39 protein-coding genes and 3 tRNA genes (1 of these 42 cut by a window edge) are annotated in these 57,671 nt (G+C 47.6%); 11 read left to right on the top strand and 31 right to left on the bottom strand.

Annotation, left to right across the window (positions count from 1 at the left end):
- From BT105_RS06565 to BT105_RS06525, 9 genes are all read right to left on the bottom strand, one after another.
- A protein-coding gene (locus BT105_RS06565; RefSeq protein WP_072299982.1) for a glycerophosphodiester phosphodiesterase family protein crosses the window boundary here: on the bottom strand, positions 1–1,476 show its 5' portion. Its footprint begins 339 nt before the window's first position; only the first 1,476 of its 1,815 coding nucleotides appear in the window; its start codon is at positions 1,474–1,476; its stop codon lies beyond the left edge, outside the window.
- Positions 1,477–1,629: 153 nt separating this feature from the next.
- Positions 1,630–2,649, bottom strand: coding sequence for a carbohydrate ABC transporter permease (locus BT105_RS06560; protein ID WP_143186556.1), 1,020 nt, complete (start codon positions 2,647–2,649; stop codon positions 1,630–1,632).
- Between the two features lie 13 nt (positions 2,650–2,662).
- The gene (locus BT105_RS06555) at positions 2,663–3,601 is read right to left on the bottom strand and encodes a carbohydrate ABC transporter permease (protein ID WP_072299981.1); all 939 of its coding nucleotides are present in this window, start codon (positions 3,599–3,601) and stop codon (positions 2,663–2,665) included.
- 4 nt (positions 3,602–3,605) lie between these two features.
- The gene (locus BT105_RS06550; RefSeq protein ID WP_072299980.1) at positions 3,606–6,422 is read right to left on the bottom strand and encodes a DUF5696 domain-containing protein; all 2,817 of its coding nucleotides are present in this window, start codon (positions 6,420–6,422) and stop codon (positions 3,606–3,608) included.
- 4 nt (positions 6,423–6,426) lie between these two features.
- Positions 6,427–7,056 carry a Yip1 family protein gene (locus BT105_RS06545; protein ID WP_072299979.1) on the bottom strand — a complete coding sequence of 210 codons (630 nt, stop codon included), beginning with the start codon at positions 7,054–7,056 and terminating at the stop codon, positions 6,427–6,429.
- Positions 7,053–8,555, bottom strand: coding sequence for a hypothetical protein (locus BT105_RS06540; RefSeq protein WP_081367820.1), 1,503 nt, complete (start codon positions 8,553–8,555; stop codon positions 7,053–7,055). Before BT105_RS06540 ends, BT105_RS06545 begins: the two co-directional genes overlap by 4 nt.
- 178 nt (positions 8,556–8,733) lie before the next feature.
- Positions 8,734–9,612, bottom strand: coding sequence for a carbohydrate ABC transporter permease (locus tag BT105_RS06535; RefSeq protein ID WP_177243941.1), 879 nt, complete (start codon positions 9,610–9,612; stop codon positions 8,734–8,736).
- 12 nt (positions 9,613–9,624) lie between these two features.
- Positions 9,625–10,551: a carbohydrate ABC transporter permease gene (locus tag BT105_RS06530; RefSeq protein ID WP_072299978.1), complete on the bottom strand. Its 927-nt coding sequence runs from the start codon at positions 10,549–10,551 to the stop codon at positions 9,625–9,627.
- Between the two features lie 326 nt (positions 10,552–10,877).
- Positions 10,878–13,814 (bottom strand): extracellular solute-binding protein, encoded by a 2,937-nt coding sequence (locus BT105_RS06525; protein ID WP_081367819.1) that lies wholly within the window; start codon positions 13,812–13,814, stop codon positions 10,878–10,880.
- Between the two features lie 423 nt (positions 13,815–14,237).
- Here BT105_RS06525 and BT105_RS06520 point away from each other — a divergent pair, with 423 nt between their 5' ends.
- Together BT105_RS06520 and BT105_RS06515 are read left to right on the top strand one after the other, a co-directional pair.
- Positions 14,238–14,978: an ABC transporter ATP-binding protein gene (locus tag BT105_RS06520; protein WP_072299977.1), complete on the top strand. Its 741-nt coding sequence runs from the start codon at positions 14,238–14,240 to the stop codon at positions 14,976–14,978.
- Positions 14,965–16,338: an ABC transporter permease gene (locus BT105_RS06515; RefSeq protein WP_072299976.1), complete on the top strand. Its 1,374-nt coding sequence runs from the start codon at positions 14,965–14,967 to the stop codon at positions 16,336–16,338. The genes BT105_RS06520 and BT105_RS06515 overlap by 14 nt, the downstream gene beginning before the upstream one ends.
- 149 nt (positions 16,339–16,487) lie before the next feature.
- On the opposite strand, the gene BT105_RS06510 is transcribed toward BT105_RS06515, so the two are convergent.
- The 11 genes from BT105_RS06510 to BT105_RS06460 form a co-directional block, all read right to left on the bottom strand.
- Positions 16,488–17,024 carry a hypothetical protein gene (locus BT105_RS06510; RefSeq protein ID WP_072299975.1) on the bottom strand — a complete coding sequence of 179 codons (537 nt, stop codon included), beginning with the start codon at positions 17,022–17,024 and terminating at the stop codon, positions 16,488–16,490.
- 302 nt (positions 17,025–17,326) lie between these two features.
- On the bottom strand, positions 17,327–18,037 hold the full coding sequence (gene deoD / locus BT105_RS06505; RefSeq protein WP_072299974.1) for a purine-nucleoside phosphorylase: 711 nt from the start codon (positions 18,035–18,037) through the stop codon (positions 17,327–17,329).
- A gap of 98 nt (positions 18,038–18,135) precedes the next feature.
- On the bottom strand, positions 18,136–19,563 hold the full coding sequence (locus BT105_RS06500; protein WP_072299973.1) for a lipid II flippase MurJ: 1,428 nt from the start codon (positions 19,561–19,563) through the stop codon (positions 18,136–18,138).
- 155 nt (positions 19,564–19,718) lie between these two features.
- Positions 19,719–20,369: a DUF4190 domain-containing protein gene (locus BT105_RS06495; RefSeq protein ID WP_072299972.1), complete on the bottom strand. Its 651-nt coding sequence runs from the start codon at positions 20,367–20,369 to the stop codon at positions 19,719–19,721.
- Between the two features lie 109 nt (positions 20,370–20,478).
- Positions 20,479–20,874: a DUF2752 domain-containing protein gene (locus tag BT105_RS06490; protein ID WP_072299971.1), complete on the bottom strand. Its 396-nt coding sequence runs from the start codon at positions 20,872–20,874 to the stop codon at positions 20,479–20,481.
- Positions 20,875–20,877: 3 nt separating this feature from the next.
- Positions 20,878–21,273: a DUF4190 domain-containing protein gene (locus BT105_RS06485; RefSeq protein ID WP_072299970.1), complete on the bottom strand. Its 396-nt coding sequence runs from the start codon at positions 21,271–21,273 to the stop codon at positions 20,878–20,880.
- Positions 21,274–21,520: 247 nt separating this feature from the next.
- A complete protein-coding gene (locus BT105_RS06480; RefSeq protein WP_072299969.1) occupies positions 21,521–23,944 on the bottom strand; it encodes an ABC transporter substrate-binding protein in 2,424 nt (807 codons plus the stop codon).
- Positions 23,941–25,152 (bottom strand): ABC transporter permease, encoded by a 1,212-nt coding sequence (locus BT105_RS06475; protein WP_072299968.1) that lies wholly within the window; start codon positions 25,150–25,152, stop codon positions 23,941–23,943. Before BT105_RS06475 ends, BT105_RS06480 begins: the two co-directional genes overlap by 4 nt.
- A gap of 13 nt (positions 25,153–25,165) precedes the next feature.
- Positions 25,166–26,899 (bottom strand): HlyD family efflux transporter periplasmic adaptor subunit, encoded by a 1,734-nt coding sequence (locus tag BT105_RS06470; RefSeq protein ID WP_072299967.1) that lies wholly within the window; start codon positions 26,897–26,899, stop codon positions 25,166–25,168.
- Positions 26,900–26,933: 34 nt separating this feature from the next.
- Entirely contained in the window at positions 26,934–27,839 is a 906-nt protein-coding gene (locus BT105_RS06465; protein WP_242940096.1) for a carbohydrate ABC transporter permease, read from the bottom strand.
- On the bottom strand, positions 27,839–28,726 hold the full coding sequence (locus BT105_RS06460) for a carbohydrate ABC transporter permease (RefSeq protein WP_081367818.1): 888 nt from the start codon (positions 28,724–28,726) through the stop codon (positions 27,839–27,841). Before BT105_RS06460 ends, BT105_RS06465 begins: the two co-directional genes overlap by 1 nt.
- Before the next feature lie 753 nt (positions 28,727–29,479).
- Between BT105_RS06460 and BT105_RS06455 the strand changes: the two genes are divergently transcribed.
- The 5 genes from BT105_RS06455 to BT105_RS06435 all read left to right on the top strand — a co-directional run bounded on the left by BT105_RS06455 (position 29,480) and on the right by BT105_RS06435 (position 31,451).
- Positions 29,480–29,553, top strand: a tRNA-Gly gene (locus tag BT105_RS06455).
- A 5-nt stretch (positions 29,554–29,558) separates the two neighbouring features.
- A tRNA-Arg gene (locus tag BT105_RS06450) sits at positions 29,559–29,635 on the top strand.
- 64 nt (positions 29,636–29,699) lie between these two features.
- Positions 29,700–29,775, top strand: a tRNA-His gene (locus BT105_RS06445).
- A gap of 305 nt (positions 29,776–30,080) precedes the next feature.
- The gene (locus BT105_RS06440; protein WP_072299966.1) at positions 30,081–31,055 is read left to right on the top strand and encodes a CPBP family intramembrane glutamic endopeptidase; all 975 of its coding nucleotides are present in this window, start codon (positions 30,081–30,083) and stop codon (positions 31,053–31,055) included.
- A gap of 3 nt (positions 31,056–31,058) precedes the next feature.
- Positions 31,059–31,451 (top strand): helix-turn-helix domain-containing protein, encoded by a 393-nt coding sequence (locus tag BT105_RS06435; RefSeq protein ID WP_072299965.1) that lies wholly within the window; start codon positions 31,059–31,061, stop codon positions 31,449–31,451.
- A gap of 67 nt (positions 31,452–31,518) precedes the next feature.
- Here the strand turns inward: BT105_RS06435 and BT105_RS06430 are convergent, their stop codons facing one another.
- Positions 31,519–32,868: a leucine-rich repeat domain-containing protein gene (locus tag BT105_RS06430; protein ID WP_072299964.1), complete on the bottom strand. Its 1,350-nt coding sequence runs from the start codon at positions 32,866–32,868 to the stop codon at positions 31,519–31,521.
- 430 nt (positions 32,869–33,298) lie between these two features.
- Here BT105_RS06430 and BT105_RS06425 point away from each other — a divergent pair, with 430 nt between their 5' ends.
- Positions 33,299–34,522, top strand: a complete 1,224-nt coding sequence (locus BT105_RS06425; RefSeq protein WP_072299963.1) for a DUF4349 domain-containing protein — start codon at positions 33,299–33,301, stop codon at positions 34,520–34,522.
- Positions 34,523–34,561: 39 nt separating this feature from the next.
- Here the strand turns inward: BT105_RS06425 and BT105_RS14810 are convergent, their stop codons facing one another.
- The 6 genes from BT105_RS14810 to BT105_RS06390 form a co-directional block, all read right to left on the bottom strand.
- Positions 34,562–37,012: a glycoside hydrolase family 11 protein gene (locus BT105_RS14810; RefSeq protein WP_072299962.1), complete on the bottom strand. Its 2,451-nt coding sequence runs from the start codon at positions 37,010–37,012 to the stop codon at positions 34,562–34,564.
- Between the two features lie 639 nt (positions 37,013–37,651).
- Positions 37,652–38,479 carry a CAP domain-containing protein gene (locus BT105_RS06410; RefSeq protein ID WP_072299960.1) on the bottom strand — a complete coding sequence of 276 codons (828 nt, stop codon included), beginning with the start codon at positions 38,477–38,479 and terminating at the stop codon, positions 37,652–37,654.
- Between the two features lie 217 nt (positions 38,480–38,696).
- Positions 38,697–39,140 (bottom strand): hypothetical protein, encoded by a 444-nt coding sequence (locus tag BT105_RS06405; protein ID WP_072299959.1) that lies wholly within the window; start codon positions 39,138–39,140, stop codon positions 38,697–38,699.
- Between the two features lie 467 nt (positions 39,141–39,607).
- The gene (locus BT105_RS06400) at positions 39,608–40,342 is read right to left on the bottom strand and encodes a hypothetical protein (protein ID WP_072299958.1); all 735 of its coding nucleotides are present in this window, start codon (positions 40,340–40,342) and stop codon (positions 39,608–39,610) included.
- Between the two features lie 22 nt (positions 40,343–40,364).
- Positions 40,365–42,257, bottom strand: a complete 1,893-nt coding sequence (locus BT105_RS06395) for an ABC transporter ATP-binding protein (protein ID WP_072299957.1) — start codon at positions 42,255–42,257, stop codon at positions 40,365–40,367.
- Positions 42,257–43,984, bottom strand: coding sequence for an ABC transporter ATP-binding protein (locus tag BT105_RS06390; RefSeq protein WP_072299956.1), 1,728 nt, complete (start codon positions 43,982–43,984; stop codon positions 42,257–42,259). Before BT105_RS06390 ends, BT105_RS06395 begins: the two co-directional genes overlap by 1 nt.
- 243 nt (positions 43,985–44,227) lie before the next feature.
- Between BT105_RS06390 and BT105_RS06385 the strand changes: the two genes are divergently transcribed.
- Complete coding sequence (locus tag BT105_RS06385) at positions 44,228–45,214, top strand: CPBP family intramembrane glutamic endopeptidase (RefSeq protein WP_072299955.1); 987 nt, start codon at positions 44,228–44,230, stop codon at positions 45,212–45,214.
- Between the two features lie 155 nt (positions 45,215–45,369).
- Here the strand turns inward: BT105_RS06385 and BT105_RS06380 are convergent, their stop codons facing one another.
- Together BT105_RS06380 and yicI are read right to left on the bottom strand one after the other, a co-directional pair.
- Positions 45,370–46,551, bottom strand: coding sequence for a CPBP family intramembrane glutamic endopeptidase (locus BT105_RS06380; RefSeq protein ID WP_072299954.1), 1,182 nt, complete (start codon positions 46,549–46,551; stop codon positions 45,370–45,372).
- A gap of 91 nt (positions 46,552–46,642) precedes the next feature.
- Positions 46,643–48,949, bottom strand: coding sequence for an alpha-xylosidase (gene yicI, locus BT105_RS06375; protein WP_072299953.1), 2,307 nt, complete (start codon positions 48,947–48,949; stop codon positions 46,643–46,645).
- Between the two features lie 512 nt (positions 48,950–49,461).
- On the opposite strand from yicI, the gene BT105_RS06370 reads away from it, so the two are divergent.
- Positions 49,462–53,370 (top strand): endo-1,4-beta-xylanase, encoded by a 3,909-nt coding sequence (locus BT105_RS06370; RefSeq protein WP_072299952.1) that lies wholly within the window; start codon positions 49,462–49,464, stop codon positions 53,368–53,370.
- A gap of 411 nt (positions 53,371–53,781) precedes the next feature.
- Here BT105_RS06370 and spoIVA read toward each other — a convergent pair whose 3' ends face one another.
- Both spoIVA and BT105_RS06360 read right to left on the bottom strand, forming a co-directional pair.
- Complete coding sequence (gene spoIVA / locus BT105_RS06365; protein WP_072299951.1) at positions 53,782–55,257, bottom strand: stage IV sporulation protein A; 1,476 nt, start codon at positions 55,255–55,257, stop codon at positions 53,782–53,784.
- A 123-nt stretch (positions 55,258–55,380) separates the two neighbouring features.
- On the bottom strand, positions 55,381–56,925 hold the full coding sequence (locus BT105_RS06360) for a DUF3794 and LysM peptidoglycan-binding domain-containing protein (protein ID WP_072299950.1): 1,545 nt from the start codon (positions 56,923–56,925) through the stop codon (positions 55,381–55,383).
- Positions 56,926–57,176: 251 nt separating this feature from the next.
- Here BT105_RS06360 and BT105_RS06355 point away from each other — a divergent pair, with 251 nt between their 5' ends.
- Entirely contained in the window at positions 57,177–57,590 is a 414-nt protein-coding gene (locus BT105_RS06355; RefSeq protein WP_028514250.1) for a bis(5'-nucleosyl)-tetraphosphatase, read from the top strand.
- Positions 57,591–57,671: the final 81 nt, after the last annotated feature.

Genomic DNA, 57,671 nt, shown 5'->3' with positions numbered 1-57,671 from the left:
CGAGAACGAGGTAACATAGCAGGAATTGACCACGCCGTATTCCTCTATGAGCGCCACTGTCTTTTCGGCAGTAGCCTTGGGGTCCCCCGATTTCTTTATCTCGATGTTCAGCATTATGTCGTCCCCTGTGAGCTCCAGCACCTCCGAAAGGAGCGGTATCTGCACATCGTCGAATGCGTGTTCCTTGCCGAACCACTTTCCTGCGGACAGCTTTGAGAGCTCCTCAAAGGTGTAATTCTTCACATAGCCCTTTCCGTCGGTAGTTCTGTCCAGCTTGTCATCGTGTATTACCACAAGCTCCCCGTCCTTTGTGAGCTGAACGTCCAGCTCTATGAAGTCCGCACCGCAGTCCAGAGCCGCCTGAAATGCAGGCATGGTATTCTCGGGCGCCTTTCTCGAAAAGCCCCTGTGCGCCGTCACATGAGTACGGGTGATTATGCCAACGTTAAGATTTATATTTCCGCGGTACAGCGCCTTGAAGTAGGACAGGTTCATAACGACAGCCGTCGCAAGGAGCACTGCTCCCACAGCAGCCTTTCTGCCTCTGTGGAGCTTCTGCTCGTTTGAGTCGGGCAAGGTAAGCTCCTCTTCCTTTTCATCTGCCAGAAAGCGCTCGGTCAGCCACCACATCACCGCAGGAGCCGAGAAAAACGCAGACACCGCCGTGAACACGCTGAACGCATAGCGAAGCACCTTCAGAGCCGATTTGAACGCCGCATTAGGAGCTGAAAAGCCCTTAATGATAAAAATTATGATAAAGCTCAGACCGAATGTGACAAGTCCTATGAGCAGCACAACGGAGATACTCCACAGGAACAGCGAGAATATCATCCTGAAACGCTGTCCGCTCATTTTCTCCTTGCTCTTCTTAACGCAGTCGCGGAAGGAATTCTTTGTAAGTATCAGGTAATGTATGCTGTAGCAGGAGCTTATCATCAGTATGATGAACAGCAGCTGCACCAGTATATAAGCCGCCACCGCAGCCTTGCTGTTGACGGAATAGAATATCCTCCGCATAAGAGGCATGAGGGGCGCCATGAACATACCTGAGGACAGTGAGAACTGCGCCAGAGGCATTACCGCCATGTACGCCAGAAATGCAGGTATTCCCGAACCCTTGAACACCTTTCCGAAGGACCTCAGTCCCGTCCTGAACATTCCTCCTGCCCAGATACGCTTTTTTCTGCTGTAGCAGGCAAAGCAGGCGGCAAGGGCAGAAAGCTCCACAAAGGAGAAAAAGGCAAAGGCAAAGAGCATCATTATTATAACGACGATAGTCGAGGGGTGCTTTAAGTAGGCAAGCAGGTTCTCGTCGTTGAGATAGGTAACACCTGCCAGCTTCATGGTCATTTTAAGGAGCATAGCCAGTATCGGCGTACCTATCGCCAGAAGCAGGAGCTTGAAGAGCAATTCAAAAACAAGGAAGTGAGGCATTGCTCTCAGGAACACTCCTGTAGATCGTATTATCTTTTTCATTGTAAACTCCGAACAATTACGGCAGAGTATGCCGCATGAATATACTTCAATTATACGCGTCAAACAGCTGCTTGTCAATAAAATATCCGCCTTTCAGCCGAAAGACGGATATATTTTTCGTATGGAAGATATATAAATTACCAAATGCCGTTTTCAGCCCACAAGTCCCGAGCGCTCTATGCCCTCTGTGAAGTGCTTTTGCAGGAACACATACATCAGCAGTACGGGAGCTATGCTCAGCAGGCAGCCTGCCTCTTTCCAGACTATCTGCTCCCTCGGACTTATCTGCACCGTGGGATCGTCAAAAAGCGTCGCCTTAAGCTCGTTTTCCAGATTTGACAGCATGATAGCTATGGTCTTGGTGTTGGTGAAAAATGTACTGCTCACATAATAGTCGTTCCAGTACCACACCACCGAAAACAGGAACACCGTCAGGAACGCCGAAGCCGCATTGGGCACCATTACCCTCACGAATGTCATGAACGGTCCGCAGCCGTCAATATAGGCAGCGTCCTCCAGCTCTCTGGGCATACCCTTGAAGAACTGGCGGAATATGAGTATCATAAGTCCTGCGCGAATGCCGTTGGCGGTCATCGCAGGGAGATACATGGTCAGCTTGGTGTCGATGAGATTCAGCGAGAACAGTCCCTTTATGCCGAAATATCTGAACTGAGTATACAGCGGCAGGGATATTACCTGATGAGGTACAAGTATCATCATTATAACGATACCGAAAAGGAGCTTCTTGCCCCTGAACTTGAATCTTGCAAAGCCGTAGCCCGTTACTGAGCAGGAAATGACCTGAAACAGCGAACAGCCTATATTCAGCAGCAGGGTAGTTCCCAGAGTCTCCCAGTAATCCATAGCATCGAGAGTTTCCGTGATGACGTCAAATGTATAATGACGGGGTATCCACATTACCGTGGGATCGCTCATATCCGCTTTTTCACGGAAAGCGCAGCTTATCATATATATAAGGGGATACATGATGACGAAGCCCAGTCCAAAGAGTATCACGAACCGAAATACCTTCCAGACCTTTTCCTTTACTGCCAGTCTCATAAGGTATCTGCGCTCCCCTGCGGACAGATTCTTCATTCGCTCCTGCTTCAAAGCCCTTTTGCTGAGCTTCCGAGGCTCTGCGGTATTAGTCTTTACTGCTTCTTCTGCCATAATTACCGCCTCCTCAGTCGTTCTCATAATAGATGAAGCGGCTTGTCATAATAGTTATAAGACCTATAGCCGCAAGAACGATAACGAAGTAGATCCACGCCATTGAAGCCGCCTCTCCGAAGTCGAACTGACTTCTCATGGCTGAGATACGCTCCATGACCTTGTTCATCGGATTGGTAAAGGAATCGATCACCGTGAATATGAGATTCGCCAGTATGAAAGGTCCCACATAGGGAAACGTTATCTTCCAGAAGTACTCCCAAGCCGTAGCGCCCTCCATAGTCGCCGCCTCCTTTGCCGAGGGCGGTATGTTCTGCAAAGCCGCAAGGAACAGGAGTATCTGTATGCCCGAGCTCCAGACTATGCCGAAAACATTGTCCGCCACAGCAGTGATGAACGCGCTCATGCTGTCGCTTAGACCGTAAATGCCGAGGAACTGCATAAGCTCCCCCACCAGATTCGCAGAGAACATGGTAGAGAACTGCGCCGCGCCCGAATTGCCCGTAGAGTCCATATCGCCGCTGATTATCCTGTACACAGGACCTGTAGCGATTATGACGGGCAGGAAGAATATGGCTCTTGCAAGAGCTCTGCCGCGGAATTTCTGATTCAGTATTACTGCAATGAACAGTGAGAATATAAGTATCAGCGGAGTTTTCCAGAGAGTCTCAAGAAGCACCTCTCCCAGATATTCCGTATAGTATGGATCCTCGCTGACGACCTTGAAGTAGTTGTCCACGCCTGTAAATCGGGTATGAACAGCTCCGGGATCAATGGAAACATCGGAAAAGGAGTACCACAGTGACTTCCCCAGCGGTATCAGAAAGAACAGCACCGTTCCCACCAGCCACAGACTTATAAATCCGTAGCCGTACAGGGCTTTCCGCCGCTCATATGACAGACCGCGGCGTTTTTTTGCGGTCTTAGCCGAAGCCTGCGTTTTATCGCTCATAGTGTCAGCTCTCTCCTTTCTCCTTGTTTCTGCCCAGCTCTATTACAGAGCCGTTATATCTCACGGTCATAGCTCCAAGGTCAGCAGTTACCACCGTGCCGTTTGAAAACTCGGTGGTGATGATGTCGCCTTTCTGCTCATAGCCCGTGATGAAGCTGTCCGAAACTGCGCCAAGCAGAGGTGCAAGAAGCCTGTAGTCCTCTGCGGCGGTATCCGTCCAGCCCTTATAGTTTGCGTAGTACAGCCCGTCAAGGTCGGTATCCTTGAGCTCGCCCGTTTCCTCGTATATCATGTCATAGCTGAGATTACTGCCCGTAGCCGCCGCCATGAGCAGTGCCCTTTCGGGATCGGGACTTCCGTTGACAGCCGCCGCAGAATAGGGTATGACTCCGTGGAGAACTATCTGATAGAATGGAATATCCTCGTCAAAGAGGTCAAACCTGCTTGAAGTCTCGGGAACTCCCGTGATATGGCTTACATAGGGCAGAGCATAGGCGTTTGCACCGTCTGCAAGTATGCCGCCGCTTAGCTTCTCGTCAAGCTTTGCATAGCCCTCGGTAAGGAGCTTCTCAGCCTTTGCACGGGAAATGCACTTCTTGCCGTAGTCGCCGTACAGTGAAGCCGTAAGATTTACGGGAGCCGCGCCGCTGAGACCTGCCTTGGAGTAGTTTTCTGCGATATCGCTGAATATCTCGGGATAATAGCTTGGAGACAGCAGGGACAGGTTCTTTCGGAATCCGTCGGGTACTCCGTAAGCCTTGTCATAGCTGACGATACGGGAATATGAGCCCGAAACCCTCACAGAAGTATCCGAGAATGAGTAATAGCCGTTGCCCGAGCGGAAATCCCTGTTGTCGGACACGGGATATAGACTGTAGCCGCTGTCGCTTATGAGGTCGGCAAGAGTCCTGAAATCGCCCTTTCCGCCCAGCTTGCCCGAAGGCTTGCCGTCGGTGTCCACCTTGTTCTTCATGCCGTCGTTGGTCCAGTTATTGTAGGATACCACCATATCCCCAACGCCGCCGTCCCTGAGACCGCCGATTATCTCAGCCGCCTGTCCGTAGTCGGTAACTGACGTCTTCAGCGATACAGGTATACCAAGGACGGGCTTTTTCTTCATAACGCCGCCGTACAGGTCAAGATACAGGGGCGCACTGTCAGCTTTGCTGCGGATCTTCACGCCCTGCTCGTCAAGGAGATACTGCCTGTAGCGCTCAGCTACGTCAACGTAGTCCGCGCCTTTTTTTGAGATAGGATAGTACAGCATCTCGATATCGTCGGACTTAATGGCTCCGCGCTCGAAAACAGTATATTTATCGCGGTTGTTGCCCGACATATAGAAGCTGTCGGTGCCGCGGAGAATGAACGTAAAATTGCAGATATTGTAACTGCTGTTGGACTGCTTTGACACATTCGCCGTAAGATAGGCGTTGGAGTCACCCTTTGCCGCCACTGCAAGGAGAGCGTTGTCCTCCTTGACTATGCCGTAAACGGGCATATATATCTGCTCGGAGACTGCTCCCCTGTTCTGGGGCACAGCCGTAACGTCAGCGCCGTAAACACGCTGCTGATAGATGTTGTTCTGCAAGGTGCGCTGATTGTTGAAGCGCACAAGAGCTCCGCTGCCGTCGGGTATGACGAAATAGCCCTCCTCATTGTCGGAAGCCGCACCGAAACTGCCAAGTACCGTCATTTCCGTGGCGATATTGGCTGAATTGGTCTCCTGTATCTCCGAGACCTTGACGCTTGCGCGGAGGTGGTCGTCCTCTAAGGTATACTCCACGGGAACTTTGAAGCCTGCTCCCGTGTAGCTGTACATCACGCGGATACCGTTGGGGATATCGCTGACCGTAAATGTGCAGTCAGTCTCGCTGCCCGAGCGGAGCATATTATTGCCCGAGCGGCTCAGCGGTACGCCGTATCTCAGCATATTTGAGGAGCGCAGCTCGTCTGCAAGAAGTCCCGTAGCAAGCCTGTCCTGTGAAGCCTCCAGCGGTGACGACCACCAGATATAGCCTGTTTTCTTGTTTTCAATGCCGAAAATGGCTGTCCTGTCGTCAATGAGCATACGGAAGCTGTCGTTTTCAGCTCCGCGGCGGAAAGCGCCGAGAAAGTGCTTTTTGTCGGCTGTGAGCCACGCAAAGCTGCCGCTTTCGGACTTATAGACGACTTTTCCGTCCTCTTTGCCGTCGTATTCAAATATCTCGTCGGGACGCTTCATGTCCTTTCGCAGAAGCTCCAGCGTCTTGCCGTCTGCTGATATGAAAGCGTATTTGCTGTCAAGTGTGGACACCACCTGACGAAGCCTTATCACCTTGGTCTCGTCCTTATCCGTGATGACAAAGAACCTGCCTGCGTCGCTCACCCAGAGCTTGCCCTCGTCGCAGCCGTTTCCGTTTTTGAAAGAAGCCGCTGCCTGTCCTGTTTTCGTATCTATCGCCACAAGCCTGCCCAGCTTTTTCAGGTCGGCTATCTTGTCCGCAAGGAGCTTCTGCTCCTCGGTATAGTCCTTTTTGTTCTTGGGCTTGCCGCCTGCGGCGTCCCAGAGCTTATCCTCGAACTTTTCTTCCCTGATGTACACGTCGAAGCCGTCGGCGGAGCCTATCTTCCTGAGATATTTTTCCGCGTCCTCGGCGGAAAGCTCCGCCTTTTCCACGGCTTCATAGCGCTTCGCCTTTTCAGGCTCCGCGCCCTTGTCGGCGGCTAAAGCCGCCTGTGGGGCAGCTTCGCTGCCCTCGCTGTCCGCATAAACGCTGCCCGATACCGTCAGTGACGATACTGCCAAAAGGCATAAAATCAGCTTTTTTGATATTCTTCCCATAGCCTTATACCTTTGCCCTGTAGGAAAGCTCCGTATAAACGGTGGATATGAAGATGAATATCTGCTGTATCAGCGACATAAAGAGAACCAGCAGGAACAGCATTATGAACATCGCCGCCAGCGTGAGCACAACAGCCAGCACGGTCTTTTTGAAGCTGTACTGATGTACCGACTTTATGGCTGAAAACAGCAATATCGCCGTCCAGCCCACGCCGATGAGTTCTATTATCTGCATGAACACGTACTCGTCCCGTATGAGAAAATGAGAGAGTATGACGTTGAGGTAAAGCTGTACCACATAGGGTATCAGCGCATAGGCGCTGTAAACGCAGATATTCCGCAGAGTTCCCTCGCCGTCAAGGAGAGTGCACACCGACCAGTTGCCGATGACCCATGCCCCGAAGAGCACGAAGCTCCGCACGATATACGGTACGATATTGAAGGTCTTGTCGTAGCTTATATAAAACTGAAAGCCGTAAAGCCGCCCGTAGGCTATCTGCCCGAAAAACAGGAGAACGATGACGATCAGGGCTATTTTCAGCGAGCCTGCCTTTTTCCAGCGCATATCCTCGAAGCCCTCAACAGGGTGAGTCACCGCGTGTCTTACCCACTGCTTCTGAGTAAGCTCCATCATAGCTGCTCCGCCTCCTTTTTCTCAGTCTTTACCGCAGTTCCGCGTTTTTTTCTGTATTTTCCGACAACTATCAGTCCGCCTATGCCGATAACAAGCAAAGCCGCTATAGCTGTGAAGTTCTCTTTAAGGAACTCCCTGCGCCTGCCCTCGAAAGCCTTGTTGTATATGTCACCTGCGTCCGCAAGCTTTGCGTACTTCATAGCGCCCTTGTAGTCGCCCTTTCGCAGAAGCGCCGAAGCTACGCCCACATATGCCCTGCGGTAGTTTCCGTCGCGCTTGAGTACTTCCTGCCACGGTCCGAGTGCTTCTTCATAATAGCCGTCATTATATAGTGAAGCCGCCTCATGGACGATACTTCCGAATGAGGTCTCCCTGAATACAGTTATTGTGTCCTTTGAGGAGTCGAGGACGTACAGCTTATCGCCGCAGGACTCCACAGCCGCTGCATGGTCGAAGCCGCCTGTCTGCTTGGCAACAGCTCCCGTAATGAAAAGAAGATTGCACTCCTCGTCGTACTGGAAAACCCTGCCCGTTGTGAAATCAAGGCAGTTTATACAGCCGTCCTCGGAAATATCTATATCAACCATGGATGGCGAGAACATCTTGTTCTGTGTTGCGTCGTAAATCGGCTTGTAGTCGCCGAAATAGAGCTCCTTATCGGCAAAAATGTTCTTTCCTGCCGCATTGAGCTTCTTGACGGTGTCAGTTTTCTGAGTTGTGGACGAGGTGCAGGTGAATATGAACTCCCCGTCCATATCGAAGCTCGTGATTCCCGAGGGAACTGTTCTTTTTCGGTTGGCTTTCTTCTCGTCGGACATGAAAAGTCCGCGGAAGTGGTCGCTGACTATCTTAGCGGTGGGCTCAACACGGTTTGCTCCGTAAAAGCCCATAAATTCGCCCTCTGGTGAGAACATAGCGGCTCCCGTGGTGATATTGCCGAGAACTGTATAAACATTGCCTGCCTTGTCCGCAACCACGCGCTGAGGCAGAAAAGTACGCTTCTGGTCGTAGACATCGGTCTGAGGCTTTGTCATCACCTGCTGAACATTGCCCTCCATATCCGAGACAAGGATACGGGAGTTTTCCGTGTCCGCAATGTAGATAAGCCCCTTTTCCGCCGAAACATAGACTCCCATAGGCTGTTTGAGGACAGTCTCGGAACCGTCGGGCATGGTGAAGCGGTCGTAAATACGCTCTGCGCCGCCGAAGTCCTTATCGGTAACAACTATGCGGTTATTGCCCGTATCTGCGATATAGAGCAGTCCGTTGCTGTCAAAGAAGATATCGTCGGGACTGTCAAAAGCTCCGACACCGAGGTCAATGCCCGAGACAGTGCGGTCAGGGAGATAGCCTGCCTGTGAAGGGATAGCGTCCCCCCAGCGGTCGTAGTTGTAGCTTTCATAGGGAGCGCCCTCGGCTGCTGCCGAGGATACGCCGAGAGAAGCAAGTGCAGCAAATGCAGCAATAGCCGTGATACATCTTTTCAGTTTTGACTTCATTTGCTTCACTTCCTTTCTTTGCAGCCGTTAGCTTGTAGGGGCGAACAGTGTTCGCCCGTTTTCGACTTTAGCTTTCGGGCGCACAATGTGCGCCCCTACATACAGTCATTTATAATTATTTCACAAGACACGGGCGGCGGAACGCCGCCCCTACTAATCACTGATCACTATGCACTAATCACTCTTTAATGCCCGAATGTGCCATAGTTTCGATGACCTGCCGCTGTGCCAGCATGAATATGAGTATCGGCGGTATCAGCAGGAACACCGCTGCCGCCATGGCAACGCCTGCTCTCGCAAGTCCCGAGGCAGCCGCCTGCGAAACTACCGTAGGCAGAGTCTTATACTGCTCCTTGAGAACTACCGAGCCTGTCTGGATATTCCATGCGCCCTGAAATGCGAATATTATCAATGTCATGAGGGCAGGCTTCTGATTGGGCATTACTATCTGCCAGCATATGCGGAAAAGTCCTGCTCCGTCCACCTTTGCGGCTTCTATCATGGCGTCGGGCACCTGACTTATTGACTGCCGCATGAGGAAAAGCCCCATAGGCGAAGCAATTGCAGGGAATATCAGTGCCATATAAGTGTCTATCATGTGTAACTTCGCCATAACGATGTACTGCATTATGTATATGACGCTGCTCTGGTAAAGGAGCGCCACTACTATCAGCCCGTTTATGAGCTTGCTGCCGGGGAATTTGCACTTTGCCAGCACAAACGCCGCCATTGACGAGAAAAAGCACTGCAAAACCGTAACCGCCGCCGTTACGAACACGCTGTTGAACACATAGCGCGAGAACGGCACTCGGTTCTGTCGGAGCACTCTGAACATATCGCTGAAATTGTCAAGAGTAGGTCTTACGGCATAAAGCTTGGGTGGGAACACAAAGAGCTCCTCCACAGGCTTTATTGACATTACTACCGTGAGATATATGGGCAGAGCCATGAAAAGTCCAAGGACGGTCAGTATTATAAATATGAACACACTGCCGCCTATTTTTCTGCCTGCCTGTCTGTTTGAAGCGCGAAGCTTCACTGTATCTACATTCGCCAAAGCTCCGCCCCCTTAGTCCATATATTTGCCCAGCACCTTGGCTATGAGCTTGTTGCAGAGGAACATGGCAATGAACAGTATCATGCATATTGCCGAAGCATAGCCCATTTCAAAGCGCTGCCAGCCGTAGTCGAAGGCGTGAGTCATTATAGTATGAGCCTTGTAGTCCGTACTCGGGAAGCCCACAAGATTCTGTGCAACTGTGCCTGCGGTAAAGGAGCTGACTATCTGCATTACCGCCGCAAACATGAGCTGAGGTCCCATTGAGGGGATAACGATGTAAATGAGCTCCTGCCATTTTGTGCGAATGCCCTCGATAGCCGCCGCCTCGTACATGGAGCGGTCTATATTCTGGAATCCTGCACGAAGCGCGAGGAATCCTGCTCCGAGAGATATCCACAGCTGTACCGCTATGGTGACTCCGAGTACGTAGCGTCCGTCGGTGAGCCACTGTATGGGCTTTGTGATGAATCCCAGATTTATGAGGAAAGAGTTAGCATAGCCGTTCATATCGCCGCTGAAGATAAGCTGCCAGACGGTATACACATTCGCCATTGAGGGCGCGTAGAATATAAGCGTGAATATGGCTTTTAGCTTGGGGTTCATCTCGTTTATGAGCCAAGCCAGCAGGAAACACAGCACGTAGCTGACAGGTCCTGTGAGCAGGGCAAAAACGATAGTCACCCTTATGGAGCGTATGAAAATCTTGTCCGAAAGGAAAAGTGTGGTGAAATTGGAAAGTCCAACGAACTTAGGCGGTCTTACCATGTCGAAGTCCGTAAAGCCCATAGGCAGGGACATAAGCACGGGCACTACCGTAAACACAATGAAAAATATCATAAAGGGAGCTATCATGCCGTAACAGGCTTTATTGCGCTTGATATCACGCCAAAGCTCGCCTTTCCTGCCCTTTTGGGACTCCTTTGCATTGACTGCCATTTTTCTCACACTCCTTCCTGTTGCGATTGTAGGGGCGGCGTTTCGACGCCCGTTAAGGGAACGCCTTCTCTTGCAAGGCGTTCCCTCTTGAAAAACAGTCCACCGGACTGTTTTTCAATTCACCCTTTGCGAGGCGCCTGTCGTATTCGGGGCTCTGCCCCGAACCCCGCAAGGGCTGTCCCCCTAATCGGGTCCGTCCCCTTTGTCGCTTTGCGACATCTCCCCACACCGTGGGGAGTAACCCTTGACCTGACCAAAGGAACACAGTCCCTTTGGAATCCCATTCATAGGCTCTGCCAACTGACCAGCTAAGGGCTAACGGCTTATTAGTCCAAACCAAGATTTCTGCGCTTTCGCGTAATCTCGTCGTTTATGTCCCTGTTGTACCAGATAAGGGTATCACGGGGATTTTTCTGCTCGTTTATGGTTTCTCTGAACGCATTCATTATATTGCGCGTAACTGCGTATGAAGCAGGCGTCACAGGTATCTCCGCAAGCTCATTCTGCTGTGCGCGGAGTCTCGACAGCTCGTCCTTTGACCATGAGAGCTGTCCAAGTGCTTCAACATTGGCAGTATCGAAACGTCCCATAGTTCCGAGAAGTCCCTCTATCTGCGCCGCATACTGCACCTGAGTATCCGTATCCGTGAACCATTTCACGAACTTCCATGCGTTTTCCTTGTTTTTCACCTTATTGAATATGATAGCTCCTGCGCCGTTGGAATTTGCCGCATGGGACAAAGTTCCGTCCGCCCTTGCAGTTGCAGGCACGGGACAGAAGTCCCACAAGCCGTTTATCTCGGGCGAAGCCGCCGTTAGCTGATTGAAAAACGTATAATTTGCAATTACTATAGGATATTCGCCTGTTCGGAATCGGCTGAATGCGTCATAGGTCTGCTCGAAGCTGTACTTTGTATAGAAGTCCGTCCACTCCTCAAAGGACTGCACCGCTTCTACCGAATCAAAGGCAGACGCAGTCTGCGTATCATTGTAGTAGTTCTTCCCCTTTTGCAGCATGAGCAGGGCAAAGGTATGACCTGTCTCCGTTGCAGGAGAGATATTATTTGGCGGCAGCACAAGTCCCACGGACATATAGTTTCTCTGCAATGCAGGAAGCATATCCCTGAGCTCGTCCCATGTCTCGGGGGGCGAGGTATAGCCAAGCTCCGTGAGAACATCGGTGCGGTAGAACATCATGGGGAAGGACTGGCTTATGGGCAGTCCGTAACAACCGCCGTTATATGTGTACTGCGTAGTGGCATTGGGCTGGAAACGCCCCTTTACCTCGTCAAAGTCCTCGAACTTTGACATATCCACAAGCATATCCCTTATGGCAAGGTTCACGGGGAACTCTCCCCCGAGAAACAGCGCTACATCGGGACCTTTTCCTGCAAGTGAAGCCTCGACCACACCGCCCGTGACAAGGTTAACGGAAACGGGTATGCCTGTTTCCTGCATGAACTGGTTCTCGGTCATCTCCTTGACCACCTGCGCCTGATCGCGTCCGAGAGACACCCAGACGTTTATCGCCTCCTCACCTGTCACATCTGAAAGCGTAGTATAGTCCTCAAAGAATGAGCCTATAAAGGCGTCAAGCCCGAATTTCAGCGACTTTCCGAGCTTTTCATCGCAGCTTGTGAAGCTCCTGTCCGCAGTTGCGAACTCAATATAGTCTACCTCCAAGGGCTGGTCGCGGTTATCTCTCAGCCACGCCGACAAAGCGGCACTGCCATCCTTTATCTGAGAGAGATAATCGGGTATCCTCAGAGGCTTTTTCACGCATTTTTCAAGAATTACCGCCATATTTTCAAGGGCAGCCGCCTCAGAGCCCTTTGAACCGCCGAGAGCTTCTATTCCCTGCTGAACGTTTCTCAGGTCTATGGACAGGATATCGAACACGTCGACAAGCTCGGGTACCTTCTCGTGTACATAATAATCGGTGTATTTATCGGGATTGGGACCTGTTATCATCAGCACCTTGCGGTAATAGATATTCAGCTGTTTTACCACGTTTTCAAGGCTTCGTAGGTACTCTCCGATATCTCCCGTAACAGCCTCCATTGATATGGTATGGACTTTTCCGCCCTCAAGCCATATATACAGGTCTTCACCGCCGCTTTTGGGACTGACCACTGACCAGTCCGTATCGTAGCTGAACTTCACACGATCCAGCTCTGCACACGGGACTTTACCGTCGATATATATACGCCTGTTGGAGTCAAAGCCGCGTATCTGATCCTGACGGGCTTTTATTCCTATTTTGTACCAGCCCCCTGCCCCGACTTTGTCCTCGGGTATCTCCCATGTTACGGTCTGGAGCGCCTTTTTCCAGCTGCCGCTGCCAAGGGTGTTGTAAACCATTTTACGCGGATCGGAGGGTGATACAAGGTAGCTGCTGTTGTCGTATGTAGGGTAAAGGGTGGCGTCGGACTTGTAAGCCGCACTCTCGCCCTCTATTTTAAAGCTTGCCGAGGGAGTCCCCTCAACTGTCATGTCAGCTCCCGCAGAAGCCGCATATTCGCTGTATGCGGGCAGCTTTTCGGGAGCTTTCAATGTAAAGCTCTCAATGGCGAGCTGCGCTCTCTCGGAGGTAAAGCTCAGCTCATGTCTGCCCTCTTCAAGATAAACGAACAGGGGCTCGCTGAAAAGCCCGTCCACGTCCCCGAAAAAGCAGTCCTGCCACATAGTCCGCTGTACCTGCGAGGGACGCACCTGATTTCCGCGTATATCCGTGTAGATATCGCGCTCGTTTACCCATACACGGCTCAGCTTCAGCCTTGAAGCCGTATCATAGGGCTGTATGCCGTCTATCGTCATTTTCAGCTCTATATCCGAGCTTGTGGATATCATGGGGCAGTAGCTTGTCTCTATGCAGTATTTTCCTGCCTCTCTGACCTCAAATTCGTAGGTCACCTCGCCCTCTGCGCTGTTCCAGAGAAGCACATCACTGCGGCTCTCTCCGCTGTCGTCGGTGAAGCTGCCTGTGGTGATATCGCCGTTTTCAGCAGTTTTGAAGTCCGCGGCGCTGATGAATATCTCACTCTTGGAGCTTCGCTTGTCGGAATACATATCATAATATTCGCTGTAGGACAGCACTTCCTCGTCGGGAGCTTCTATATTATAATAGTCCCTCGCCATAGCAGCCGCAGTCTCCGCAGATACGGTATTTTCGGCAGCAAGAGCCGAAGCTGAGCCCAATGCCGCCTGTGCTCCCACAGCAAGTGCAAAAGCTCCTGCGGCAAATCTGCGCAGCAACCTGTTCATCTCCGACCTCACCACCTTTTATACAAATAAAAAAGCGCAGTTTATGCGCACCGACAGTCCTGCCGCTGACTTAGCGGACTGTACATATTCTTCAAAAATCAGTATAACAAATTTATAGTACAATGTCAAGAAAATGGCTGTTTTTGAAATATAAATAATATTTTTTACCACTCATAATTTAGCTTAATCACCCGTTTTTATGATAATACTGTACAATGGGAAGAAAAATAAACTGTAAGTTGCTCCAGTTTTTTGCCCCTGATTTTTAAAATTGGACGTGCCAATTTCCAAATTATTAATAGAGTGTAAAATTTGCTCCCGTTTCTACAATTTGTATTGACATATGCCCGGTTATATGATATGATATTAGTAGAGAAAAGCATAAGAAATACTACTATATTTTGTTTACAGGGAGAGATATTTTTGGCAAACGTACTCGAAGTAAAGGAACTCTCCAAGCAGTACTCAAAAGTGCTTGCAGCAGACAAAGTCTCCTTTGAAATTGCCGAGGGCGAGATATTTGCTCTTATCGGTCCCAACGGCGCCGGAAAGACTACTACTATCAGAATGATCTCAACTCTGCTTACACCAACGGCAGGCGACGCTCTTGTCGCAGGTCACAGCATTATAAAAGCTCCTGAAAAGGTAAGGGAATGTATCACATATCTTCCCGATGAGGCAGGCGCTTACAAGCAGATGACAGGTATCAAGTACCTGCGTTTTATGGCAGGACTTTTTACATCAGATTTAGATAAACTCAATTCATACGTTGACCGCGCCAAGGAAATATGCGGTCTCGGCGACAGACTGAACGACAAGATCGGCAGCTACAGCCGCGGTATGATACGCAAGCTTCTCCTCGCGAGAGCTGTTATGACAAAACCAAAGCTCGCTATCCTTGACGAGCCTACAAGCGGTCTCGACGTTCTCAACGCTATCGAGATACGCAAAATGATAAAAAGACTTGCAGCAGAAGAGGGTATGTCCTTCCTTCTCTCATCACATAATATGCTCGAGATAGAGTTTGTTTCCGACAGAGTCGGCATCATCTCAAAAGGTCACTTAATGGTGACAGGCCGCCCAGAGGAGCTCAAGGCTCGCTACGAAGCGCCTAATCTCGAGAACGTTTTTGAAAGGGTGGTGAAAGAGAATGAAGTTCATTAACCTGCTCAAAAAGGAGCTCTCGGAGCTCATAAACAAGCAGATGATATTCTCGCTTATCTTCACAATAGCTATTTTCTTCATAATGGGAAACGTTATGGAGTCCGCTACAAGTGAGATAGTCGAGGAAGCCAAGAGCAACAAGCTCAGTATCTGCAATATGGACGATTCCGATATCGTCAAGGAAATGATAGATTCCTTCAAGGAAAACGGCAGCGAGATAAACCTCGTGACCGTTGAGGGTGACAATTACGCCTCTGCCTTTAAAAACCATAAGAAGCTCAAGGGCTTCGTGGTCATTCCAAAGGGCTTCGGAGAAGCTGTTGAAAAGGGCAAAAAGCCCGAGGTATACTCCGTAAGCAAGGTACAGGGCGCGGCGGCATTCAGCAATATGACGTCAGGTCCCGAGAATACGCTTTCTTCGGTAACGCTTTTCGTTTCACAGAAGTTAGCAGACCAGAAGGGCGTAAGCAAGGAACAGCTCCTCACTATCGAGGATCCGCTGACAGTTACAGAGCATACGGTAGTTGCTGATAAATCAGCACAGGTATCCATGGGCTCTATAGTAACAAAACTCATGATGCAGAATATGGTGCTTCCTATCATAATCGTTCTGCTCATAATGATGACTTCACAGTCCCTTATCTCCTCAATATCCAACGAGAAGATAGACAAGACGCTGGAAACTCTGTTATCCACTCCTGTTTCAAGGGGCTCTGTAATAACAGCCAAAATGCTGGCAGCTGCTATCGTGGCTCTGCTCAACGCAGGCGTTATGATGGTCGGCTTCACTTCATACACAGCGGGTATGATGGGTTCGATGACTTCGGATATAACATCGGCTATACCGCAGGACGCTGCTGAATCAGCAAAGGGTGCTCTTTCGGGCATCATGTCCTCGGGAGAAGCATTAAAGCAGCTGGGACTCCAGCTGGGAGCCTTCGATTATGTGCTCATAGGCGTTCAGCTCTTTATCACCATAATGATATGCCTTGCATTATCAATTATCCTCGGAGCTCTGGTAAACGACTCAAAGTCAGCACAGACCATGATACTCCCCATAGTTATGATGGTAATGATACCGTGGATGATAACAATGTTCACAGATGTGAACTCGCTTCCTACAGCCGCTAAATACGTCATCTACGCTATCCCCTTTACTCACACATTCACCGCCATGTCAAACCTTATGTTCGGAAATACCACCGAATTCTGGTTAGGTCTTGGCTATCAGATAATAGTTTTCGCAGTAGTGATGTTCTTCGCACTGAAACTTTTCAAGTCAGACAAGATACTCACTATCTCGCTCAACCTCGGACAGAAGTCCAAGTTCAAAAAATCAAGAAAAACCACCGAGGATTAATCCTCTTCCCTTTCCCCATGAAAAGGCGCAGCAGTTCCCACGCGGAGCTGCTGCGCCTTTTTATTTCAGTATACGCAAAAATACAACAGGACAGCCCCTGACCGAGCTGCCCTGCTGCATGATTTATATAAACCAATTTATGCCGCTTATTAAAGGTCTCCGAGATATTCCCACAGACCGCCTGTAATGAGGTCCCAGATGATGTATCCGCCCACAATAGTGAACACGCTCAGGATAAGTCCTGCAACGGCAAAGCCCCTGCCGCCCTTGACTATGAGTCCGACGATACCGAATATGATACCGAGCGCTGCAAAGGGGATTCCGCAGACATAAAAGCAGAAACCGCCTACAATAGACAGTATTCCCAACACCAGCGACGTTATGCCGAAGCCTGCCGTGCCCTCTTTCTTAGGCTCCTGCGGATAATAGGGATTGAACATTGGCGGCGGCGGATAATTGCCCTGAGGATAGTTTGGGTAGCCGCCCTGCTGCGGATAGCCGTTATATGGATTCTGATTCCCGTAGTAATTATTCTGGGGATAGCCGCCGTTCTGCGGATAGCCCTGCTGGGGATAACCATTTGGCTGAGGATATCCGTTATTTGTCTGCTGATAAGGATCGTTCTGAGGATATGTGCCGTTATTCTGTACGGATTCGTTGTTTTCGCCGTAATTATTGTTATTCATGCTGTTCCCCCTTAAAAATAAGATGATCCAAATAAAAATACATAATTTATAATGATTATAACACAAAATTATAAGAAATGCAAGTGTTTTCATTCGGGCAGATAATATCCGCCCCCTGCGATCATACGAAGCAGCCCTCCGCGCAGTAAAAAAGCTATGCAAAGAATGCATAGCCTAAACAAATGAAATGAATAAATATAGAAGGGGAATTGGGGGATTACTTAATCCACTTATAATATACCGTCCCAACCTTAAAATAATCTTAAAGTTATCTTAATTTTCTTCAATATTTCATTTTTTTCTTATTTTACTGAATATGCAGCCTCCAAAGCTATCTCCATCATGTCACGGAAGGTAAGCTGACGTTCCTCCGCGGTGGTTTTCTCTCCTCTGAACGGACAGTCCGACACTGTAAGTATGCACAGTGCATTCTTCCCTGCCCTTGCAGCGTTCATATAAAGAGCCGCCGCCTCCATTTCCACAGCGAGAACTCCCATTTTCTTCCATTCAGCAAGGCTGTCGGCGTCATCGTAGAACACATCACTGGAAAAGATATTGCCTACGTGGAATCTGCTGCCCTTTGCCTCTGCCGCCTTTACAGCCGCCGAGAGAAGCTTCCATGAAGCTGTAGGCGCATATATTCCGGGAAGTCTGTACTGGTTGGCATATGCGGAATCTGTACTTGCGCTCATGCCTATAATTACGTCGCGGAGCTGTACATTATCGGCGATACTGCCTGCCGTGCCTACTCTGATGATGTTTTCAACGCCGTATTCGTTAAAAAGCTCCCATGAGTATATACCGATAGAGGGCATACCCATGCCGCTGCCCTGCACTGATACGGGAGCGCCCTTATAAGTGCCCGTAAAACCGTACATTCCTCTGACTTCGTTGTAGCAGACGGGGTTATCGAGGTAATTCTCAGCAATGAATTTTGCTCTCAGGGGATCTCCAGGCATGAGAACTGTCTTGGCGATATCGCCCTTCTTTGCGTTGTTGTGTGGTGTCGGCATATTTAGCCCTCCTTTTTTTAAATGTAGGGGCGGCGTTCCGCCGCCCGCATTATATACATTGAATGTGTGGGACGCCGTCCCCTGCAATGATCAAATACTTATCTCTTGATGAGCTTCCTTGCTGTGTCGATTATAGCCTTATAATTGATGAACATTACCAGTGCGAACAGCAGGAATACCCAAAGCATATAGAGCTTCGGCGAGCCTATTACGAGAACGCTCATAAGCAGCAGAGCTACCGTATTGATTACAGTCTTAATTATATCAAATCTGAACGGCACATAGTATCTTGCGTCTATCATTCTTGCACCGTAGCAGATGATATAGCTGAGGAATGTGGCGAATGCTGCGCCCTGTATGCCCCATTCGGGTATGAGGAAGTAGTTCATCACAAGGTTTACCGTACAAGCGACAAGAGCCGTCCATGAGGAGTTCTTGGGGTGCTTTGTGGCTGAATAGATACCGCCGAGGAACTGGTTAAGGGACATGAATATTACGGCGATAACAAGTATAGGCGTGTACATATAAACGTCTGCATAGACCGCGAACTTATCCGACGGTACGATAAATGACGTTATCGGCTTGATAATAAGGAGAAGTCCTGCGGAAGCCATGAAAAGAATAGCTTCATATGCGGAATAAACCTTTTCGTAGAACTTATTCCTGTCCTCGGAATTGTTTTCCGTTATAGCGGACATACTCCAAGCCTGATAGAAAATAGTGGATACCATTGATATAAGGCTTGGTATCTTGTTGGCGTAGTCATAGATACCTGCCGTACCTGTTCCCAGCACTACCCTGTCGCTCTTCATATTGTTGATGAAAAGTCTGTCGGAAAGGCTGGTGACAGTCCACATAACGATAGTAGGTATCAGCGGAGCGGCAAAGCCAAGCATTTCCTTTCCAAGCTCCTTATTGAAGTAGCGCAAACCTGTATACTTATGAAGTCTTGCTGCAATAAAGAGGAACACTGCCGAGCAGGCGTCGGAAAGGATAGCTGCCAGCAGGAAGCCCTTTACTCCCCAGTGATTATGGGATATGAAGATAAGGTTGAATATCAGCAGTGTAAGTGTGGCAAGTATGCCGTCTATGGAGAAAAGCTTTACAAGGTCTCTTGAACGGACGAAATTCTGACAAAGCATTCTCAGTGAGGACATTATTACGTAGATTATGAGCATTACCGTAAAGCCCTTCATGTAGCTGAGGGAATGCATTTTGCTCAAAAACGGCACTATCAGCGTCATTAGTATCATGCCGACCGACGTGATGACAGCCGAGGTAGAGAACACTTCTCTCTTGTCGTATTCCTTGTCAAGACCAAAGCGGATAAGGTACTCCTGCAATGCAAAGGTGAAGATAGGCTGCAAAAAAAGCAGTGAAAGCTCAAGAAGTCCCTTGATACCCGATTCTGTGTCGCTGAGATTAAGGGCATAAAGTCTTGTCAGCAGAAGATTCAGTATCTTTGCCCCGAAGCTGCCGATAGCAAAAATGCCCGTATTAAGCGCAAGCTTTTTATATTTATTCATTTTCCACACTCCGAAAAATATAATACGCTAATATTATATCACATTATTATTGATTTGTCATCTTTTTTTCTTAAAAAACAACGGAGACAGAAGCTTTTTCTGAATTGAGAATGTAGTGAAAAAAATGAACTCCCGTTGTCGGGAGTTCATCATTATCAGAATATGTCGCTGATTCCCGAGCTTATGCCCAGTGAAGCTGCAAATATAAGTATCAATACGGCTATTGCAACAGAGATTATAGAGAGTATAAGTCCTGTTATAGCCATGCCCTTTCCTGCGGGACCTTTCTTTATAGCTACTGCACCCAGGATAAGTCCTACAAGTGCAAGCAGAAATGCAACAGGATAGAAACAGCATGAGCAGAGTATCGCGCAGATACCCAGTACCATTGAAGCTACCGAGAGTCCAACGCTGCCCTCCAGAGGAGGCTGCTGCTGATAGGGATCCTGCAAATACGGAGCGCCGTAGGGATTTCCGTTCTGGTAGAAATTCTGAGGTCCGTACTGTGGATTATTCGGCTGTCCGTATGGATTGTTCTGCGGACCATATGGAGCGCCCTGCTGTCCGTAGGGGGTGTTCTGAGGACCGTAATTTGAGCCTGTTGGCTGTCCATAGGGGTTATTCTGTGCGCCGTAGCCGTTATTGGGCTGATTATAATTATTCTGAGCGTCATATCCGCCGCTGTAATTCTGTCCGTAAGTATTGTCCTGAGTATCGTTCTGAGCTGTATAGCCGCCGTTACCCTGATCCTGTGCAGGATCGTCGCCGTAGCCGCTGTTCTGATCGTTGTTGTAATTGTTATCCATATTGATACCCTCCTAAAGGCAACTATAATATGTAAATTATAGCATTTTTCGGCAGTTTTGTCAACAAAAAAACAAGCTCCCGCCGAAACGAGAGCTTATCTGTTCATCTTTAAGATATCGGAGCAAGTGCAGGTATGAAGTTCCTGACTATATAATAGACAACGAACAGACCTATCACTATCAGCCATATCCACAGCTTTCTCGGAAGGAGCTTTATGTCCCTGCCGAATATCGCCGCAAAGTTCTCTATGTAGAGCAGACAAAGCAGCAGGCTCAGAAAAGGCATAGTAGCGTTGTTCCTTATGGCTGTCCAGATGTGACCTTGCAGTAAAGCAATAGTGCTTCTGGTATTTCCACAGCCTGTACACCAGTAACCTGTGAGCTTATGGAAGCTGCATGGCGGCATGAGCCTTGCAAACCCGACTATTTGATCTCTGAGGACAAAAGCGATGAGCACCAGAAGCGGTGCGCCTGCCGCGATTGCTATTCTCAGACGTTTAGACATATCTTACTTGATGATGAAAAGTGCGCCGTTGATCTCTTTGAGCACATCCTTGATAGCTTCGCCAAAGATAAGGGTGATGATAACACCTGCAATACCGAGAACTGCGCCTACGATACCGCAAACGAGACCTGCGATAGCCATTCCTCTGCCTGCTTCGTTATTCTTCATAACGAGAGCGCCGAGAGCGATAGCGATAACGCCGAGGATAAGACCGAGCCAAGCTGAAAGGCAGCATCCGAGAACAACTGCGCAGATACCGCATACCATTGAAGCAATAGCCTTGCCCTTAGGTCCGTCCGGTGTAGGTGCGCTTCCGTTGTATGGATCAACGGGTGCCTGTGGTGCCTGATTGTAATCAGGAGTTACATTCTGCTGATCGTTGTTGTAATTGTTATCCATGATAAAATTCCTCCCTAAAGGTAATATAACAAGTAAAGTATACCACTTTAGTCGTTTTTTGTCAATAGAAAAGACCAAATTTATTGAAAAAAGTTATGAAGTCATATACTAATTTTATTATAAAGTTTTTACTTATAGCAGATCAAAAACGTCAGCAAAAAGGAAGCGGCACTGCCGCTGTTCAGACGGCAGTGCCTAAATTAAGGAGGTTGTATTATATCTAATATATGTAGATTTTCAGTTTTTATCAGCCCTGCTCGCTGAGAAGTATGGAAATACGGTTCTGGAGATTGCTGATCACCTCATCAGACTTCTTTTCGCCCTCAAAGAAAGCTTCAGCCTCTTCCATGATGATGTTCTGTATTTCGGGATCGAAATTATCAACGATAGTTGTGGTATTCATGATATAGTCAACTATCTTTTTCTTTTCGTCTTCCGTGAGAGGATCAACGTCAACAGACTTATTCTTTGACTGATCGTAGTAGCTGTAGTTGTATTCTACCTTCTTGCCATTCTCGTCGATGTAGTAAGGCTTCTTTGTAGCATCGTCTGCCATTTTTTCAAACTTGGACTTGATAGTCGGGAATCCGCCGATATAGTGTCTGTTCATTCCCACCTCATCATCATCTTCTTCAGGAGTCTTGAAGAATTCCTTTATGAGCTCCCAGCAGGTATCCTTGTCTGTTGAATTTGTAAGGATAGCAAGGCTCTCGGAAAGCTGGAGAACACCGCCGTTGCCGCCTACTGACGGACCGCCGATGAACTTGACATCTTCGTCGCCGAATCTGCCCTTGTACTGACTGATATATGATTCAAAATCATAAAGATAAACATTATCTATGAGCTGCTTATCCTTCATGAAGTTGTCGTTGTTGAACATCTCATCAACAGCCTTCTGGTCCTCCCAGTCAATGAGTTCATCTTCCTTCGGGAACTCATCAGCAAAGTCAAGGAATCTTTTGAACTCGGGTGAATCAAAGCTGCAGGTGCGCTTTTCGTAATCTATACAGCCGCATATTGAGCTGAGGAGCATCTCAGATATAGTTTCCTTGGAATCGAGATATGTGAGAGATGTTCCCTCGGGCCTCTTCTTGTATGTGTCTATCATCTCATCAACAGTCCATGTATCCTTATCGAAGTTCTTAGCCTTGATAGCGTAGGTCTGTATCTGGAATGCAGTAGGAAGCGAAAGTGTTTTGCCGCCTATCTTGCAGGCTTCGAGGACATTGGGCATGATATCGTCTGTTTTTATATCGCTGTCCTTGGAGAGATACTCGCCGAGGTCAACGAAAAGTCCCTTGTTGGCAAGGTTCTTGATGATAGCCTGATTCTGGCATACTATCATGTCAGGAGCATTTCCTGATACGATATCCTTTTTCAGCTGCTCCTCGCCTGAGCTGATATATCTCTCTGCCTCTTCGTCGTAATCGTCATACTTGCTGTAGTTCACCATCTTGAAGCGAACGCCTTCGTGAGATTTATTGAAAGCCTGCACCTTGCTCTTTACGTCGTAATTATCGTACATTACGCCGATAGTGATGACCTTGGTGTTCTCCATTTCGGAAACGTCGCGCTTTGTAAGTCTGTACAGAGTACAGCCTGCCCTGTAGCCTTCGCTTTCATACGACTGATATGCGATGACATAATCGCCGTTTTCCATAGCAATGATAGAAGAAACGCCGCCGTTGCCAAGGTCGGAATCCAGCCAGTTGATGATCTCCTCGCCTGAGCCGTCCTCCTTGATACCGCAGAGAGCAGCAGATGTGCTCATAAGGAACTTATAATCGCCGCTGCCGGGGAAAAGTTTGCCGAGCTCGTCGGAAAGTCCGGCCTTTTTAATGTCAACTGTGTCTCCCTTTTGCTTTAATGTATTGACATCAACATATTTTACAGCAGTATCATAGTTCTTGAAATAGCCTGCTGCTGCAATAGTTTCTGCGTCGATAAGCGTAATGCTTTCGATATAGTTTGTGTCAAGGCCTTCGAGTTCGCCGCTTGCCTTTCCGTCAGCGTCTAAGACTACATATGAATTTTCAACTCCGTATATCTCGCAGATGACCTTTCCGCTGCCGCATGGATACATAGATCCGATGTTTACGTTGCCGTCCTCGTCAACATACTCATCAAGGCCTTTGACATCGTTCTCCGACTTGATATTGCCCTCAAGGTCTACGGTATACATCTTGTAGTCATACTTTACATGGCTGTAGAATTCCTCAAAGTCAAATTTTTCATAATCGAAGTTTGGATCTTCGAAGTTAGGCTTCTCCTGATCGCCGTAATCGGTAAATGTTGCAATAGCAACGATATCGCCATCTGGAGATACAGCTGTATTGAAGTATACCTCGTCCTCTTTTTTTACGTTGAAGTCGATATTGATAGGAGTAAAGTCCTTGAACTCGTTATCCGAGATATAGAATGTAGGTACGCTGCTATCCTCGGAGTAAGTGCTGATAAGTACTCTGTTCTCATCGATCTTGTCGATATTGCTGATCCTATCAACATCAGTATCGATCTCTACTGCCTTGTAGGAAGCTGCCATGAGCTCCTGTGCAGTTTTTACCTTTCCGTTGTTTGCATCTTCTTTCTTTCCGCATGAGGCTGCTGAGCCTGCGATAAGAGCCAGTGCTGCTGTGAGTGCTGTGATTCGGGTTGTAATTGATTTCTTCATAATGATCCCTCTTTTTCCTTTTTATTTTTACTTTCTTTTGTCTGCTCCTGTTTTTCTTCTTCAGAGCTCTCTTTGTTCTCTTCCGTGCTGTATGAGCGCTTTTTTCTAAGCTTTTCGGTCTTTGACGATACAAAGCCGCCCACAGCCTTTCCGAGGTCTTCTTTCTTTCGCATAAACGCTCTGTAAGCCACTATAATAAGCCATATCAGCGTTATCAGCGGTATAGCAAGGAGGAGCCTGCGCCCTCCGTAGATGAATGAAAGCTTGAATTCCACCATTCTTGAAGCATTCTCCCAGAACGGACAGATTATGCTGTCCTTGCGGACAACGCTGTCATCAAGCCGTTTCAGAGCCTTTACCCTCGGCTTAGGATCAAAGCGCTCTGTGTTGTTTACTATGCTTATCTTCCCCTTGTATGTCTCTGCGAGATCCTTTTTCATAAAATTATAGGTGAATCTCTCAACAGGCTCGGGGCTGATACATTCATAACAGGTTATCTTGCTGAATTCGGAGACTGCTTTCATGCTGTCATCAGCCTCATCATAGCTGTTTCCGCCGCCGAAGATTAGTCCTGCCGCATAGTAGGATATGTATGCCCTCGGAGTATTGCCTACGCAGCGCTCCTCGGGATCGGTTCGGGGAGCTTCGATAACTCCCGAAACGTAGAGTTTTACGTTGTTTATGTAAATGGCTTTGCCTGCGATATTATCAGTACCGTAGATATTCCATGCAAGCTGACGGTCGATGACCGCACCGTCCTGCATGAGGTCGTCGTCGGAGAAGTAGGCTCCGCTGACAAGGTCAAAGCTGCGGAACATGAAGAAGTCTCCGCCTGCTGCTGTTACCTCGGTCTCGGAATGCTTGCCTGTCTCTCCTGTAATGGTGGCTTTTCCCAGTGAAGCGCTGTATGCGTCGGGAACGAGCTTCTGCCGCCCGTTGGGATTTACAGCCACATCCTTGAGCTTTTCCATGAGCCTTGTCTTTACGCCCTTGGCCTGATTTTTATCAAAGCCTGCGTCATTACTGAAAAAGCAGCTTATCTGGGAATATTCTCCCTTGCCGTCGTTTTTCCAGTTCTCATAAGCGTAATTGTACCTCTGAGATCTGGCGGCGCTGTTTCCCATTACCGTCAGTATCAGCGCTCCCGCAACAGCGGCGGCGTTCACCGCGGCAATGAATATATGAACAGGTCTGAATCTTTTTTTCATCAGATCCACCGCCTTATTTATCCTTCATGCGGACCTGATCACCGGGACGGATAGGCTTGCTGGAAGCAGTGATAACATAGTCGCCTCTGTTAAGGCTGCCTGTTACTGCTGTGGACACCTCGTCCTTTGCCTCTTCGTTTACAATAACCTTTTCGGCATAATAGCGGTTGCCGAGAGGAGTGTTCTTCGAGCGCACTACAAGTACGTAGTTGTCACTGTTATCAGGTATTACTGCGCTCTTGGGAACTATAGCCTCATATGTGCCGCTGCCCAGCGGTATGGATATGTCAAGTGTTTCTCCCGATTCAACATTTCCCGTTACGGAGAATATAAGGTCCTTTTTCTTTGCGCCTGCCTTGGGATTGCTCTTTATCTCGGTAAGAACAGCTTCAACATCGCCGCTGTAATTGTTCATTATCTCGGCTGAAGCGCCCTTCTTTACCTTTTTGAGCTTGTCGGCGTCAACGGTGAGCTTAACTGTATAGCCCTGATCCACAAGGTCGATAGTGGCAAGAGCCATTTCCTCAACGGTCTTGTCGTCTGTCTTTACATTTATGGAGCTTACAACGCCGTCGTACTTGGACTTTATCTCGGTAGCCTTTGAATCCTTCTTGAGCTTTTCATATTTTTCCTTTTTCTTTTCCATGTCCTTTTTAAGGGACTCGATATTGAGATTTGTCTGCTGCTCCTTTATGGAATCGCTCTTCTTTGTCTTGTTGAGCTCTATTATCTTCTTTTCAAGAGCGTTCTGCTTCTCGACAACGCTTGCCGCAAGGGATTCATAGCTTTCTGAGCCTGAGCCATCGGTAAGAGACTCGGTGTAAGCCTCTATCTCGCCGCTAAGCCTTAAAACCTCTCCGGAGACCTCGCTGAGACGTGAGGCAAGCTCGCTGCGCTTGCTGCTCTTTGCCTCGCTGTAGGCGTTCTTGGCATTGTCTCTTACTGCCTGCTTTGCGTCGGCGTCAGCCTTTGTTATCTCAACATTACTGTTTGAACCAAGAGCCTTTTCGTAAAGGGCATATGCTGCCTTGTATTCCTCCTCAGCAGCAGAATATGTATTGTAGAGTGAGGGCAGCTCGCCAATGAATTCGGGATCAGCCTCCTCGTACATATCCGAGTTGATAGCCTTTGCGGCTGTTTCAAGCTTGGTCTGGAGAGCGGTAAGCCTTGAATGCTCAGCCTTGTTAGCCTTGTACTTCTCCTTTTCTGCAGCCAGTGTGCCTGCATTGTTCCTTGCGGCGTCGCGCTTTGCGATGAGAGCGTTTATCTCGTCTCTTGCCGCCTTTATCTCCTGATTGTCCTCAGAGTAGTCAAGAGGCTCCTTAAGCAGAGCTGTTTCGTAGTCAAGCTTTGCCTTGTCGTAATCAGTCTCGGCAAGCTCAAGGGCTTCGCTTCCAACAGCGTTTACTGTAAAGAGGACGTCGTCCTTGTGGACTTCCTGTCCCTGCTTTACGTGTATCTTCTCGATAACTCTGTTGGCGTCGGTCTTTACCTCGTAGGACTGGTTGGACTCTACAACGCCCGTATCCCTGATACGCTCAGTGAGCTTTCCCGAAGCCACCTGCTCTGTGGATATCTCGGGTAGGGACTTGTTCATTATTGTATTTGAGAAAAATGTGAGCACAAGCATTACTGCAAGGAATACTATAATAAGTGTCTTTACGAGCTCACGTCTTCTGGCAGGGGACTTTTCTTCTTTTTCGCCGCGCTCTGCCAGTATATCCTTAACTTCTTTTGTTTCGTTCATATCATTACTCCTTCTGAGCTGTAACTTTTCTGCGTCAGCCCTTTATTCCGCCCGAATAGGTTATTCCCTCTACGAGGTAATCCTCGCCGTAGAGGAACATCAGCACCGTTGGTATCATGTATACCACGCCTATTGCAAAGGCAAGACCGATATCCTTTTCGTTTATCTGTGAAAGGAATACGGAAAGGGGGTGAAGCGTCGGTTCTCTCATAAGTACAATGGGCTGTTCCACCATGTTCCAGTAATCTATGAATACCAGCATGGCAATGGAAACTATAGCGCCCTTGCACAGTGGGATATATATCTTGGTAAGTATCTTGAATTCTCCTGCGCCGTCAAGCTTTGCCGCCTCCACATAAGAAATGGGGATACGCCGCATTACCTTTGTCAGCAGGAATATGCTGAAAGGCGAGAAGATCGCAGGAAGTATTATTGAAAGTCTGGTATCCAGCATTCCGAACGTATCCGCAACGAGGTAATTCGGAACGAGAGTTACCTGATAAGGCATTATCATTAATATAATGTATGCAAAGAAAATTATTCCCTTGAACTTATTGGGATACCTTGAAAAGCCGTACGACGTAAGTATCGCAACAGCCATCTGGAATACGGTGATAGGAACTGTCAGCCATACCGAGTTCCAGAACTTCATGAGATAATCGGAATTCTGAATGAGAACAGCCTTGTACTGGTCGAAGGTGACCTTGTCGGGAATGAATTTAAGGTTTACATTCGTCGAGATGAAGGTCTTTTTGTCCTCTGTCATATTCGAGAGCATTGCGCCGTAATTGGCGTTTATCTCATTTGAAGTCATAAAGGAGTTCGCCAGAGTCAGCACCGTCGGCAGCAGGAAAAGCACAGCCGCCAGCAGCACGAACCCGAACACAAAAATATTGAATATCTTTCTTCGGCGGTTTACCGACATTCTTTTCAGCTTCATCAGTTCTCCACATCCTTTCCGAAAATATCCTCGGCAATGAGGAGGACTGCCATTATCACTATCATGAGAAGCGCAAACAGTACAGCCGCCGCCGAGAGCTTCTGGTAGTCAAGGCTGTTGAATGTGTTGTTCATGAAGTGCTGGAGCATATAAAGCGAATCATTGGGGTAATTTCCCGTCAGGAGATATACCTCGCGGAATATCTTGAAAGAGTTTATCATTGAGAGTATCAGTACGAACAGGATAGTCGGCGAAAGATATCTCAGCTTTATATGTATGAATTTATAGAAGCTTCCTGCGCCCTCGAGGTCTGCCACCTCGATGATGTCCTTTGGTATGGCACACAGCGCCGACATGAAGAGTATCATGTTGTAGCCAAGATTCTTCCATAGGAACATACATATTATAACAAGCTGTCCGTGGGAGGACTTTATCCAGTCAACGGAGTGTCCGCCCATAGCCTCGACTATCTGGTTAACAGTTCCGTGATTGTGGAAAAGCACCTGCCATACAAGAACTACAGAAGCCGTAGGTACCATAAGAGGACTCAGGAAGAATGTTCTGAATATGCTCTTTCCGGGGATATTCCGCTCAAGAAGCATTGCAAGCCCCAGCGAAAGCACTACCGAAAGGGGTACCGATACCAGCGAGAAGAACGCTGTGTTCTTTGCCGCCTTTGTGAAAGCTGAATTGCTGAACAGCTTTGTGTAGTTTTCAAGTCCTACAAATTCTTTCAGAACAGGGTTGTTTATCAGTGAATAGTATATTACGATACAGAACGGAACAAGGAAGAATATCATTACTCCCAGCAAACTCGGGAGCACACACACATTGCTGAATATCCTCTCGCCCTTTCTTCCGCACTGATTTTTTGTCTTGTTTTTCATTTTTAACACAACCTCACAAAAAATCTTATGTCGATGCAGTCTGTTTTCGTCTTAGCTTTTCGGCAGTTCTCTATATAAGTGTTTTTTTGAGCCGAAAAAGACGAAGCCGAAAAATATTTTTTTATTTTAACTTTCCTTTTGTTCATCGCCTGCCCATTATTTTGATCATTCCACATCAATAACACAAATGAGTCCTGTCAATTTGTGCATTGATAAAAAATATTTTTTGAATTCTTTACTCATTTAAAATAATACAACATTGACAAAGCCTTGTCAATATAATGAGCGGCAATTTTTCTCTTTATTTTAATTTTTCCCATTATGTAATATAACAGGCTGTGATTCGGGGAATTTTTTTGTAAAAAGCCATAACTTTACGTTTCTTTTTCCACCCTCTCCCCTTTGTACATTCATATCATACTACAGAAACGTGACATTAACGTGACTTTTAAATTACAAATTCGTCACTTTATTCTGTATTATAATTGGTCATTCTTATTATTTGCCTGTCCAAAACCTTAATTCTTTCTTAATTTTGCTTCGGACAGAAAGCGTTTTCAAACGCTCTCTACTATATTAGACGTGCTGAGGAACTGTTTTGTGACATTATTTTTTCATTTTATTTTGTCAATCGGCATTTTGTCATTCACAGAGAAATGCAGCAGGATATTTTTAGTAATTGTGACTTTTTTTCAAAAGTGGTATTGACAATTTGCTCCGATTATGATAGAATATTTCATGTTGAAACGCCGTGCGGGTGTAGTTCAATGGTAGAATGTCAGCCTTCCAAGCTGAACACGTGGGTTCGATTCCCATCACCCGCTCCATTTTTGCGCCTTTAACTCAGCTGGATAGAGTAACTGCCTTCTAAGCAGTAAGCCGCTGGTTCGAATCCAGCAAGGCGCGCCATTCCGAAACTCTCCGTTACTTGACTCCATCTAATGGAGAGCTTCGTTTTTATTTATTTGAATATGGTGGGTATAGCTTAGCTGGTTAAAGCGTCGGATTGTGGTCCCGAAGACCGTGGGTTCGAATCCCACTACCCACCCTCCATGAAACAGGCACTTTCGAGAGATCGGAAGTGCTTTTTCCGTTGCTCTCTAATACAAAAGTCCCCTTAGCCATGGGGACTTTCTTTATTGTTTTTTTGAACCGACATGAAACTTCGCATTTAAAAGCCCACAGGAGCCCGTTTTCAAAAATGCCTATAAACAGCCGATGCAACCGTGCTTAACATGATTGTTAACGTCCGTTGACGGATTTCCAGCGCCGGTTGGTAGACTTATCCGAGTAAAAATGATACTATGGATTCATCAAAGGAACTATCGCTCAGCGATAGAGGGAGGAATCATTTATGAAAAAAAGTATCGTATTAAACCAAAGCTCGGCAGGGCAGAAAATCATCGGAGCACTAAAAACATTCTTAAAAAATATCAGTCCTTTCAACAACAGAACTGATATGCCGTCGGTACTGCTGGTACTGAAAAAGGTGTTCGCGTTCTACCTTTGCTATTGGGCAGGTATCTTTCTCGCAGAGGGACTTGTAATCGGCGGACTTTTTGCCTGCGGTAAAAACTTCTTACGCGGAGAGATGTTCAGCGACGATGTGATGATGCTTATCAAGCTTTACGGTATGATAATTGTTATCGCCGTGAGCGTACTCTACTGGAAGCTGATAGAAAAAAGGAAGCTCCACGAAATGGGCGTCGCCAAGAATATCAGCGGCTGGTTCATAGGCGCAGCCGCAGGTATACTGTTGCTTATTGTCTCGATTTCTGCTATAATGGTAACAGGTACTATAAAGTTCGACGGTGTTTCAACGGATTTCAATATAACAATGCCGCTCATGCTCGGCGGATACATTGTACAGGGCGCGGCTGAGGAGTTCCTTTCCCGAGGAGTAGTCTTCCACGGACTTAAAGGCAAGGTATCTCTCCCTGTTGCTGTCGGCGCAAACGCCCTTGTGTTCACTCTTCCCCACCTCAGCACACTTGGCGGTTCAGAGCCGCAGTTCATAATATCGGGAGTGATAAATTTAGCAGTTATTTCATGCTTGTTCTCGTTCATTACCCTCCGCACCAAGAGCATATGGGCAGCCTGCGGACTTCATTCGCTGTGGAATTTCTGCCTGAGCTGCGTTCTCGGACTTAACCTCAGCGGCAGCGAGGGTTCAACATCTGTCATCAATATGCACACAGAGGGAGCAAATCTCCTTAACGGCGGCATATACGGCATAGAAGCAAGCATTATCACCAACGCAATAATAGCTGCTGCGGCTGTACTGCTGTGGTATTCATATAAAAAAGACAATACAGAAAGGCAGGCGTGAATCATGGAATTCAATAATAAGCTTTATGAGCTCAGAAAGCAGAAGGGCTTTTCACAGGAAGAGCTCGCCAATCGTCTGAACGTGTCGCGTCAGACCGTATCAAAGTGGGAGGTCGGCGATTCTACGCCCGATATGGAGAAGCTCGTCGCTATCAGTGACCTTTTCGGCATATCCCTTGACGAGCTTGTGATGAACAAGGCTCCCGAGCCCGCTCCTGCCCCTCAGACAGCAAAGTCGGAGCTGTATACCGATATAAAAGAAAAAGTCCTTACGGACAAAAACAGGAAAAAAGCCAAAAAAGGCTTAAAAATAGGCGCGATTGCTCTGGGAATATTCATTGCGATAGACCTTATATCATTCGTGATATATGTTGCTCTGAACGGTTTCCCGAAGTAATCTCCAGCCTGACTTAATAAAACTAAGCCCCTGCAAATAGCAGGGGCTTTCATATTAGTATTAAAACTTATGCTTCTCTTTTTCTGCTCAAAACAAGAACTGCCGCTGCTGCAATGCCTATAACCGCAAAGGCTGAAGCGCCGCTGTCGCCTGTTTTCGGAGAATTTGAATTTGATTTTGCTGTAGTTGTAGTAACAACAGGATCGAGAGCCGAGAATTTGATGTTGTTGTCCTTAGCATACCTTTCGGCTAAAGTTCCCTTATATCCGTAGATAGTAAGGTTCGGGCTGCAATCGAGAAATACATCTTTTTCAATTGAATCTTCAATCCCGTTTTTCTCTTTTATTTTAGGAATTGTGACTTTAGCCAGATTTGAGCTGCCCGTAAAGGCATTATTCATAATATACTCTACTCCCTCGGGAATAGCCACTTCGGTCAGACTTGTACAATTTCCGAAAGCATATGAGCAGATTATCTTAATGCTTTTCGCAAGCTTAACCGAATTCAGCGCTGTACAGCCATCAAAAGCAGCGTTCTGAATATTTTCGACGCCCTCATTGATAGTAAGGGAAGTCAGACCTGTACAATCGGCAAACGCTGCAGCTCCTATCATCTTAACAGTACCTGGAATAGTTAACGAAGTAAGCCCCGTACAGCCTTTAAAAGCATATGAACCTATATCCGCAACGCCCTCGGGTATTGTAACAGAAGTCATATTTGTGCAGTTCTCAAATGCATTAAAGTTGATGGTCCTGACACCCTCAGGTATATCTACCGATGTATTCTCAGGCATTGTGCCTTTATATTTATATAAAACGTGTGCTGCGATAACAAGTCCGTCAGGCTGATCGTCGTACCATTTGGTATTCTTGAAAGCATCATTCAGGATCATCTCGATATTTTCAGGAATATTTATAGTATCCAATTCGGTGCAGTTTTCAAAAGCGTTAAAGTCTATATAGCGAATGTTTTCAGGCAGGGTAACAGACTTTAAATTTGTACAATCCTTGAAAGTACTGCCGTTGATATGTGGAATGCTATCAGGAATAGTTATGGAAGTCAGGCCTGAACAGCCCCGAAAAGCTCCGGCTGCTATATCCGCAATGCCGTCAGGTATAGTGACCGAGGTCAGCTCCGCATGATCCCTGAACGCATTGCCTGCTATGGTATTAACCTTTTTGCCGTTGATCTCCTCAGGAATAACAATTTCAGTGGCAGTGCCCTGACAGCCTGTGATGCACACCTCGCCTTCGCTGGTGACCTTGTAATTCAAAGACGAGTCTTCACCAAGGTCATATGTACCATCTTCGACGAAGGTAATAGCTCTTATCGCCGAACATTCAAGTGAATCAGCATTGAATACAGTTAATGAGCCTGCAACCGCAATTGACGCGATAAATGATATTGCTTTTTTCATAACATTACTCCTATCTTCTAAAATTTTTGCTTAGATGAATTAAGATATTCGATCCATTCCCTTATATTTTTGCACGATATTTGTTTGTTATATATATTATATGTTATTATACATTACCACAAACAAAAAGTCAATGAATCAAACGGGGTTATTTGCACAATAACTCAGCCGTCGGACTGTGATTTTTTTACGCGACTGTCGCTGTGCACTAATCAGAGCAGCCCGATTTGTCTGATATGCCAAAAATCCAAATGCCGTGCAGCAATTCTGCCGTTTTCTGACACTTATGAAGTACAAAACCACGCAAAGAAACTGCGTATTCTTAGTGCTAAGTTACCGAATTTTAATTTAATTGTTATGATATATTCGTTGACTCAGCATAAAAAAAGTGATATGATATATAAAAACCACGAAAAAGGAGGAATCTTCCATGAAAAAAACACTATTAGCAGCCGCTCTCGCAAGTACTCTCCTGCTTTCAGCCTGCGGCAGCAACGAAAAGAATACAATGTCAGCATTCGATGCCGCTCCGCGCAACGCCGAGGCTGGCGAATACTACAAGAGCGACGACAATGCCGAGCTTGAGACCAATGCTCCGTCCGAGCTTGAAGAGCCTGAGCTTCTCAACGTAGATTACAAGCAGTCCGATGTCAAGGTAATCAACACACAAATGCTGGTCTACTCCTGCAATATGAGCATTGACGTTCTCGATTTCAATAAGGCAGTTGACCAGATACACGAATATATCAAAAGCTACGGCGGTTTTATTGAAAACGAGAGCTACTCAGACGGCGGCGACACAAGCCAGTGGCTCTACAACGACGAGCAGAAATGGAAGAACTTCCATGCTACAATAAGAGTCCCCAGTGCGAAATACGATGATTTCTGCAAATCAGCCGAATCCGTAGGCGATATGCGAAAGAAAAACGCCTCTGTAGATAATCTGACCACGGAATACTCCGACCTCAAGACAACTCTCAGCATTTATGAAGCAAAAGAGGACCGCTACCTCGAAATGCTCAAAGAGATAAAGGACCAGAACAAAGCTATATCCGTCGAGGAGGAGCTCACCAACATACAGATAGAGATAGCAAGGATAAAAACTCGCATGAACAACATCGAAAACGACGTTGCTTATTCATATGTAGACCTCACCCTTAACGAAGTCCGCGAGTACACCGATAAGCCTGTTGTGAAAAAGACCGATACTTTCGGTCAGAGACTGAGCAACACCCTTTCAAGCACGTGGAGCACCTTCCTCAGCTTCCTCGAGGGCGCACTCTTTGTAATTATCAGGATACTGCCGTATCTGCTTCTCATCGGTATAATCACATTCATCATCGTGAAGATAGTGAAGTTCATCGTAAAGGCAAGCGAAAAGTCCAAGAAAAAGCGCTATGAGGAAATGGTAAAGAGCGGCAAAATAAGCAGCGCTCCCCTCTTCCCAAACGGAAACAATATGCCTATGCAGGGCAATCCACCTGCTCCTATACCGCCTGCACCTATGCCGAACAATCAGCCAATGCAGGGCGGCGCACCAGCGGCAAATCAGCCTGTGAAGCCAAACAACGCTCCGTCGGCAGCTCCAAACAGCGCACCAAATAATGCTCCTGCACAGAACAATAACCCCAACCCCAACGAAAACAAGAAATAAATACTGAAAAAGGCGTGACACAAGTCACGCCTTTTTGCATTATTTCGATAAAAGCTCCTTAATCTTGCCAAGGAGGAATTCCTGTATCCTGAGAGCGTCATTTGATGTGATACCCTCTGTGGACTTGTCAACGTCTCCGTTTATCCAGCCCTGCTCTGTAATAGCCTTTTCATCTGTTCCGCCTATACCGTATTTATTCGGATTAGCCAGAGCCTGCATGATAAGAACTACGTCGGACATATCAACATTGCCGTCGTTATTTGCGTCGCCTGCCTTTGTAACTGCAGGCTGCGGAGCTGTTGTAGTAGTGGTCTCGGGAGTTGTTGTCGCTGTCGATGTAGTAGTCGATGTTGTGGAGGTAGTTGTAGGAGTCGTAGTCGTTGTGGTGCTTGTTGTAGTTGTGGTTGTGGTGGTAGTAGTTGTTGTTGTGGTAGTTGTAGTTGTGGTAGTGGTTGTAACTACAGGTGCAGAAGCAGCAACATATTTGTCGATAGTATCTGCCCAGAATGCACCCATTTTCTTATAGCCTGTTCCATTGGGGTGAAGCCTGTCGCTGCCGATATCGTTCATGCCGTCGAGACAGCCGTGAACGTCCGCAAACTTGACATTCTTGCCCTGACTTGCATAGGACTCAGCCACTTTCTTGACTGTGCTGTTATAGTTTGCAGTTCTTGTGGGATTTCCGCCGTATTCTGTGAATTCAGGGATAGAGCCCATGAACACCACGCTGCCCTCGGGGATATCGTTAAGGATATAATCCATGAGAGTGTGGAGGTCCTTCTCGCAGTTGCTCATGGAACGGTTAGCCGTCATATCATTTGTTCCGATGATAAGGAGAACGATGTCAGGCTGAGCCTTTTTAACAGCGTCCTGATTCTTGAGCTTTTCGTAGAGTCCGCTGTCGTTGCTCCAGCTGTTGGGCTGCTGCTTGATAGTAAAGCCGCTGTAGCCTGCGTTATTGTCATCATATGACATACCGTTGAAGTTAGCGCTGTTCTGTCCCTGAGGACCTACCATGTCTATCTTGGTGTAGCCCTTCTGCTTGAGGTCATTGTAGAGGTACTTTCTGTAGCCGCCTGTTTCGCCCATACCAAAGGTGATAGAATCGCCGATAGGCATTATCTTTATGGTATCGGTCTTTGAAAGGCTCTTTCCGCCTGTGCTTGGAGTATCGGTGTATACAATCTTATCAGTAACCGTACCCTGTCCCGTTACAACAGCAGAGCTCTTACCTTTCTTTGATACCTGAACTGCGTCGATATAGAAATCGCAGAATTCATCTGAACCCTCGGGAGTTTCGATATAAAGCAGCATATCGCCGCTGTTGTCGGGGATAGTGAACTCGGTATTTTCCAGCTTTGTCCACTCGCCGCTCTTAGCAGAACAATCAGCTATCTTAGTGTAGGTCGCACTGTTTCCGTCGCCTTGCTGGAGCGACATCTGCATAGTAACATCATGTCCCGATTTCTGGAGCACAGCCGTACTGAAGCTATATGTAGCGCCGGGTGCAAATACGGCTGTATCAAGTAAGATACCACAGCCATGCCAATCATTCGCTCTCTCCGAAACATAAAGCGACTTGCTGCCTTCATAGAAGTCTGTGGAAACTATTTCAGCAGAATTTGAACCTCTTGATCCCCAGTCGCCTGCGCCGTTCTCAAATGTGCTTGTTAAGTAATCTCCGTTCTGATCGGGCTCTACAGTCTTAACAGGAGTCATATCGCCTGTCTGCTCACTTGGATCAAACATTCTTCCGTCGGCGTATACTCTTACGCTCTTTACGTTCGCCGAGCCGTTTGACCTGTAGCCCTCGATGTTGAGGGATACCTCATAAAGAGTTCCGCTCATGTCAAGACCTGCGTTTGACCATGCGTCAAAGTGCCTGCCGACATGGACAGTACCCTTCATATTATTCTGAGTATTGTTCCTCGAACCGCTGGTCTGACGGACGCTCCAGTACTGCGGGAAGGTCTTAGTACCGTCAAGTGAAGGCTGATTGTAGCGCATACTCTTGCAGATATCATACTTATTGCCGTCAAGAGTAACTGTTCCCTTTGATTCTACGCCGTTATTTCCCGGCGGACGCCAGTCGCCCCAGCCCTCTACGATGTAGTACTCCATGAGAGGATTCCTTGTCCAGCCGTAAACGCACATATAGGAATTGCCTCTTGGGGTATACTCAACGTCATAGGTCAGAGTTATATCCTCTCCTATCTGCTTGTACTTCTTTTTCTGGCTGTCATAGTTCTTGCCCATACGAGCGAGAAAGTTCTCGATGTTGCTCCACGAACAGGTAAAGGAACCTGCCGACGGATTCATGGACACCTGTCCCTGACCGTTCTGGTTCCACATCTCGTAATCATAGCCGCCTATGTTGCCGCGCTCCTGAGCGTCGGCAGCATTTACAGCAGGAACCGAGGGTACGCCTGCTGCCAGCAGCATTGCCGAGATAGTCGTGCTGATAACACGTTTGAAGCCTTTTAAGCCCATAATATCACTCCTTGCTTGATTTTTATGCCTATTTTTGTTTTGGCTCGGTCTCACAGTGCAGTAGACCTTGCCGCCTTTATGTCGCCTGCCGAATGTTTACAATTATACTATACACCATTCGTAAAGATTTGTAAAGATTATACAGTAAAAAAGCAGAAAAAGACAGTTGAAAAATTCTTCCATATAAAAAAGGTGACCGTTTCCGACTGCTCGGAAACGGTCACAAGGCTTTACACTTATAGCACCATGCGGCATATCGCTATACAGCCTGCATGGTCTTTTATATATTGACCTCTCTTCTTTACAGTTATATAATACCATGAATTTCAACACGAATGATGTATTTTTTGTTAACATTGTACTGTTTAAGCTGGATTTTGTATACCTGACCAATAAGCGGTACTTTTGTTTGTACAAGTTGACAGAGAGAAGTCCCGACTTGGTATCGGAGCTGTATCATGGATAACCAAAAATCACGCATTGTTTTTATATATGATATTAAGGTCAGCTTTCCGTCACAGCTCGTATCTGCCGTATTCCACCTTTTGGTTATGTGAAAAGTAAAAACGGCTGAAAAATCAGCCGTTTTAACCATGAACACACTTTCTTATATTTCCTCTTCAATCGTAACCTGATTAATTATAAACCCAGCATATCCATTGTTACCGGCAAAGACTTATACTTGCCAAGGATATATCTTCTGAGTATAGTTGCATCGGCAGAAGTGACCGTGCCGTCCTTAAGAGTATCCGCACTTGCTATCTGGAGATCATTGAGCTCTGTAACGCCTGCCAGATATCTGTTAAGAGTGATAAGGTCAAAGGAATTTATTTCGCCGTCGCCATTGATATCGCCTGTATCCACAGGAACAGTCTTGTATCTTTCGGGGATATACTCATTATCAAGCGGTCCGTACTTGTCTCTGTCGTATTCGACAAATATCTGACACCAGTAGTAGCCATAAGCACTGTTTTTCTCATAGCCGCCGCCAACGCCTATATGCGTATAGTTCGGATCCATGATAGCCTTCCAGTGGTCGGGAGAGCCTCTCCACTGCTCTATGGTCTCTTCAGCGGTCTCATAGCCTCCTGCCAGATTCTCGCCAATGCGTGACCATGGTATAAGATTTTCGTCGATAATAGTAAAGAAAACGTTATCCATATCGTCAGGCTTGCCGTCCCATCTCGGACGATAGTGACTGAACTTGGTCATAGCTTCTCTTGCACGCTCACGCGCCTTATCATTAAGGTACGGAACAGCCTTCAGAGGCTTAAGACCTTCTTTAGCTCTTTCTTCATTTACCAGAACTATGATCTTATCGGATATCTCCTTGATATCAGTCTCTGATGTTTTCTTTATGAATGCGGCATGAGTTCTGCACGGGCAGCTAAGCAGTGAACAACATACCATAACTAAAGCCAGCAACAGAGCTGTCAGCTCGCACCACATTTTCTTAACATTACTCATACCTGCACCCCCTTTAAAATGGATTTCTTCTGTAATTATATTTTAGCACAAGTAAATATAATTTTAAAGGGGTTTTAGGGCAAATTAGCAAATTTCACAACAAAATTCTACGTTTTGTACAACAGATTTTATACCGCTGGTAATTTTCGTCTTTGCTTATCCGAAAAATAATTAAGTTTTTTGGCTATATAGCGTTAAATTTTATCAGTGTTCGCAATTACTTAGCAATTATATCAGCGATCTGTCCGTAATACTTGTCTGTTGCAAGGATATTTATCTTGAGATATTCCTCGATGAGCTCGCATACATCGTCCTTCTTGATGATAGCATTTGTGAGCACGTCGATGTGTCCCTCGGGCTCAACGAACATCTTGCAGGCAAAGTTTGCAGGATCGGCATTGAAGTCGTTTACCAGCTTGTAAAGGTCGGGACCGCCCTTTACAAATGTAGCGATACCTGTGAGAGCAAGGCTGAGCGCACCGTTCTCCTCATTGAAATGTATAATAACGTAAGGAGTTACCCCCTCAAAGTTAGGTAGCTGTGTACGGAATCTTATCATATTCCCGTCATTCTGGTTAAGGTCGTAGGATATTCCGCGCTTGTCAAGTATTTCACGGAAAGCTGCAATTGCCTTGTTTGTGATCTCGATATTGTTTTCCATGGTTATTTCCTCCAATCATGCATTTTTTGTTTAAAATGCTATAGTAATTATATCATAAAAATATAAAAAAAGCAACATACGCGGAGAAATCTTTCCTTTTGTATGTATCACAGCGTGGAAAAGTGTGCTTAAAAGGGAAAAAGCGCCCGAATCCGAGCGCTTTGACCTTTAGGGTGGTTTATATGAAAAATGAAGATGTCTTAAACACTATTCTTTCCTGCTGTCTTGACTGTATTATAGAGTATAGATATGTGCGTTTTGTGATAGAAAGCTGAATTAAAGAAAAAAACCTCACGGGAAATCCGTGAGGTTATGCTTCTGCCATATTATGCTGTAGGGGCTGATGTCTACATCAGCCCGTTAAATTTCTCCAAAACCACGCGGGGCGATGCAAGTATCGCCCCCTACACAATAATTTCGTGAGCCGCCAATTCTCAATAAAAAAAGCGCACAGTGTGCGCTTTTTTTCACTCCAGTCCTGAAACCGAGAAGTTTACCTCTACATTTTTCCACTGGGCAAAATCGTCTCTGCTGACTATCTGTGCCGAGTATCCGCCGTCGTTTATATCGCTGGGCGAAGCGCTGTCACCGTTATTGAAAAGCGCTCCCTCTGCGCACTTGGCGTCGGCAGGGATACTGTCGTCGCTTACCCATTCGTTGAAGATATTGGCGCGTACAGAGCCGCTTTCAGTATTGGTGTAGCTCTTCTTTTTCAGCTCGATATCCTTGCCGTCCACCTTGATGCCCTTGACAGTGATAACTGCGTTGGGCATGGTCTTTTCCGCGTCGTCGATGATGACAGCCGCAAAGCCAAGTCCCTTAACGACAAATTCGCCGTTTATATCGCCTGTGGTGTCGTATCTGAAACCGTTGGTATCGGCGGTAACGCTTACGGTATAGTCGCCGTTGCCCTTGATATGGGCGATACCTGCGTCATATGAGAGCTGATTGCTCTTGTTCTCGTCCTTGTCGCCGAGATACTGTACGTTGAAGCCCTCGTCTGCTATAGCAAGGTAGGCGTCACCCGATACAGCGTCCACAGCGTCGTTTGCGTCAACACCCTCAACGGACTCCGAAACAGGTTCGGAAGCCGCTTTGTGAGTGTTCTTAGTGCTGCTTTTCTTGCCCTCTGAGCTGCATGAAGCCGCCATGCACAGCATTGCGAATGCCGCCGCAGCTGCCGTTATTTTTCTGATATCCATGTTCATTCCCCTTAATTTATCATCATGACAGCTCAAACATTCCCGTATAGAGCTGATAGTACTTTCCGTGCTGAGCGATAAGCTCGTTATGGCTGCCGCGCTCGATTATCCTGCCGTGCTCAAGAACCATGATAGCGTGTGAATTGCGTACCGTAGACAGTCTGTGAGCGATAACGAATACCGTTCTGCCCTCCATAAGGGAGTCCATACCCTTTTCGATGAGAGCCTCTGTACGGGTATCAATAGAGCTTGTAGCCTCGTCGAGAATGAGCACGGGCGGATCTGCCACTGCCGCTCTTGCAATTGCAAGGAGCTGTCTCTGTCCCTGCGAGAGATTTGCACCGTCGGCGGTGAGCATGGTGTCATAGCCGTTTTCAAGGTGCCTGATGAAGCTGTCTGCGTTGGCAAGCTTAGCTGCTGCGTAGACCTCCTCGTCGGTAGCGTCCAGTTTACCGTAGCGGATATTGTCCATAACCGTGCCTGTAAACAGGTGGGTATCCTGCAATACTATGGACTGTGAACGGCGCAGGTCGTCCTTCTTTATCTTGTTGATGTTTATTCCGTCGTAGCGTATCTTGCCCTCGGGAACATCGTAGAATCGGTTGATAAGATTGATGATAGTGGTCTTTCCCGCACCTGTGGAGCCTACAAAGGCTATCTTCTGTCCCGAATGTGCATAGAGCGAAATGCCGTTGAGAACAGTCTTGTTTGGCTCATAGCCGAATACAACGTCGTCGAACTCCACGTTGCCGCGGACTTCCGTATAGGTTACAGTGCCGTCAGCCTTGTGTGGGTGCCTCCATGCCCAGCGGCCTGTGCGCTTGTCGGTCTCCTTTATCTTGCCATTGCGTGATATCTCCGCATTTACAAGAGTTACATAGCCCTCGTCGGACTCGGGCTCCTCGTCGATGACCTTGAAGATACGCTCTGCACCTGCAAGAGCAGTGAGGACTGAGTTGAACTGCTGTGAAACAGTTGTTATCGGGTGGGAGAATGAACGTGTGAACTGCAAATATGATACCACAGTACCCACGGTCATGCCGCCTATGCCCTTTACCGCCATGATACCGCCTGCAATAGCTGTTGCGGCATAGTGGATATAGGACAGGTTGTTCATAATAGGCATGAGAATGTTTGCAAAGGTATTTGCGTGGGTAGCCGCTTTGCAGAGCTCCTCGTTGAGAGCATTGAACTCCTCGTTCGCCTTGTCCTCGTGGCAGAAGACCTTGACGACCTTCTGTCCGTCTATCATTTCCTCGATGTAGCCGTTTACACTGCCGAGAGCTCTCTGCTGAGCGATGAAGCCCTTGCCGCTCCTTGAGCCTACAAAGCCGATAACTCTGAATATTATGAACAGCATGACTACCACAAGGATAGTGAGTCTCCAGCTGTAGATGACCATGGCGATGAACACGCCGATTATGGTTATAGCCGAGCTTATGAACTGTGAGATACTGTTGCTGAGCATTTCGCGGATAGCGTCGGTATCGTTGGTGTAAAGGCTCATGAGCTCGCCGTGGGTGTGCTTGTCAAAGAAGCGTATAGGAAGCATTTCCATTTTGCAGAAAAGGTCGTTTCTTATACGCATGAGTGTTGTAGTGGATATCTTCATCATCAAGCGCATATACAGGAACGATGACAGCGCACCGCAGGCGTATATGATGACCATTGTCATGAGTATGCCGATGAATTTTCCGTACTTCCATTCCCCTGTTTTAAGGGCGTCCTCGATGTTGTCGATTATGGGCTTAAGCAGGTAGTTTCCTGCGATGCCTGCTCCCGAGCTGATAAAGATAGCTATGACCACGAATACGAACTGTATCCTGAAGCCGTGCATATAGCTGAATATGCGTTTCAGCGTGCCGAAGGTATCCTGCGGCTTTGCCATTGGTCTCTGGTTTCCTTTAGGCGGCATTATTCATCAGCTCCTTTCTGCTGTGAGTCATATACCTCACGGTATATCTCACTTTTCTCCATGAGTTCTTCGTGTGTGCCCACATCTGTTATCTTTCCGCCGTCCATAACGACGATGCGGTCTGCGTCCATAACAGAGGAGATACGCTGAGCGATGATAATTGTGGTGGTATCGGCAAGATTCTCGCGGAATGCCTTGCGGATACTGCTGTCTGTAGCCGTATCGACTGCACTTGTAGAGTCGTCGAGAATGATTATCTTAGGCTTTTTCAGGAGAGCTCTTGCGATACAGAGTCTCTGCTTCTGACCGCCCGAAACGTTTACGCCGCCCTGTCCAAGATCGGTATCGTAGCCGTCGGGGAAGCTCATGATAAAGTCGTGAGCACAGGCTGATTTGCAAGCCTTGATTATCTCATCGTCTGTGGCGTTCTCGTCGCCCCAGCGGAGATTATCCCTGATAGTTCCCGAAAAGAGCACGTTCTTCTGCAAAACCATAGCGACCTGATCGCGGAGAGTTTTCAGCGGATAGCTCTTTACGTCCCGTCCGCCTACAAGAACTCTTCCTGCCGTTGCGTCGTAAAGACGTGGGATAAGCTGTACCAGCGAGGTCTTTGACGAGCCCGTACCGCCGATGATACCGATAGTCTCGCCTGATTCGATGCTGAGATTTATGTTGTCGAGGGCGAGGTTGTTCATATCGTCATAGTAGCTGAAGCTTACGTCCTCGAAGATTATAGAGCCGTCATTTGCGGATACCTCGGAATCGTCATTGTCCTTTATGGCAGGCTCTTCAATGAGCACCTCATGTACACGCTGTATGGAAGCTCTCGAAACCACGAACATGATGAAGAGCATCGAAAGCATCATAAGCGACATAAGTATCTGTGTTACATAGGAGATGAAGCTTGAAAGCTGACCTGTAGCGATATCGTGGTTTACAGCCATATTTCCTCCGAAATAGAGGATAGCTGCAATGCTGATGTACATTACCAGCTGCATGATAGGCATACCCATGATGACCAGCTTTTCAGCGGCAAACTGAGCCTTGCGGACTGCCTCGGTGTTCTCCTCGAAGCGTTTCTTCTCGTATTCCTCACGGGCAAAAGCCTTTACTACGCGGATACCTACGAGGTTTTCCTGCACCTTGCCGTTCATGGCGTCGTACTGCTTGAGCATTTTCTCAAAGCGCGGATGTGCCTTTGAGATTATGAATATTATAGACGCGCCCAGAACAGGTATTGCAAACAGGAACACTATGGAAAGCTTTGCGTTCTGCTTTACCGCCATAATAGTGGCACAGACCAGCATTATGGGTGAACGGAAAGCCATTCGTATGAACATCATGAATGCGTTCTGGATATTTGTAACGTCTGTTGTAAGTCTCGTTGTAAGCGAAGCTGTTGAGAACTTATCCACATTTGCAAAGGAAAAGTCCTGCACTCTGCGGAAAAGTGCGCTTCTGAGATTCTTCGCAAAGCCCATAGCCGCAACTGCGCTGAAACGCGCCGCAAGAGCTCCGAAGCAAAGGGAAAACACGGACATAAGCACCATAAGTCCGCCCATTTTCGCAACATAGCCGATATCTCCCTTTTTGATACCGTTGTCGATTATCAGAGCCATGACCGCAGGTATAAGCACCTCCATAGCGACCTCTCCGATAATGGTCACAGGGCATAATATAGCCTGTTTCTTGTACTTTCCGACGTGTGACAAAACTGTTTTATACATCGGCATTACCCCTTTCTTTCCTTAAAAAATAATCCAACTTCAATTATATCATCTCTGCCCTGCCGTGTCAAATGAGAAGACAGCGAAAATAACGGTATTTCCGCCGTTTTTTTTAGTTGTTTTTCATACGCTGAAAGTGCTCCTCAGAAGTGTAAAATACTTGACATTACTGCTGTACTATAGTAAAATTATAATGAACGTTAAAAATTTTTGTCGTTTGATATAATAACGGAGGTATTCAAAATGCTGAATTACAGACCTAAGATGTTCGACGAAGCATCCAAATCCCACGCTTCCAAGAATATCTTCATAATTATCCTGATTTTTATAGTGGTTTTTATTGCTATAGCTCTTCTCGAATCCATAATCCCGGGTGTTGCCAGCATCAAGCCCCTGCTTGAGGAACTTGCAAAGTCCGACCTTGAAGACACTTCCTCACTGCTTGATCCGTCTGCTACCATGGAATTAGCCACAAAGGTAGCCTCAAGACCTGAGGTAATGATACCCACGATGTATTCAACAGTATTCGGCACTATCTGCTCGCTGATATACTGCCGTTGTATCGAGGTAAGAAAAGTCTGCTCCATGGGCGTTAAAAAGGCTAAGTTCTTTCAGAATTATCTTCCCGGAGTCGCTATCGGTCTCGTTCTTATGACCGCCGCTGTACTTCTCGGAGCATTATTTGGCATCCACACCGTTAAGCTCTCGAACGATATCAACATCGTAATGATAGCCCTGTATTTCATCGGATACATCATACAGGGAATGAGCGAGGAATTCATCTTCCGCGGCTATTTCATGACAACTATAGGCGGAAGCGGCAAGCATACTCTTGTAGCTGTAGCTATAAGCTCCGTGGCGTTTTCACTTGCACACGCAACAAACCCCGGCTTCGGACCTCTGCCGTTCTTCAATATCGCGCTTTTCGGTGCATTTGCGGCTCTTTACATGATATTGTTTGAAAATATCTGGGGAGTATGCGCGATACACTCCATATGGAACTTCATGCAGGGCAACTTCTATGGTATCAGCGTCAGCGGAACAGGCGAAAATCCGTCGATATTCCGCACTACAGCAAAGAGCTCATCTGCATTCCTCACAGGCGGAAAGTTCGGTATCGAGGGCAGTATCCTCACAACTATAGTACTGCTTATTGCTACTGCTGCCGTAGTTTACGGCATATCCCAAAAATCAGCTGCTCAGCAGTCAGAAGCAGCGGTCAGTGAATAGTGATTAGTTAATAGTAGGGGGCGATGACCACATCGCCCCGCAGTTTTTATCGGGCTGATGCAGGCATCAGCCCCTACAATTTTAACCGTTAACAGCTAAAAACAGGCGTGATAAGATCACGCCTGTTTTTTCTAATCACTAACCACTAAAAACTCTTACTCCTTTGTAGTCAATATAAGCAGCACCAGATATATAAGCTGCGCCGAAAATGCAATTATCATTCCCACCGACGTCTTCGCAATGGCGATACCGCGTCTGGACTGGGCAGGTGTGGAAACAGGCAGCTTGCAGCCCTTTCTGAACATCAGCAGCATTACAAAGCCGATTATTCCGAATGCGATTATCAGAAGCGAAAGCATTCCCATTACCACTTCGTTTTCATTGAATGCAGATATCACAGACACCATGGTGTTTATGAAGATATGAACCACTACCGACGGCACTATGGAGTTGTGCTTCATGTCGATATGTCCCATGAATACGCCGATAAGGAATGCCAGCATGAACTGTGGGAGATTTCCGTGGGCAAGTCCGAAGAAAACTGCCGAAGCCACGATACCGAAGCGCTGATTTGATTTCGAGAATATCTTCATCAGTGCGCCGCGGAAGAAAAATTCCTCGGTTATCGGCGCGATAAGACAGGTATAGATAGTCATTATCGCAAATCCCAGCCCCGTTTTGCCGTAATCGCTGTCCATGACCTCAGTCGTGAAGCCGTACTGCGACACGATATCCTCGATACCCGAGGAAATATACGCCGCAGTCACCCATATGAACAGTCCTGCGAGGCAGTGCATGACCGCGTCGGCAAAGTGATAGTCCCGAGTCTTTATGAGAGATGAGGGCTTTATTTTCGCCCATTTCATTCCTATAAAACCGAAGCCTACGTTTGCGGCAAGGAAAGTAAGCATATTTATTGCCACGAATATGGCGCCCTTTGTCATGTAATGGGAGATAGCTCCCGAGGAAACACCCGTGTTCATACCGCTGAGAATAGCGGTCATAAGCAGTATCAGCAGAGTTGCCAGCACATTTGAGCCGAGAAACTGGAACAGCGCCGTAAAGCCGCCGATGTTGTAGAACTTCCTGATAGTGTTCTTTTCCACCTTTGCAGGCTCGAAGGGCACCGAAAACTCGGGCATCGTTATCCACGGCAGTATCTCCGAGTAGTCGTCCCTGTACCAGCGGAATTCCGTAGGATTATCAAAGGGATCGTAGCTGTCCGTCTTTGTGGACTCCCTATACTCTCGTTCCTTGGCTTCAAGCTGCTTGGTAAGGTTATATATTTCATGGCTTAGCGCGGCATATTCCGCGCTGTAGCCCTGTGTTTCGTTCATAAAGGTCTGTTATCCCTGCCTTTCCGTGTATACTTTCCTATTATTTTACCACAAAACTGCCCGAAAGTAAAGAGAAAAGCACAATATTTCATCAGACGGTCAAAATCTTAAGTCCCTGAGCACTTTCAGCGGTATAGGGCTTGTCCGTGCCTGTAACAGTAAGAGTTATCTGCTTTCCGCTGCGCACAGCCTTTATCTCCGCTTCGACAGCACCGTCTCTGCCGTATACCACAGTCTCTGCGGTGCAGCCGTCCTCGATGCCGTATATAACTATCTTCATGCCCTCGGCGTAGTCGTAGTCCGCAGTATCCCTGAATCTGCCGTAAACTATGACAGAATTGGGCTTTGCATAGAGAGGCAGTCCGAAGTAATCGTACTTTTTCGTGTACCAGCTGCCGCCTGCAAGGCTCTCCCCTGTCTGTATATCCGTCCATGAGCCGCCTGTGGGCAGATAGAAGCTGCACTCGCCGTCCTCGCCGAAAACAGGAGCCACAAGGAGAGAGTCTCCCAGCATATACTGAGTATCCACAGTAAGGGCGCTGCGGTCATAGCCGAAATCCACAGCCATGGCCCTCATCACGGGGACTCCCGTAAGATGAGCCTTTACTGCGTTTGCCCAGATATAGGGCATGAGCCTGCCCTTCAGCTTTGTGAAATGACGGGCTACATCGCAGCTTTCCTCGTCGAAATGCCACGGCACGCGGTATGAAGAGTTGCCGTGATAGCGCGAATGAGTGGACATAAGTCCGAATGCTGTCCAGCGCTTGTACAGGTCGGGAGTTCCCGTCGCTTCAAAGCCGCTGATATCGTGGGAGAAAAAGCCGAAGCCCGACATACACAGCGACAGTCCGCCGCGGAGAGTCTCGCTCATGGATTCATATGAGGAGAAGCAGTCTCCGCCCCAGTGTACGGGGAACTTCTGACAGCCTGCCGTTGCCGCACGTGCAAAGAGACAAGCACTGCCGCTGGCAGCTTCAAGAGCCTCAAAAGCCGTCTTATTGTAGATATAGGCGTAGTAATTGTGCATTTTATAGGGATCGGAGCCGTCGAAATACTTCACATCGGTGGGGATACGCTCGCCGAAGTCCGTTTTTATAGCGTCCACGCCCATTTTTGCAAGGTGCTGTATCTTATCCGCGAACCAGCTTCGCGCCTTGGGATTTGTGAAGTCGATTATGCCCATGCCCGGCTGCCACATATCGCACTGGAACACCGAACCGTCCCTGTTTTTCAGCAGGTATCCCCTGTCAAGGCACTCTCTGAAAGCAGGAGAACGCTGTCCGATATAGGGGTTTATCCAAACGCATATCCTTACGCCCTTGGCTTTCAGACGTTCTATCATTGCCTTGGGCTCGGCGAATTTCCTGTCGTCCCACTCAAAGCCGCACCACTGGAACTCCTTCATCCAGAAACAGTCAAAGTGGAAAACGTCAAGGGGGATATTTCTCTGCTTCATCTCGTCAATGAAGAAGCTGACGGTCTTTTCGTCATATTCCGTGGTGAACGACGTGGACAGCCACAGTCCGAATGACCACGGGGGCGGCAGGGCAGGTCTGCCTGTGAGGGAGGTGTACCGCTCGATGACCTCCGCTATGGACTCGCCGCCGAAAAGGAAGTATTCAAGGCGCTCGCCCTGCACCGAAAAAGCTGTTTTCGACACAGTCTCGCTGCCCACCTCGAAGCTGACGCGCTCGGGGTGATTGACAAAAACGCCGTAATTACGCGACGAAACAAAGAACGGAACGGACTTGTAGCTCTGCTCGGTGCAGGTGCCGCCGTCGTTATTCCAGACCTCAACAGTCTGCCCGTTTTTCACGAATGAGGTGAACTTTTCGCCGAAGCCGTAGATGTACTCCCCTACGGCAAGATTAAGCATTTCGCGGATATGGATATTGCCGCCATTGTCCCACTTCTCGAAGAAGCGCAGGTCTGCGTCAGCAGACTCACGGGCTTTTCTGTGCCACTGCTCCTCCTCGATAATAGAGGTGGTGCGCCAGCCCGACTTAGTGAGGAGCCTGTCCCCGTAATGATAGGAGATGTCCCACTCCTTTTTGCTCTTGCCGATACGCACCGATGTTTTGCCCGATATGAGCTCCCAGCCGCTGCGGTGCTTCTTTATCACAGGCTTGAAGCCCTTGTCCTCGTTGAGCTCAAAGGCAGGGCTGCTTTTTCTTTCGCCGCTGAAATGCTCTATTGTGACCTTTATGCTGTTTTCAAGGGTAGACGCGAACCTCACCGTGAAAACAGGTCCGCCCAGAGTCATGCCCCTGTTTGAGATGAACTGCGAAGCGGCATAGACCGTTATGGAGTTTTCATCGGCTTCCGTGTCGTATATCTGTACAGCCCAGTGGACGTTATAGCCCGTCTTACTGAGCCAGTATCCGTCGGAGATCTTCATTATCTCAGCTCCTTTGTTGATGTTGTACTAATCATAACATTTTTTTCGTTCAATTTCAATGGAAATCCATTTTTACAGTCAAAAAATCCACCTGTTCTGATTTTTACAAATGGTAATTTTAAAATTGAATTTTCCGACTTGGATATGATAATTTATGCTATAAATCGTTAATTTTGACTATATGGCAGAATTCGCGGATATACAGCAGAAACCTCGCACCTACGCCAAAAGTTGTTATGTCTTAGTGTGCATATAATATAACATATCATGCAAAATAATACAAATTTCAGGCAGTTGTTGTTTTATGCTAAAAGTAGTAACTTGTTTACCGCAATTTTAAGAAAGTGCGCAATTTTTGGGCATTTTCTGCGTTTTGTACACCTAATCGTTATTTTTTAGGTTGCAATCTTTAATATATTAGGGTACAATGGGAGTAACAGCATAAAATGATATAAAATATATCATGACGTTGAACGAAAAATATACATTATTAAATGAGGAGGAGAATGTAAATGAAAGTAAAAAAACTGATTGCAAGCCTGACGGCTGCAAGCTGTCTTTCAGGGGTATTGTCCGTAATGCCTGACGTAGTGATGCACACTTATGCTGCAGAGATCGTTGCAAATGATTTCGAGTGCAGCTACGAAGGCTGGTACAACGAAGCTGATTACACTGAGCTCACCGCTGAAAACGGCATTGGCACTGATTCTTCACGAGGCATGAAGATCACAGGCCGTCTCAACAAGGAGGACGGTGTAGCTTCTTCAAAGGGACTTTACCTCTTTGGCGGCGACAAGTATACCTACAGCGTTAAGGTGTACAGCGAGACCGCTCAGAAGTTCCACTTCACACTTCTTACTATCGACGCTGAAACAGGCGAGGAAAGAACTGTTGAACTGGATTCCAAGAAGGCAAAGGCAGGCGAGTGGACAGAGCTCAAGGGTACTGACACAGCTTCTAAGGCGAGCTATGAGTACAAGCTCAGGATCTACACAGATTCTACAGACGATTTCTATTTCGATGATGTCCTTATCACAGGCGACAAAGCAGCTAATGAGGCACACGCTGCTCCCGCAGGCAAGGGACTCAAGGACGAATTTGCCAAGTACTTCCGCGTAGGTAATATCCTCAACGGCGGTACTGTAAACAACAGCGGTATAACAGGTATTATCCTGAAGGATCACAACGCTATCGAGTGCGAGAACGAGACAAAGCCTGACGCTACTATCGTTCAGAACGGCTCAACAGATACAAACGTTAAGGTTTCTCTCAGCCGCTGCGCTGCTATCTGTGACTTTGCTTCAAAGAACAACATCGCATTCAGAGGCCACACTCTTGTATGGCACAGCCAGACTCCTGACTGGTTCTTCAAGACAAACTTCAACAACAACGGTTCATGGGTAAATTCTTCAACCATGGATCAGCGTATGGAAAGCTACATCAAGAATATGTTTGCAGCTTACAAGACACAGTATCCTAAACTCAACCTCTTTGCATACGACGTTTGTAACGAGGTAATCAACGACGGTACTGCTAACCAGGGCGGCGTAAGACCTTCAAACGGAAACGGAAGCTCAAAGTGGGCAATGGTTTACGGCGGCAACAGCTTCGTTGAGAAGGCTTTCACATATGCAAGAAAGTACGCTCCCGATGGCTGCCAGCTCTTCTACAACGACTATAACGAGTTCGCTAACGACAAGCAGAACTGTATCATCAATACTATCCTCAAACCTCTCAAGGCTAAGGGACTCATCGACGGTATGGGTATGCAGTCTCACCTCAACTGCGCTGCAAGCAACGCATGGGGCGATACAAACTCTTACCTCGCTGCTATGGATAAGTACCTCAATCTCGGTCTCGATGTTCAGGTAACAGAGCTCGACCTCTCAACTGAGGGCGGCAAGTACTCAATGACAGACCAGGCTAACAAGTACAAGGCTATCTTCAAGCACGCTATGGACTGGAATAAAAACCATCCAAACGGACCTTTCGTATCACTCGTTCAGGTCTGGGGACCAAACGACAACAACTCATGGGTTGGTACAGATAAGTCAAGCGGCAGAAGCAATGCTCCTCTCCTTTACAACGGAAGCAACCAGCCTAAGCAAGCTTACAGCGCTATAACAAGCCTCGTTTCCGACAGCGACTGGGGCACAGGTATCCCATACACAGGCCCGAGATCTAACGGTGGCGGTACTTATACTCCTCCGGAGCCACCTAAGAAGGACAATGACGGCTACTGGTTCCACAGCACATTCGAGGGCAGCACAGACAGCTGGAACGGCAGAGGCTCAGCTTCAGTTGACACAAGCAGCTCAGCTAAGTATGCAGGCAGCAAGTCACTCTACTGCTCAGGCCGTGAAGCTGCATGGAACGGTGCTTCATATTCACTTGATTCAAGCGTATTTGAGCCAGGCAAGTCTTACAGCTTCTCTGTAAACGCTATGACTCAGGAGGGCGACTCTACAACAGAGTTCAAGTTCACTCTCCAGTATTCAGACGGTTCTGAAACAAAGTATTCAGAGATCGCTACAGGTACAGCTCCTAAGGGCGAGTGGGTACAGCTTGCAAATACAAGCTATACTATCCCATCAGGCGCTTCTGATATGCAGATCTATGTTGAAACTACAGACGAGAACAACACTGTAAGCTTCTTCGTTGACGAGGCTATCGGTGCTGACGGCGGCACAAAGCTCCCGGGCGCAGGACAGCCTGAGATTCCAAACAACGGTCAAGATACAAACCCAGACACACCTACATCTAATACAGTTCGTCAGGGTGACGTTAACTTCGACGGCGTTATCAACTCTTTCGACCTCGTTGCTGAAAGAAAGGGACTTATCGCAGGCGGATTCAACGATTCAAAGGTTCAGAAGGCAGCAGACGTAGACCAGAGCACAACTCTTGAAGTTGCTGACCTCGTTCTCCTTCAGAATTTCGTTCTCGGCAAGATCGACGAATTCCCTGTAAACAAGCCAGCAGTTCCCACACTTGATACCTCAAAGTATGAGGGCAAGTTCAGCGGTCTTTCACTCGCACAAAGCTTCAAGAAGGAAGGCGAGAACAACCCGCTTTACACTCAGCGTTTCGGCGCAGACCCTGGCTGGATGGTATATGACGGCAGACTCTACGTTTATACAACAGCCGATCAGTTTGCATACAAGAATAACCAGATGATCGAAAATGATTATTCTTCAGGCTATATCAACTGCTTATCAACAGCAGACCTCGTAAACTGGACTGACCACGGTCAGATTCCTGTTGCAAGAACAAGAGTAAACGGCACACCTATCGCAAAATGGGCTAATAACGCATGGGCTCCTGATGCTGCATGGAAGAAGATCAACGGCCAGGACAAGTTCTTCCTTTACTTCGCAAACAATGGTTCAGGTATCGGCGTTATCACAGCTGATGACCCGACATTCACAAAGAATGTAAAGGATCCTCTCGGACACGAAATCATTTCAAGAAACACTCCTAACAGTAACGTAACATGGCTCTTCGATCCAGGCGTTTACTATGATCCTAATACAGACACAGGTATCATCGCATACGGCGGCGGTGTTCCAAGCGGACAGGCTGCTCAGACAAAGCAGGGACGTATCGCTAAGCTCGGCTCTGACATGATCTCAATTTCAGGTACACCTATCGATCCCGGTACACCTTACCTCTTTGAGGACTCAAGCATGATCAAGATCGGCAACACATGGTATTACTCATTCTGCCACAACTGGAATGTTCCGGGCGGCACAAGTGTAAACGGTAATTCCTTCAGCAATGCTGATATCGGTTACATGACATCAACAAATCCTCTCGGCGGATACCAGTACCAGGGCGTTGTATTCAAGAACACAGGTACACAGAGACTTGATAACGGCGGTAACAACCACCACTCAATTATCGAATTCAAGGGCAGCTACTATGTACTTTATCACTCACGTCAGCTTGAAATGCGTATGGGCGTTAACGGCGGCAAGGGTCTTAACTACAGATCACCCTGTATCGATAAGGCAACTTTAAGCAACGGAAAGATCACATGTAACGGTTCACAGAAGGGCGTAAGCCAGATCGAGAACCTCAACGCATACGAGACTGTACAGGCTGAAACAATGTCCAACCAGTCCAAGAACATAAGCATCAGCGGCGTTGGCAACACAACTGTCAAGGCTAAGAAGGGCGATTGGATCAAGGTCAGCGGCGTTGACCTCAGCAAAGGCGTATCTTCTATCACAGTCAAGGGCAGCGGCAACGCAGTAGTTAAGTTCTGTGTAGGTTCTGCTACAGGTACTTGCATCGGTTACGGCGAGCTCAACGGCAGCGAGAACGAACTCGCAGCTGCAGAGAACAACGTATCAGGCGTTAAGGATATCTACATGGTATTCAGCGGCGACTGCGAATTTGATTACTGGAAGTTCTCATAATCATAATTCTTTTCGATGTTGATCTGTGCGGTGCTTCTGCACAAATGCGCCGCACAGATTGATATAATTCCAAAACTTTATTGTAAGGGACAAATCAGAACAGGAAAGCCGTGCTTAGGCAGCACGGCTTTCTTGTTGCTATATGAAAAAAGGAATGTTGTCCCTACATCTATGAACAATGCGGACTGCCAAAGGCAGCCCCTACAAATGGCCATTTAAAGCAAATCTGAGACCTGTGGGCGGATAATATCCGCCCCTACAGATTAACGGTTAAAGGCTCGGGACGTCGAGGACGCCGTCCCCTACAAACCATACATTACGTAGATTCGGGCGCACACTGTGCGCCCCTACACTAAGCACTAATCACTAACAACTAATCACTGAAAAAAGGAGACCAAAGGTCTCCTTTTTTCATAGTATAAAGCAGATAAGCCCCGAACAGCCCTCGTTTATCACGCGCTCCAACGTCTCCTGAAGCTTCATTCGCGCGTCCACAGGCATTTTGAAAAGCTTGCTGTGAAGCCCCTCGTTGACCAGCTCGTGGAGAGACTTCCCGAAAATGTTGCTCTCCCATATCTTCTTGGGATCGTCGTCAAAGCCGTCCAGCAGATACATCACCAGCTCCTCGGACTGGCGTTCCGTACCGACGATAGGGCTGATAGTGGTATTGATGTTGGCTTTCATCAGGTGTATGGACGGCGCGGAGGCTTTCAGCTTTACCCCGTATTTGCCGCCCTGACGGATAATTTTCGGCTCCTCAAGGGACATTTCCTCAAGCTCGGGCATTACGATACCGTAGCCCGTGGCTTCCACCTCGGCAAGGGCAGGCTCTATGCGCTTGTACTTGCGGCGTATCTCGTTGAGCTCCGACAGCAGGGGCATGAGGTCGCTTTCGCTATCTATCTCGATACCCGTGGTCTCCCCGAGAATCTTATAGAACAGGCTGTTATCAAGCTCCGCGGTGATAGTCACCGAACCCTTTCCCAAGTCTATGGAGGTTATCTCCGCCTTGACCACATTGGGACACTCCCCCATTGCCGCGGCAGCCTCCTCAGCTTCGCGGACCAGCCGTATATCCTTGGCGGCATTTCGTATGCAGTCCAGTATCTCGCTTTTCAGCCAGTGCCCCTTATCGAGAGTGTTTATCCAACGCGCTGTGCGGATATTTATCTCCTTTATGGGGAACGAGAAGAGTATCTCCCGCATTATGCCGCGGATATCCTCCTCTGTAAGGTCAAGGCAGTTCACGGGTATGACTTTTGCGTCGTAGCGCTCCGTGAGCTGTTCCGCCAGCGCCTTTGCCTCGGGAGAATCGGGGTTAACTGTGTTAAGTATGACAACGAACGGCTTGCCCAGCTCCCGAAGCTCGCGGATAACACGCTCCTCGCACTCGGCGTACTCCTCACGTGGGATATCCGTGACTGTACCGTCAGTGGTGATGACAAGCCCTATGGTGGAGTGCTCCGTAATGACCTTCTGCGTGCCTATCTCAGCCGCCATATTGAAAGGTATCTCCTCATCAAACCACGATGTCATCACCATTCTGGGCTGTTCATTTTCGATGTAGCCCATTGAGCTCGGGACGATGTAGCCCACGCAGTCTATCAGACGTACATTGAACGCTGCTCCGTCGCCAAGGTCTATGCGGACAGCCTCCTCGGGGATAAACTTGGGCTCGGTAGTCATAATAGTTTTGCCTGCGGCGGACTGGGGCAGCTCGTCGATAGCCCGTTCGCGCTTGAACTCGCTGGCGATATTGGGTATCACAAGGGACTCCATAAACCGCTTGATAAAGGTGGATTTTCCCGTGCGCACAGGTCCCACCACGCCTATGTAGATATCGCCGCCCGTGCGCTGAGCGATATTGGTGTATATATCTTTAGTCATAAATTACTCCTTTTTTATCAGAACTAAGACCTAAGATCTAAGAACTAAGATATGTAAACTGATATTTCTTAGTTCTAATTCTATAATTCTTAGCTCTTAGTTCTTAATTCTTAGCTCTAATCCTTAAGATACTATAGGGATAAGCAGCATTCCGCCGTTTTCAAGACGTTCGCCGCTGAGCTCGTTCTCCTCCATGATAGCCTCAACACTGGTGCTGTAGCGCTTGGCGATATCCCAGACATTTTCATTCTCGATACCGAAATACAGCTTTATTGCGTAGTCGCCGTCGCGCTCTTTTTTGGCGGAGTCATCAATAACGATATTTGTAACCGCCTTTATGCTGTCCGAGCTGTACACCGACAGCTTCACGGTGATATCAGCCCTTGCGTTGAGGACTCCCTCTGCGGAGATATCATAGGCGGTCTCTTTTACGCTGACCTCCGCCGAAACATAAGCTCCGCTGATATCATCGGGAAGCCCGATAGTCTCCTCGAAAGCTTCGTCACGGTCAGGCATGACTATCATTCCTGCGTTATCCTTAGCCGCCATTGAATAGGACAGCATACCGCTGATGACTACGGAGCGCCCGTCGTCGCCGATACGGGTATTGATGTTCTTGGGCTCGCTCCACATGGCATAGATAGTCTGGGGCACAGCGTCTCCCTCAGCAAGCCTTGCACTGTGGCGGAAACTCTCGTCGTATACCGAGGGTATCTGCTCGGCTTTTATCTCCGACATTTCAACATTGCAGGGGTAGACTGTTGAAAAGGCGTCCTCGGCTATCATGGCAGTTGAAGTCTTTACCGCACGGCAGCCCAGCCGTATCTCGGTCTCACAGCGTAGTATCCTGTTATTGCCGTCGCCGTCCGCAGCCGCCGTAACATTGCAGCTGACCACCTCGGGGATAACTGCGCACTCAAAGCTGTCGTCGATTCCCTCCACGTCGATTATCTGGCTGTAGCTTAGCGAAAAGCTCATGTGCTCCACAGCGCCCTCGCTGCCAGAGTACAGAAGCTCCGTCTGCACCTCGCCCTTGGCAAGGAGCTTTCCCGAGATGAGCTTTATCTCGCAATCACCTGCCCTGCACCGACAGCTCAGTACGCTTGATATATCTGGCTGTGCAGGTGTGAGCTCCATGTCCTCCTCGATACGGACGTTCTTAACGGCGTTTATCCTCTGCGCCGCAAACTTTACGGGAGCCTTTTTCAGCTGGATATTCATGCCGAATGCGTCGGATATGACCTCCTGCTCCTGCTGTCCCGTCACGCTTATCTTAACGGAGACTGCTCCACGCAGGTCGAGCCTGCGCTTGTTCACGGCGCGGTAGTTCACGTGGTCGGTCTTGGGGACGAGCCTTACCTCGGGAGAGTCTGCCGCCCTGCCAAGCTCTACCGTCCGCGTAAAGCTCCTGTGCTGGTCAACGGACTGCACCGCCGAGCCCTCCTCGCCGCAGTAGAGTATATGTATATCGCACATCAGCTCATAAGTGAGCCTGTCGCCGCTTATCGACCAGTCGGTGATAACGGGAGTGGTGTCACAGCGGATAAGCCTGAAAATGTCAGGGCAGTAATCGGGAAGAATGTAATCCATTTCGAGAGCCTGCTCCTGTACGCCGTCGTATATAGTTTCCGCCGCAGGAACGGTCTCTCTGTTGAGTTTTAATTCCATAAGGTCGACCTCCTTGAAGTTTTGCTTTGTGTAATATATATTCACGGGCAAGTACAAGTATTCCTGCATTTTTATTTTTGAAAAAAGTGCAAAAGCCCCCCTGATTGTGCAAAATTAATAAAATCCACAAAAAATCTCTCTGTATAGTTGCTTTATTATAAAAAATATGATATAATAGTATCAACAATACAAAAGCAGTATCTGTAGCTGCTTTTATTCTGCCCGAAATATGGGGCAAGAAAGGATAATATATGCTTCACGAGAAATCATGCGGCGCGATTGTCTACAGGAAATACCACGGCAATACGGAAATTCTGCTGATAAAGCATATCAACAGCGGTCACTGGTCCTTCCCCAAGGGACACGTCGAGAAGGGCGAGACCGAGGTCGAGACTGCTCGTCGTGAGATAATGGAAGAAACGTCTATCGACGTGATAATTGATCCGACATTCAGAGAAACTGTGACCTATTCACCGAAAAAAGACACCGTCAAGGTTGTCGTATATTTTCTTGCAAAGGCAAAAAACGTGGATTTTACACCGCAGGCAGGCGAAATAGCCGAGATACGCTGGGTGGACATATCCTACGCAGGCAATATCCTGTCCTATGAAAACGACAGGACTATCGTTGCCAAGGCAAAGACCGCTATCAAAGAGAATCACTGAAAAAACTCCCTCACGTAACCGCAACACTTATATAGAAGCTTACAGTTAATTATGGGGGAAACCTTTCTGAGGAAAGGTTCT

The sequence above is a fragment of the Ruminococcus flavefaciens genome (assembly GCF_900119075.1).
Classification (GTDB): domain Bacteria; phylum Bacillota; class Clostridia; order Oscillospirales; family Ruminococcaceae; genus Ruminococcus; species Ruminococcus flavefaciens_Q.
Note: the sequence above shows the minus strand (reverse complement) of the source record. Positions and strands in the feature narration are given on the sequence as shown.

What these genes read in the sequence shown, in the direction of transcription:
- BT105_RS06560 (WP_143186556.1), bottom strand. Translation starts at nt 2,649, where the DNA reads ATGGCAGAAGAAGCAGTAAAGACTAATACCGCAGAGCCTCGGAAGCTC.
- BT105_RS06555 (WP_072299981.1), bottom strand. Translation starts at nt 3,601, where the DNA reads ATGAGCGATAAAACGCAGGCTTCGGCTAAGACCGCAAAAAAACGCCGC.
- BT105_RS06550 (WP_072299980.1), bottom strand. Translation starts at nt 6,422, where the DNA reads ATGGGAAGAATATCAAAAAAGCTGATTTTATGCCTTTTGGCAGTATCG.
- BT105_RS06545 (WP_072299979.1), bottom strand. Translation starts at nt 7,056, where the DNA reads ATGATGGAGCTTACTCAGAAGCAGTGGGTAAGACACGCGGTGACTCAC.
- BT105_RS06540 (WP_081367820.1), bottom strand. Translation starts at nt 8,555, where the DNA reads ATGAAGTCAAAACTGAAAAGATGTATCACGGCTATTGCTGCATTTGCT.
- BT105_RS06530 (WP_072299978.1), bottom strand. Translation starts at nt 10,551, where the DNA reads ATGGCAGTCAATGCAAAGGAGTCCCAAAAGGGCAGGAAAGGCGAGCTT.
- BT105_RS06525 (WP_081367819.1), bottom strand. Translation starts at nt 13,814, where the DNA reads ATGAACAGGTTGCTGCGCAGATTTGCCGCAGGAGCTTTTGCACTTGCT.
- BT105_RS06515 (WP_072299976.1), top strand. Translation starts at nt 14,965, where the DNA reads ATGAAGTTCATTAACCTGCTCAAAAAGGAGCTCTCGGAGCTCATAAAC.
- BT105_RS06510 (WP_072299975.1), bottom strand. Translation starts at nt 17,024, where the DNA reads ATGAATAACAATAATTACGGCGAAAACAACGAATCCGTACAGAATAAC.
- deoD (WP_072299974.1), bottom strand. Translation starts at nt 18,037, where the DNA reads ATGCCGACACCACACAACAACGCAAAGAAGGGCGATATCGCCAAGACA.
- BT105_RS06500 (WP_072299973.1), bottom strand. Translation starts at nt 19,563, where the DNA reads ATGAATAAATATAAAAAGCTTGCGCTTAATACGGGCATTTTTGCTATC.
- BT105_RS06495 (WP_072299972.1), bottom strand. Translation starts at nt 20,369, where the DNA reads ATGGATAACAATTACAACAACGATCAGAACAGCGGCTACGGCGACGAT.
- BT105_RS06490 (WP_072299971.1), bottom strand. Translation starts at nt 20,874, where the DNA reads ATGTCTAAACGTCTGAGAATAGCAATCGCGGCAGGCGCACCGCTTCTG.
- BT105_RS06485 (WP_072299970.1), bottom strand. Translation starts at nt 21,273, where the DNA reads ATGGATAACAATTACAACAACGATCAGCAGAATGTAACTCCTGATTAC.
- BT105_RS06480 (WP_072299969.1), bottom strand. Translation starts at nt 23,944, where the DNA reads ATGAAGAAATCAATTACAACCCGAATCACAGCACTCACAGCAGCACTG.
- BT105_RS06475 (WP_072299968.1), bottom strand. Translation starts at nt 25,152, where the DNA reads ATGAAAAAAAGATTCAGACCTGTTCATATATTCATTGCCGCGGTGAAC.
- BT105_RS06470 (WP_072299967.1), bottom strand. Translation starts at nt 26,899, where the DNA reads ATGAACGAAACAAAAGAAGTTAAGGATATACTGGCAGAGCGCGGCGAA.
- BT105_RS06465 (WP_242940096.1), bottom strand. Translation starts at nt 27,839, where the DNA reads ATGAAGCTGAAAAGAATGTCGGTAAACCGCCGAAGAAAGATATTCAAT.
- BT105_RS06460 (WP_081367818.1), bottom strand. Translation starts at nt 28,726, where the DNA reads ATGAAAAACAAGACAAAAAATCAGTGCGGAAGAAAGGGCGAGAGGATA.
- BT105_RS06440 (WP_072299966.1), top strand. Translation starts at nt 30,081, where the DNA reads ATGAAAAAAAGTATCGTATTAAACCAAAGCTCGGCAGGGCAGAAAATC.
- BT105_RS06435 (WP_072299965.1), top strand. Translation starts at nt 31,059, where the DNA reads ATGGAATTCAATAATAAGCTTTATGAGCTCAGAAAGCAGAAGGGCTTT.
- BT105_RS06430 (WP_072299964.1), bottom strand. Translation starts at nt 32,868, where the DNA reads ATGAAAAAAGCAATATCATTTATCGCGTCAATTGCGGTTGCAGGCTCA.
- BT105_RS06425 (WP_072299963.1), top strand. Translation starts at nt 33,299, where the DNA reads ATGAAAAAAACACTATTAGCAGCCGCTCTCGCAAGTACTCTCCTGCTT.
- BT105_RS14810 (WP_072299962.1), bottom strand. Translation starts at nt 37,012, where the DNA reads ATGGGCTTAAAAGGCTTCAAACGTGTTATCAGCACGACTATCTCGGCA.
- BT105_RS06410 (WP_072299960.1), bottom strand. Translation starts at nt 38,479, where the DNA reads ATGAGTAATGTTAAGAAAATGTGGTGCGAGCTGACAGCTCTGTTGCTG.
- BT105_RS06405 (WP_072299959.1), bottom strand. Translation starts at nt 39,140, where the DNA reads ATGGAAAACAATATCGAGATCACAAACAAGGCAATTGCAGCTTTCCGT.
- BT105_RS06400 (WP_072299958.1), bottom strand. Translation starts at nt 40,342, where the DNA reads ATGGATATCAGAAAAATAACGGCAGCTGCGGCGGCATTCGCAATGCTG.
- BT105_RS06395 (WP_072299957.1), bottom strand. Translation starts at nt 42,257, where the DNA reads ATGCCGCCTAAAGGAAACCAGAGACCAATGGCAAAGCCGCAGGATACC.
- BT105_RS06390 (WP_072299956.1), bottom strand. Translation starts at nt 43,984, where the DNA reads ATGTATAAAACAGTTTTGTCACACGTCGGAAAGTACAAGAAACAGGCT.
- BT105_RS06385 (WP_072299955.1), top strand. Translation starts at nt 44,228, where the DNA reads ATGCTGAATTACAGACCTAAGATGTTCGACGAAGCATCCAAATCCCAC.
- BT105_RS06380 (WP_072299954.1), bottom strand. Translation starts at nt 46,551, where the DNA reads ATGAACGAAACACAGGGCTACAGCGCGGAATATGCCGCGCTAAGCCAT.
- yicI (WP_072299953.1), bottom strand. Translation starts at nt 48,949, where the DNA reads ATGAAGATCTCCGACGGATACTGGCTCAGTAAGACGGGCTATAACGTC.
- BT105_RS06370 (WP_072299952.1), top strand. Translation starts at nt 49,462, where the DNA reads ATGAAAGTAAAAAAACTGATTGCAAGCCTGACGGCTGCAAGCTGTCTT.
- spoIVA (WP_072299951.1), bottom strand. Translation starts at nt 55,257, where the DNA reads ATGACTAAAGATATATACACCAATATCGCTCAGCGCACGGGCGGCGAT.
- BT105_RS06360 (WP_072299950.1), bottom strand. Translation starts at nt 56,925, where the DNA reads ATGGAATTAAAACTCAACAGAGAGACCGTTCCTGCGGCGGAAACTATA.
- BT105_RS06355 (WP_028514250.1), top strand. Translation starts at nt 57,177, where the DNA reads ATGCTTCACGAGAAATCATGCGGCGCGATTGTCTACAGGAAATACCAC.